This is a genomic window from Pedobacter miscanthi, assembly GCF_032678605.1.
GTDB lineage: Bacteria > Bacteroidota > Bacteroidia > Sphingobacteriales > Sphingobacteriaceae > Pedobacter > Pedobacter miscanthi_A.
This window is the reverse complement of record NZ_JAVTSU010000001.1, coordinates 115,344-173,014: the sequence shown is the minus strand read 5'-3', so window position 1 is coordinate 173,014 and position 57,671 is coordinate 115,344. Positions and strand designations below refer to the sequence as shown.

Genomic DNA, 57,671 nt, shown 5'->3' with positions numbered 1-57,671 from the left:
AAAACTAACGCTGGGCTAATGTTTTAACTGCTGCGCCTCCGCATTAAAAAACGCAATAATTTTTGGATAAAAACTTTTAAAGGTTGGGTAAATATCTCTCGAGGCTTCGTATTCACCAAGTAGGGTAACCAGCCTTTCCGTCCATAAAAATCCCTTTTTCTGTTGCTTTAATATTTCTTCCTCTACCAGTTGATCTGCATTTTTATGATCAATCATATAACGAACCACCGATGCCCTTACTAAAGATTCGTTGATCAGGCTATGCCAGTCTTCGTAGCCTTCGAGTTTCATTTCATGCCTTTGCTGTTCCAATAAAACTTCCCCACTCTTTTTAAATTGCGCCTCGATGTTGGTATTATCTTCCAGGATATGATCAACAAATGAATGGTTAAACTCATGAATAAGGTAGCTTAAGTAAGTTTCTTTCGGAAAAAGCGGCTCACTTGCAGCATTAAAAGTCCACGAACCCATTACGGCATAAACCAGCCTTTTTTTGCCAATTGGGGTAACGCTGGGGCCATAATTTGCTCCGCCATCGCCAAGCCCTAAAACTACTTGATAATCTACCTCATAATCGCCGTAATAATCCAGGTACCATTTCTGATCAAATTCATTTACAGATAAATCAAACTGTTTGGTGGCCTCGTTATAAAATGCCTGATGGTTATTAAAAAAGATTTCAAATTTTGATAAATGGTAAAAATCATTCAATAAACCAACAAATTTTACGGCATCAGCTTTGTCCCATTTACCGGTTAAGTTACTTTCTTTCTCTCTGATTAATGAAAATTTATGATTTGAATACTTAAGGTGAGTCGCTAAAAACATCACTTTAGAGAAGCCCATATTTTTTTCTTCGGCAAGCTTTTTCGCAAAACCAATTACCGCATCAGTTTTGTATGGATCGAAATAGGTGTGAATTTCGTTGATGTATTTTTTGGCAAACTTCATATTATATTCCGGGTTACCAGCCAGGCGAAAAACAATGCTTAACAGTTCTACCCTGTTATCAACAGTGGATTGGATTTTTTCATTTGCAACAATAGAAGTACAGGTGAAGGCAAGAAAAAGAATGAGGATAAATTTCATGGAGGGATATAGCTATAATCCCATAAAACTATTAATTAATTTAATAGTCCGCGTTATCTAGCCAAAATATCACAAATTATTTCTTTTACAAACAGGATGGCACAAATATGAGTCGGGTTTCATCGCAAACATATCGCGTTCATGGATACTAATCAATCATTCATGGAGTAATTATCCCCCTTCACCTATTGTCTATTTTAATACACCTCATTGTAGCGTACGTTTGTATAATCATAAAATTAATATTCACGGGTAACTAAATACCTCGAGTTAGACCGATAGGGATAAAACGTCTGCTCATTAGTTATAATCTAACTGTGATATTAAAGATGACCATAAGAGGGGGGTTCCGGGATGATTTACCCCCTCTGCTTTTTTCTTAACTTTTTTGATTTCGGGCAGTTTTCTCCCAATTGGCGTTTCCATCTGTCCTAACTTCTGTAACCTTATTATCCCAGGATGTGGTCATTTTTATTTTTCACCAGGCGAAGCCCATCCCCAAAGTTTTGTTGTCGATTTTTGTTGTAACACCATATTACTGCTCAATATATTTGGCAAACGTATGTGGGCATGAAGCAACAGTAAGAAAGAACTAAAAAGGCTGAAAATAGTATTTTTTTATATGTTTATAATTGTTTGATTGGCAGGTTTTATAAATAACACTGGCATTTTAGGATGGTCCTAATGAGTTAGAACTTTATTCGTAACCGTTTTCGAAGGTGATGGTTTGCCGTTTTTTGAGTTTCACTTCTGCAATTCCGTCCTCTCCCATTTTTACCGTTCCGGCAGGAAGGTCTTTTACCACATAAGTTTTAAAGGGAAGTTTAATTCTAAGTACACCTGCTTTTTCGGCATACACTTTCACTTTTGTTGGCACACCATTTTCTTTATTTCCGCTTATTAAGAAGGCACCTTCAGTGCGTAAGTCATTAAAAGAAACATTTCCCCAGCTTTTTGGCACTGCCGGAAAAACCTGTATGTAACCTTTTCGGCTCTGTAATAACAATTCCTGCACACCTTGTGCAAAAGCGAAATTACCCTCTAACGTAAATGGACGGTAGGTAAAACCAGAGTACTGCCCTCCTTTTTGATCTCCATTTAAATGAAAACTATTGGGCGAACAGAAATTCGAAGCAAAAATTTCCAGTTGTTTCACAGCCTTATCGGCCTGGTAAGCCCTTGCATATAAAGAAGCCATCCAGCTAAAGGAGTAACCACACCATGCCCGTGTACCAATTTCTTCCAAACGTTTTAAAGAATTATCAATAATGGTTTTATCTTTCGGCTGGTTAACATCGAGCAAATCGAGGGGATAAATGGCCATATATTGCGACATATGCCTGTGCGAAGTGGTTAAATTTGAACCGGGCGCTATGGTAAAACCTGTTGCGTTTATTTCATAATCTGGTAACTGGCTTAGGATTTCAGACCAATGTTTGCTCTCCTCCATTTCACCTTTTGCTTTACTTACTTCGGCAGCGGCGCTAAATAGAAACTTAGCCAAAGACAAATCAAAATTAGTCCAGTTTAAAAACCAGGCATTAATGCTGTTATCGTTATACTCCGGACTAGAGCTAAGGGGTAATGTGCGTTTACCATTTCTTAAACGCGTTATATTTTCCAGATAGGTGGCTGCGTCATGAATATAAGGATATGCCCTTTTTTTAAGAAATACCTTGTCCATGCTGTATTTCCATTGCCAATAAAAGTGCTGAGAGGTCCACGCACTTACGGTTGGCGAAAGCGAATACTGGATCCACCCGCCCATTGGATCGCCATTTAAGGTAATTACTCCCGGAACATTTAAACCGGTAACCCCAAAATACTGGCTGGTGTAATCCAGGTTTTTTGTTCTTATTTTCCAAAGCCAGTCGGTAAAGGTTGCGCCTTCTGCCAAACGGTTTGCGGTATAAGTTGGCCAATAGCTCAGCTGGGTGTTTAAATCGTTATGAAAATCGCCTTTCCATGGCGGTAAACTGCCATTATCAGCTGTCCAAACAGCTTGTAACGTAATTGCTGGTGCACCTTTTCTGGCCACACAACCTAATTTGTACATTTCTAAATAGTATTGTTTCTGGATCATACTATCCGGAACAGAAATGCTGGATTTACTCCAGAAATCTTTCCACCACTTCGTGTGTGTTTTCCAATCCTTAGGTTTTTTAGCCGCAGTACGAATAATTGGTAATGAAGCGGTTTCATCATTACTGATGGTCCATGAGCCGGTTACATTACCATTTGATTCCTTTTTCCATTGTACCAAAACCTCATAATAATGCCCTTGATAGGTTGGCTGGTGGTAACGGATACTATTTGTAGTATTGATAACGGTTCCTTTTGCATAACCCAGCTTCTGTAAACCTCCACCTGAATGGCTGTTATCGCCTTTTTCGGTGAGGCTATTGGCATAATTATGTACAATTAAATCGGGGAGGATGTTGATGGAATTAAGGTTTTCAAAACTGAAATATCCCTGTGCACCTGTAGCATGAATATAACAGTTAAAAACAGTACCATTGTCGAATTTCACCGTATTAAGCGCTGTTTCAATATCCAGTTCATTCGATATAACCTTCCCGAACTTTGAAATATCAAACTCCATCGCCGCAGCCGGCAATTTAGTTGGGTATGGACTGTTATCATAAGGTTCGTCGCCTATTTTTTGAACGGCAGCATAATTATTTTGATGCACCTGCTCTTCTACCCATTTAAAAGTAAGTTTTGAAATATCAAGCGCCTTGCGCTCGTCCCATAAATCAGCACGATCTAAAGATAGACGCAGTTTACTGTTTTTTCCCCAGATTAAAACACCGAGCATGCCGTTTCCTAAAGGCATGGCTTCATCCCATTTGTTGGCGAGTTTAGGAAAAGAAAGGTTATAGGGTTTTAGTGATTGTGAAAAGCTTGCTGTAGAAAAGCACAGCAGTAACAGGACGATTGTAATTTTGGTTTTCATTTGGTTGTTTAGAAAAGATTAGCACCCGTGTGAGGTATTAATTTCTAAAATAATGATATTTAATTACAATGAAATACGGAAAAATTGCGCAAACGTTTGACAGGTAATATCAAACTGGCTTTTGCGAAAAAAAGATTAGTGTATAATTTTGAAAACGAGTTCTTTTAACAACTCGCCATCATCCACATTTCCGGTACTATCTAAACCTTTGCTCTTTAAATCGTATTCGCGGAGCAAGCTAATTACCTGAAAAACCTTGCCTGTGTGGTAATTCCGTGCAGCAACTTCATAATCTTTGATAAAAAATGGAGGTACGCCCAAGGCCGATGCGGCATCGGCTTTATTTGGAATATAGTGGTATTTTAAGAGCTTGGTGAAATAACCGCCTAAGTTGGCCAAAACCATTACTGTTGGGTTGGCTTTAGGATTGCTGGCAAAATAGTTGATAATTTTATTACATTTTAATACATCGCGGATAGCCAGTGCTTTTTGCAATTCGAAAACGTTGTATTCTTTACTAATGCCTATATTTTTCTGAACCAGATCGGTATTGATCGTCACTTCTTTTGAAACGTTCAGCATTAGTTTTTCGATCTCGTTGGCAATTTTAGAAAGATCGGTTCCTAAATATTCGGCCATTAACGCCGATGCCTGCTGATCAATTTTATAACCTTTTTCCTTGATAAATTCTTCAATCCAGGGTACCAGTTTATAATCGCGCACAGGATCTGATTGAAAAATCAGTCCGCTTTTATTGATCGCTTTATAGATTTTTTTGCGTTTATCGAAATTGGCGTATTTAAAGGCCAATACCAAAATGGTACTGGGCAGGGGTTTTTCGAAATAATTGAGTACAAATTCGCCTTCCTTACTGCTCGAATCTTCCTTGCCCCACTTTAAATCCTGCGCTTCTTTAACAATCACCACCTGGTAATCCGACATCATCGGGTAGCGCTTGGCAGCGCCTAAAACGGTAGCCATATCGGTATCTTTCCCATATAAAACGGTCTGGTTGAAACCTTTTTCAGCATCGTTCAGCAGTTTATCTTCAATATAATCAGTTACCTGATCGATATAATACGATTCTTCTCCATGTAATAAATACACAGGTTTAAATTTTCGGGCTTTGATATCTTTAATAATTTCGGCAGCAGTCATTGACCGTAAAATTACGATTTAGCTTTAAGGATTTGGGTAAATGTTTATAATTTAAAAGAGGGTAGATTATAGACATTAGATATGAGATTTACCAGCCTAAACCAAAATTAACTAACTTTGGATCCTTAATAATTGATGAATTGTTTAATTGCTAATTGCAAGCTGATAACTGGAAACTGCCAACTGATAAAATGTTCAATCCTACTCCTCTTAATCTTCCGCCCTATCCGTTTAAAATTACCAAAAAAGATGATGTGGTTTTTATATTTGACGAGCTCAGAAAGAAACATTTGGTGTTAACGCCTGAAGAATGGGTGCGACAGCATTTTATACAGAACCTGATTTTAGAAAAGAAATTTCCGCGCACCTTGATCCAGATTGAAGGTGGCCTGGTATTGAACCAGTTGCAAAAGCGTAGCGATATTTTGGTTTACAATACCGCAGGCGAAAAACTGATGCTGATTGAATGCAAGGCACCAAAGGTAAAAATCACACCATCGGTTTTCGATCAGGCATCGCGGTATAATTCTATCCACCAGGCCAAATGGATTGTATTAACCAATGGTTTGCAACACGTTTATGCAAAGATGGATCTGGAGAAAGGTAAGTTTAACTTTGTACAGGAAATGCCTGACTATTTGGGCTTGTAGTTTTTTACCACAGAAACACAGCGTTAAATTTTAGCGAGAGATTGGCAACCGGTTAAAAACATCCTTCGTACCTCAGGATAACAGCCATTTTAAGGAAGTTTTCTGAATGCTGCTATTCGACCGTCAATAGCGGCAAAAACCTCCCAATTTTAAACCTCCAATGTATTTGCAAAATTCTAAGCTCTACCATTGACGGACATAAAAAAATACTCGTCATTGCGAGGTACGAAGCAATCTTACAACGATCGCTATAACCCATAGTTGTAAGATTGCTTCGTCGGCTGAAAAAGCCTTCCCGCAATGACGACTTTTGGCGGCTTATCATTGCGCTAGGATTTTTATACCATCAATATTGATTTTTATACCATAAATTATCCCTATCAATGACGATTCTAAAGAATGGTCGTCATTCCTGCGCAAGCGGGAACCACGAAGTGCTCAGCGAAGCTAATCTTAATGCAACCCGCAACCCCTACCAAGGCATTACGATTGCCAGTCGGGCTGGCAATGACGATTTTACGTACTCTCATTAAACCTCCAATGTATTTGCAAAATGCTAAGCTCTACCATTGTCGGACATAAAAAAATACTCGTCATTGCGAGGTACGAAGCAATCTTACAACGATCGCTATAACCCATAGTTGTAAGATTGCTTCGTCGGTTGAAAAAGCCTTCCCGCAATGACGACTTTTGGCGGCTTATCATTGCGCTAGGATTTTTATACCATCAATATTGATTTTTATACCATAAATTATCCCTATCAATGACGATTCTAAAGAATGGTCGTCATTCCTGCGCAGGCGGCAATCTTAAAGCGCTTGCATTACGATTCCCAGTCGAGCTGGCAATGACGATTATACGCACGGTCATTAAACCTCCAATGTATTTGCAAAATGCTAAGCGCTACCATTGTCGGACATAAAAAAACACTCGTCATTGCGAGGTACGAAGCAATCTTACAACGATCGCTATAACCCATAGTTGTAAGATTGCTTCGTCGGCTGAAAAAGCCTTCCCGCAATGACGACTTTTGGCGGCTTATCATTGCGCTAGGATTTTTATACCATCAATATTGATTTTTATACCATAAATTATCCCTAAGGATGACTATTTCCTATACGCTATATTCAGTCTTCCAAACCTGCTTATTACCACTATAAATGGCTTCGTTACACATGGCCACACATATGGCTGCCTGGGTGCCGGTATTGATATTTGATGCGGGTTCTTTTTTGGTGGCTATCGAATTATAAAACTCATCAAGGGCATAATTGGTACCATCCAGGGTGGCTTTGTCTAAAATCGGGATTCCACCGTCTTTATTCACCACAATTTTAGTTGCTCCGGTTACGCCATCAACAATGCCCAGATCTTTTTTGGCACTTTGTTCAGGATAAAACAAACCTGTGTTGGTTAGCAAAGAAACCGAACCTTTAGTGCCTTTTATCTTAAACAGGTAACCATCATGGGCATTGCCACAAGTAGCTCCAAAATTCCCGATCATCCCTTTTTCATTATAACGGAGAATGGCCTGAATATTATCATAAGTTTCGCGGCCATCCTTAAAAACATCTATACCTCCTGATCCCATAATTTCATCTGGTTGTGTTTCGAATGCCCAGTTGATAAAATCGATTTGATGCGATAAAAGTTCGGCAGCTAAACCACCAGAATACTCTTTGTACATCCGCCAGTTGATTTTACGTTCTAAAACCGGATCTGGCACGGCCCTGCGCCAGTTGCCATTGCGGTCCCAACGGCAATCGATCTGCGTAACCTTACCCAAATAACCGCTTTGGATCATATCTTTCACCTTAAAGTACAAAGGCGAATAACGGTATTGATATCCCACCTGAAAAACCTGATTGGGATATTGTTTCACCAGCTTTTTAAGTTCAAGTGCCTGGGCAATATTGTAGGTCATGGTTTTTTCTACATACACATGTTTACCGGCCAGTACCGTATCTTTAGCAATTCTGAAATGCTCGCTTAAGGGCGTAGCGATAAAAACCGCATCGATTTTTTTATCATCCAGCACTTTATGGTAATCTTTAATGGCTTTTGCATCTGCAGGAACATATTTTTCGGTTTCTTTAAGCCTAAAATCGAGTAAATCGCAATAGGCTTTGATGTTATACTTTGAAGGCATGGATTTAATAACCGACAACACACCTTTGCCCCGATCGCCACAACCAATCATGGCCACATTAATGATTTCATCAGCCACTAAATTTGCAAAACCCTGATTACCCAAAAATAAACCAGAGCCAATTAAAGCTGATGTTTTAACAAAAGATCGACGATGCATGATATTTTAAATATTTTATTTTTTTTATTTTATTTGGAGCGCACAGCCTTTGCTGCTATTTAAGGATTGTTCCCGCCAATGCTGCAATCTTTTTGTTGACGGTACCTGCTATTTTACCGGAAAATGCAACAAAAAGTATTTTCGCGTATGTCGGGGCTGTTTAATTTCTTTCAGTGCTTATGGCTCGGTTCCTTGTACAAACCGCTAATCATAAACCCGATTGAGCTAAATAGCCCGCAGCGCAGCGAGGACTATCAGCGAAAGCGGGACTGCAGGCTGCCATGTTTCACCAACGCCCATTTTCGAACAAATAAACGCTTAGCCTTATAAAGTTTTAATTTTAATGGTCCTGAAATCTACTTTATTGCCATGATCCTGTAGTAAGATGTGTCCTTTTGGTGCCTCACCAAAGTTTTTCCAATCTTTATATTTACTCATGGCAACCAATTTTTTAAATTCTTCTGAGCCTCGTGTATATTCTAAAACTTTTACCCCGTTTAAATAATGTTCTACTTTATTGTTCGGATAAACCACTAAACGGCCGTTGTTCCAGCTTCCGATTGGGCGCAGGTAACGGGCCTCTTTCTTAGCCGTCATTAAATCGTATAATGAGGCCAGTGTACGGTTTCCATCCCGCCCCAGTTTTGCATCAGGATGTAATACATCATCCAGAACCTGGTACTCCAGTCCGATGGCCGAGCCTGTATTTTTCTCACTTAAGGTAACGAAGTATTTTACGCCACTATTGGCACCAGGTGTAAGTTTAAACTCGAACGACATATCGAAAGCTGCATACTCTTCTTTGGTTACAATATCGCCTCCGTTGGTCGATTCGGCACCACCTGATGGTTCTACACTGATTACACCATCGGCAATTTTCCAGCCTTTAGCAGGGAAAGTAGTTTTATAAGCACCAATCCATCCTGCATTGCTCTTACCATCAAACAATAATTTATAACCTTCAGATTTTTCGTAAGCAGATAAAGTATTTGGCGTTAAATTAACCGTATAAATTCCTTTTGGAAAAGTTTTGGCTTTTAAACCCTCCGTTTGGATATTGATGTTTTTGAAATATACTTTTTTGCCATCATTTTCTAAATTATTACCAATTCCGTGAACCTGCAAACCAATAAAACCCGTTTTATCGAGCGTATCGATTACATAAGCAACGGGGGTACCATTTACCCAGGTTTTAGTTTCGTTACCAATACATTCGATTTTGTAATGGTTAAATTCATTCTTTTTATACAAGGGTTTGGCTGATGGGTTAAGCTCCAATGGATACAACCACAATCTTCTGGCTTCATCGTAAATCCCTCCTGTCCACGCTCTTGGTGTAGGATCTATCTCTACCTGCCGTCCAAAAACCAAACCTTTACCATTATTACCTTCAGGTTTAATATGGCTACGGGTTTGAATGCCTGAGTTGGTGGTTTCGCCTTCCAGTTTCACGTCCAGTTCTAAGATAAAATCGCCATATTCTTTTTCGGTAATCAGGAAAGAATTTGGTGTGCCTTTGGTCATAGCACCCACAATCATACCATCTTCAACTTTGTATGGAGCTGCACCGGCAACGGCTTTCCAACCGGTTAGGGTTTTACCATCAAATAAGGGTTTTGCCTTTTGGGCAGCAGCTGATAAACTGATCAGGGATAGGGCCAGGATACTGTATTTTTTGATATTTAACATGATAGGTTTAGGGATTTTCTGTTTTTCACTTATGGCAAGGCCCATTTTATACTGAACCTTTAAATAATAATTTGTTAAGCAAAAAAGATTGCTTCGTCATTCTTCCTCGCAATGACGGTAATCTAATATTTAAATACTTTTCCGTTTGCCATTACTTCTTGTTTTCCTTCATCGAAAGTGGCTTTTGCACCTGTTCTTACCGCAGCATTGGTCATGATATTGGCAATAGAATGCGAATAACCAGCTTCAACAGGTGCATTTGGTGTATTACGGCTTCGTACACATTCCATCCAGTTGCGCATGTGGCCAGAGGTTAAGGCATCGCCCCCCATATTAGCTCCTGTAGCTGTTTTAATTTCGGTTTTGCTTAAATCAAACTCTGGTAAAAGATTGGCTTTCATTCCCATGGCTGCTGCCTCTTCTTGTCTTAATCCTCCTTTTGGCGAGACTTTATTGGTAATTAAATTCAGTTCGCCACCGTTAGAATAATATACCTCGCCTGTACTGCCAACACTATTTTGCATGCGTGAGGTAAAAGTTACCTGGAAACCATCGGTGGTATCAGGCTGACCATAATCAAACACAGCAACCATCGAATCCCAGTTTCTGCGGCCATCTTTCCAGGTGTAAATGCCTCCATTGGCAACTACGCTCCGTGGATGTTTTAAATTGGTAAACCAGTGTACGGTATCAATCTGGTGGCTCATCCATTGACCAGGCATACCTGATGAATAAGGCCAGAACAAGCGGTATTCTAAATATTTTCTTGGGTCGAAAGCTTCGGCTGGACGATTAAGTAAGAAACGTTTCCAATCGATATCTTCTTCTTTTAATTTGGCTACCAAATCTGGTCTGCGCCACCTGCCCGGCTGGTTTACATTCCAAACTAAATCTACGGCGGTTATCGGCCCGAATTTTCCATCCTGGATAAATTTAGCTGCATTGGTGTAATTCTCTCCACTCCTTCGCTGCGAACCAATCTGCACAATCTGTTTGCTGGCTTTAACGGCTTTTAATGCAGCTTTGGCATCATCCATGGTTTCGGCAAAAGGTTTTTCTACATAGGCATCACAACTGGCTTTTACCGCCTCGATGGTATGCAAAGCATGCTGAAAATCGGCCGTACTGATAATTACCGCATCGAGATCTTTGGTGGCGTAAAGCTCATCATTATTGCGACAGGCTTTAATATCATGTCCAAACTTTGCTTTTAGATGGGCAATTCCCAGATCTCTGCGATAATTCCATAAATCGGAAAGACCAACAATATCGAAATTCAATTCCTTATTGTGGTTCAGGAAACACGGTAAAAGGGTATCTTTAAAACGGTCAGAAAATCCAACAACACCAACACGCACCCTATCATTTGCACCAATAATGCGCCCATAACTTTTGGCACTCATGCCCATCGTACCTACATATGTAGCTGCAGCAAATACTGCTGATTGTTTAATAAATTTTCTTCTGGAATTTTCCATTTGAGGATATTAGGTTAGATGATCACTTAAATAGTTTTCGATCCGGTAGATCGTTTTAACAAAATCTAAAATATGGTTAATAAAAGCAAACCTTAAATTTTCATAAGTAATATTTTTGAAACCTTATATTAAAATAATAGATAGCCACTGCAATAAACTTAAATAAACACCCATAAAACTGGTTTTTAAGGTAATCGCATGGTTTCAGCTATACTAGGAAAACGTTTGAAATAATTAATTGTTAATGAGGTAATTTTAATCAGCTATAAGTAAAGAAGCCTTTCAGAAGATAATCTGAAAGGCTTTTTAGGGAGATTCGTCGCCCCGAATTCATTTCAGGGTCTAAATATAGTAGCAGGAAAGATGCTGATCGCAGCGTCTGTAAAGTTATTGTTATCCTAAAATCGCCAAACTTTCTTCAATAATTTTAATTTTCGCTTCTGCATCTGCCTTTTTATTGCGTTCGTTTGCAATAATTTCTGGTTTTGCATTCTGTACGAAACGTTCATTGCTTAATTTAGCATCAACTGACTTTAAAAAGCCCTGCAGATAGATTAAATCGACATTTAAACGTTCGCGTTCTGCCTCTACATCAACATTTTCTGTTAGTGGGATGAAAAATTCATCTTTACCAGCCATAAAAGCTGTTGCGCCAGCAATTTTATCGTTCACAATTTCAGCTTCGGCTACATTGGCCAGTTTGAAAACAATGTTTAACCATTTCTCGTAGTCCAAATCAGAATTTACCTTAATACTTAAAGGTAATGCCTCTTTAGGTGAAATCTGTTTTTGGTTTCTTACATTTCTGATTTCGGCAACAACAGTTTTAATTACTTCTGCTTCTTTCAACAATTTCTCATCAAAAGCACCCCCTTTCGGGAATTCAGCAACAATGCAGCAATCCATTTCTCCTCGTTCAGCAAACAAATCATCATGCCATAATTCTTCTGTTAAGAAAGGCATATTAGGGTGCAATAATTTGATGATGTTTTCGAAAAAGGCTATCGTAGCTTTATAACTTCCGGCATCAATCGGCTGTTGGTAAGCCGGCTTAACCATCTCTAAATACCAGGCGCAGAAATCATCCCAAACCAATTTGTAGGTAATCATTAATGCTTCCGATAAACGGTATTGTTTAAAGTTAGCTTCAATTTCTACCAAAGCTTCGTTAAAACGGTTTTCGAACCAGGAAATGGCCTGGGTATTTGGGTTTGCCAGATTTTCATCAACTTCCCACCCTTTTACCAAACGGAAAGCATTCCAGATTTTGCTGGCGAAATTACGTCCCTGCTCGCAGTAACTTTCATCGAACATTAAATCATTTCCGGCAGGAGATGACATTAACATCCCTACACGAACGGCATCCGCACCATATTTTTCGATCAAACCGATCGGATCGGGTGAGTTACCCAATGATTTAGACATTTTACGGCCTAACTTATCGCGTACAATACCTGTTAAATATACATTGGTAAATGGTTTTTTGCCCATAAACTCATGTCCGGCCATAATCATACGGGCCACCCAGAAGAATAAAATCTCTGGTGCAGTAACCAGATCATTGGTTGGGTAGTAATAATTAATGTCTTTATTATCTGGATCTTTAAAACCATCGAAAACCGAAATCGGCCATAACCATGACGAGAACCAGGTATCCATCACATCGTCGTCCTGTCTTAAAAATGGCTCTAACTGATGTTTAAATCCAGCTTTTTCAGCATCCGAACAGTTTTCGTCAAGGTGTTTTTTCTTCCAGAATTCTTCTAAAGCTTCATCTTTGGTTTTGGCAACCACCCAGTTTCCTTTATCATCATACCAGGCCGGAATCCTCTGGCCCCACCATAACTGGCGACTAATGTTCCAATCGCGAACATTTTCCATCCAGTGGCGATAGGTATTTTCAAACTTATTCGGGATCAGGTTTACCTCGCCATTCAAAACATCATCCAGAGCAGGTTGGGCCATTTCTTTCATTTTCACAAACCATTGCATCGAAAGTTTTGGTTCGATAGCGGCATCGGTACGTTCAGAAAAACCAACCTGCGATTTATAATCTTCAACTTTCTCTAAATGACCAGCTTCTTCGAGCATCTTGGCAATTTTCTTGCGGGCCACAAACCTGTCTTCACCCACTAAAATAACAGCCAGCTCGTTTAAGGTCCCGTCATCGTTTAAAATATCGGTAACCGGCAAATTGTGTTTAACACCAAGCTCATAATCATTTAAATCGTGCGCTGGTGTAACTTTTAAACAACCGGTACCAAATTCAATGTCTACATATTCATCTTCAATAACCGGAATTTCGTGGTTAACCAAAGGCACAAAAACCTTTTTACCTTTTAAATGCGTAAAACGTTCGTCGTTCGGGTTAATACAGATCGCCGCATCTGCCATGATCGTCTCCGGGCGGGTGGTCGCAATCGTTAAAAACTCGTCTTCTGTCCCCGAAATCAGGTATTTAATATAATATAATTTCTGATTTACTTCTTTACGGATCACTTCTTCGTCAGAAACAGCCGTTTTACCAGCCGGATCCCAGTTAACCATACGGATACCACGGTAAATCCAACCTTTTTTGTACAAATGGATAAATGAATCGATTACCGCTTCAGAAAGATCTTCTTCCATAGTGAAACGGGTACGGTCCCAATCGCAGCTTGCGCCTAATTTCTTTAACTGCTCTAAAATAATACCACCATATTTCTCTTTCCACTCCCAGGCATATTTTAAAAATTCTTCACGAGAAAGGTCTTTTTTATTGATCCCCTTTTCCTTTAACATAGCCACCACTTTTGCTTCGGTAGCAATAGAAGCATGGTCGGTACCAGGAACCCAGCATGCATTTTTACCTTGCATACGGGCTTTACGGATCAAAACATCCTGAATGGTATTATTAAGCATGTGCCCCATGTGTAGTACACCGGTAACATTTGGCGGTGGAATTACAATAGTGTAAGGTTCGCGCTCATCGGGTTCTGAATGAAAAAATTTCTTCGATAGCCAATAGCTATACCATTTATCTTCTGTTTCTGCAGGATTGTACTTGGTGGATATGCTCATGAATGATATTAAAAGTTCAAAAATAGCTAATTAAGCTGAAAGACCAAAGCAGACTAAGCGTAAAGCTTAAAGACTAAAGTAGTTAAGAGGCATATTTTTCTATACAGAAGGGAAAGCGTTTTTATTTTTTAGAAAAGCAGGTGCAACATTTCATTTTAAAGTTAGTACTGCTTTCCGTTACAAGTCCTCTCCCGATGCTAATTTAGTGCCGATTTATCGGTAAAGAATCGGGATTGCGGGCTCATACACTTCAATCAGGTTTTATACATGGCTTTGTGCGCCTTTAAACTATTGCTTTAATACTAACTGTCATTTTTACTTTCCTTTTGAAAAACGGACATCAAATGGCGCTATAAAACCTTACATGGTTGTTTGTCAAGAAAGTTACCTAATTTACGATAGATATTGCCCGTGATTTGCTGATGCACAGTTGATGGTGCAGGGCTCATTTTAAAGATTTTACCTTTAATTAGTTCTACTCTTTCGGGCAAAAGCCAATTTAGGTAATTTGCATAACTATAAGTTAATGATACATCAGGCTCATTAAACTGCTCAACAGGCTCATCATCATTTAAAACTGGGTATTAAACAGGTTTAGACATAAACTAATATACTAATTTTTACAGCAATCCATTTTTTCTATTTTTTAACATATCTTATTTATCATTAGGAAGTTAAAGACATTAAGGTTTAAAACAATTTTTTAACTATCTGAATGCTAAAAGAAGTGGTTTATATAAAAGAAGAGCTTACTAAAACTTCATTTTCTGTATCCTTACTGCGTTTAAAATAGCCAAAAGCGCCACACCAACATCTGCAAAAACAGCTTCCCACATGGTGGCAATACCGCCTGCACCTAAAATTAAAACCAATGCTTTTACCGCAAAGGCTAATACAATATTCTGGATTACCACATTTTTGGTAGCCCTACCAATTTTAATGGCAGTCGCAATTTTTGAAGGTTGATCAGTCTGGATAACCACATCTGCCGTTTCAATGGCGGCATCACTTCCCATTGCCCCCATGGCTATGCCGATATCGCTGATTGCTAAAACCGGAGTATCGTTAATCCCATCGCCAACAAAAGCAACCACTTTAGTTTTGTCCGTTTTAATTTCTTCTAGTTTGGCTACTTTATCTTCGGGCAGTAAATCGCCATAATAAGTATCAATGCCTAAACCTGCAGCTACTTTTTTAACAATGGTTGATTTATCGCCGCTCAGCATCACCACCTGTTTTATTCCATTTTCGTGCAGTTGTTTAATGGCTTCTGCAGCATCTTCTTTCACCTCGTCAGCAATTAAAACATAACCTGCATATTGCTGGTCGACCGCTACCACAACTATACTTTCTTCAATATCTTTTATTTTGGCATCAAAATCTATATTAAATTTCTCAAGCAGTTTAACATTACCGGCCAAAACCACTTTGCTATTTACGGTTCCTTTTAAACCCATTCCGGCAATTTCCTCAATATTTTCTGCAGGATGGATTTCCTTATCACCGGCATACTCAACAATAGCTTTGGCAATCGGGTGTGTCGATTTTGCTTCAACAGCAGTTAACAGGTTCAAAAATTCCTTTTCATCAATGCTGCTTTCTACTTTCTGCACTTTAAAAACACCTTTGGTTAAGGTACCCGTTTTATCCATTACCACCGTATTCAGTTTAGTAATCAGATCGAGAAAATTAGAGCCTTTAAATAAAATACCATTTGCAGATGCAGCACCAATTCCGCCGAAATATCCTAATGGGATAGAAATAACCAACGCACAGGGACATGAAATTACCAGGAAAACCAACGAGCGGTATAACCAGGTTTGGAAGTGATATTCGCTGCCCAAAACCAAAATAGGAATAGTAACCAGCGCCAAAGCCAAAAAGAAAACAATTGGCGTGTAAACCTTTGCAAATTTGCGGATAAAAAGTTCTGTTTTGGCTTTGCGTGTAGTGGCATTCTGAACCATTTCCAATATGCGTGATAAGGCACTATCAGCAAAAGCTTTGGTTACTTTTACTTCGATTACTTTATCCAGGTTAAGCATCCCGGCTAAAATCGGTTCGCCTTTATTAATTGTACGTGGCTTACTCTCACCTGTTAGTGCTGCCGTATTAAAACTGCTTTTATCGCTAATCAATTCTCCATCCAAAGGAATTTTCTCGCCGGCTTTAACCTGAATGGTTTCGCCAATTTCAACTTTATCGGGCTTAACATCCTCATATTTTCCATTGCGAAGTACATGTGCAACATCGGCACGCACATCGAGCAAAGCTTTAATGTTTCCTTTTGCCCTGTTTACAGCCGCCATCTGGAACAACTCGCCGATGGTATAAAATAGCATCACGGTTACACCTTCAGGATATTGACCGATGCCAAAAGCGCCGATGGTGGCAATGGACATTAAGGAAAACTCGGTAAAAAAATCTTTTGCCTTAAAGGTTTCCCAAACTTCGCGCAGCACCGGAATACCCACAGGCAAGTAAGCCACGATATACCAATATGGCCTGATGATTTGAAATGCAGGTACATTAAAGAGATTATCAAAAGCTATCCCGATTAGCAGCATGGCCAGCGTTACTACAGCTGGTAAATAAGTTTTAAATGCAGATGGATCGCCGCCATGATCGTGGTCGTGATCATCGCCCTCATCATGCGAATGGCTATGATCGTGATTATGTTTTGGTGCAGCATGTGCTTTGCTACTGCAACAGCTATCTTCTTTATCGTGGGAGTGACTCATTATATTATATACTAAAACATCATTTTACCTGCTATCACTAAACCTAGTAGGTTTTGAAAACCTGCGAGCTTTGGATTGGTGTTTCAAATTTATGGAAAATAAAACGCTTTATCCCGAATCATTCTTAATAGCAATAATTTTTACAAGCGCACAATAAAATTTGTTAAAAAATGTTAATAGTGTATAAAAGATTTAAAATTATGAAATCTATTAAAATTCCATTCTCAGCATCCGAACTTATCAGGCGGCTCGGCTTAGCAAAAATCTACTACTGGTTTAACAAGTAATATTATTAATATATTGTTTCAGTATTGATTTGTATTTCATAAATTTCGCACCATAATACTAACTTATTAAGCGAATGAAATACCAAAATTTGAAAAGATATTTTGCGGCACTGGGTATAGTTGCTGCTGGCTTTTCTGCAAACGCACAAACAAAAAATTTTATCGATCCTGCCAACATGGATTTATCCGTAAAGCCAGGCGATGATTTCTACACCTACGCCAGTGGTACCTGGGTAAAAAACAATCCTGTTCCTGCTAAAGAAACCCGTTGGGGCTCGTTTAACGAACTTCGCGATTTCAATATCAATGCGGTAAAATCTTTGGTTGAAGATGCCGCAGCTGATAAATCTGCTCCTGCAGGCGCTGTAAAGCGCAGGGTTGGCGATTTTTACACCGCTGCTATGGATAGCGTAACCATCGAGAAACTGGGTTACACACCAATAAAAGCCGATTTGGCGAAAGTAAAGCAAATCAAAGATATTCCGGGTGTTTTAGATCAGGTAGCTTACATGAGAACCAATGGTTTAGGTGGCGGAATGTTCGGTTTAGGTGTTGGCCAGGATCGTAAAAACGTAAATAAATATATGGTAAACATTGGTCAGGGCGGCACAACCCTACCCGACCGTGATTATTATTTAAAAGATGATGCCCGCAGTGTTAAAATCCGCGAAGCATACAATACCTATATGGTTACGCTGTTTACCTTAACAGGAAGCGCTCCTGAAGAGGCGAAGCAAAAAGCAGCAACGGTTTACAAAATTGAAAAACAGTTTGCAGAAGCACAGATGAGCCGTTTAGAAATGCGTGATCCTTACGCCACCTACAACAAACTTACTGTTGCAGAGCTGAACAAAAAAACCCCGGATATTAACTGGACAACTTATCTGCCTAAATTCAAAATTAAAAACCAGGATACCGTTTTGGTTTCTTCGCCTAAATTTATGGCAAGTTTGGATGGCATGTTGAAATCGGTTCCGGTTGAAGACTGGAAAACTTATTTGGAGTGGAACATTTTAAAAGGCTCGGCATCAAGTTTAAGTTCTCCTTTTGTTAAGGCTAGTTTTGCTTTCACACAGGCGCAAACCGGTCAGAAAGTGCAAACACCACGCTGGCAACGCATGTCATCGTTAACTGATGGCACCATTGGCGAATTGCTTGGTCAGCTGTATGTGGCTAAATATTTCAAACCAGAGGCTAAGGAGCGTATGAACCAGATGATTGTGAACCTGCGTAAGGCTTTCGAAATCAGAATTAATGGTTTAGAATGGATGAGCCCTGAAACCAAACAAAAAGCTTTAGCTAAATTACATGCGTTTACGCCGAAAGTGGGTTATCCTGAAAAATGGAAAAACTATGATGGCTTAACCATTAATAAAGGCACTTATTTCCAAAACCTACGCAATTCAAGTGTTTGGGGTTATAACGAAATGGTTGATCAATTGGGTAAACCGGTTGACCGTAAACGTTTTGGTATGACACCTCCAACGGTTAATGCATATTACAGTCCAACTTTAAACGAAATTGTTTTCCCGGCCGGGATTTTACAATTCCCTTTCTTCGATCCAAACGCGGATGATGCCGTTAATTATGGTGGTATTGGTGCTGTAATCGGTCACGAAATGAGCCATGGTTTCGATGATAGCGGAAGTCAGTACGATGCAGCCGGTAACTTAAAAAACTGGTGGACAGCAGAAGACAAGGCTAAATTTGATACTAAAACCAAAGCTTTGGGCGAACAGTTCGATTCTTATACTGTATTAGACACTGTACATGTAATCGGTAAGCTAACTATGGGCGAAAACATTGGCGATTTAGGCGGATTAAATGCAGCTTACACAGCTTTTAAAATGACTAAACAAGGCCAAAGCAACGAGAAAATTGACGGTTTTACACCAGATCAGCGTTTCTTCTTAGCCTGGGCACAGGTTTGGAGAGGTAATATTTTACCAGAAAGTGCTGCTCAGTTAATTAAAACCGACCCACACTCTCCGGGCCCATACCGTACCATTGGTGCGCCTGTAAATATGGATGCCTGGTACAATGCATTTGATGTTAAACCTGGTGATAAACTATATAAAAAACCAGAGGATAGAATTAGAATGTGGTAGGATTAAGGTAGAAGGTTAAAAGGTGGGGGGCTTAAGGTTTTTTCCCCTCGATCGTTTTAAATCATTTTTTTATATCACCCCTATATTGCAAGCGTCCCGATTATTTTCGGGACGTTTTTTTTTGTTAGTGTGGTCCGTGATGTCAGGTGTTACCATCTGACATTTCAATTTACCCGTGCCTTGGTTCGTGTCTCCACCAATTAATATTTACGCGCCGTGGTTCGTGTCTCCACGAACCAACACTTAAACTAAGTTCAATATGTCTCTCAAATCAAAAAATTAATTTAACTCCTTTCGGCAATTCTTAAATATCGTTCTATCTTTGAAAAAACATAAGCATCCTTTCATGAACAGTGTACTTAAAACATTTTCTATCCTGGGTTTAACTTTATTTTCTTTAACAGGTTTTGCTCAGGAAAATAAATTAATCAGTCTTGACGCGTTAATCAACAAAACCGATCCGGCATGGCCTTTGGTAAAAAAATGGATCGATTCTGCCAAAAACAAGGTTGAAGTGTTACCTGTAGACTCTGCAAAAGCTAAAGAAGTATTATATAACGCACAAATGACGACTTATGCTACTTTAGGATCAGTAATTTATAATACTGGTGGCATTTTAGTAGATAATGGCTGGATCAGGATTTTAGGTTCAGGCAGCGAAAAACTGAACCGTAATATTGCAGAGTGGAATAAAGGAAAAACACTTGAAGAATATGGCGATAATATGCCCTATTTATTAATTGCTGATGATGCTGTTGGCGGTTTCTTTGCCATTAATTATGGCGGTTTGGGCAAAGACATAAAAAATGTATACTACCTTGAACCCAACAGCCTTACCTGGCAGCCGTTGGGTGCCGGTTATGGCGAGTTTCTTGTTTTCTGTTTCGACAGCGATCTTTCTAAATTTTACAAGGGCCTGCGCTGGGCCTCCTGGAGCCAGTTTATCGGCAATTTAGATGGAAGCAAAACTTATAGTTTTCGCCCATATTTATGGCAGGAAGGTACCGATATTGAAAAATGTACCCGAAAACTGGTTAACACTGAAGATATGTACAAATTCAATATCATGAAATCGAAAGAGTTTAAAAACGAGGAGGAAGTAAAAAAGCAAGCGCCGAAACAATAATTTAAATGCCGGATACATTAGCCATCATCACCCAGATCAAAAACACCAGAACTTTCATTTTAGCGCTTGTAAAAGATTTAAGCACCGAACAGTTAAATAAGATTCCTGAAGGTTTTAACAATAACATCATCTGGAACATTGCCCATTTAACCGCTGCACAACAAAACATGTGTTATGTAAGATCAGGCCTTGAAGTAACCGTAGAGGAAAAACATTTCACTCCTTTTTTAAGCGGAACAAAACCAGATCAGTTTATCAGAAAAGAAGAAATTGATTCGATTTTTGAGGTATTGTTAAATAGCATGGACCGTTTGGCAGCTGATTATGCAAGCGACATTTTTGTACAGTTCGATCCCTGGGACAAACGTTACGGCATGAAATTAAATTCAATAGCTGATGCCATAAATTTCGTTCCTTTTCATGAAGGCATGCACATTGGCTACATCATGGCATTAAAGAAATTGGTGTAAAAATCTACATGTACTTTGCCTGTGTTTTCTTAGGCAGTTTGGCTAAAACCATTGCCCTAGAATCGGACACCCTATTTTTCAGCTCCTTATCGGTTAGTACATCTAAATTTTCAACCTGAATCCATTGTCTTTTAGCCATGTGATAAGCCTGGGCAATACCATCTCTTGCGGCAAGCTCATCAAATTCTTCAGGATTACATTTGATAGAAAAACTGTTTCCTTCATCAATAGCGATAATGACATAGATTTTTTCCTCTATCATGAAACACAAATGCTCCCATTTCATACCTTCGGTAGTACCTGGCAAACTCAAACAATATGCTCTGAAAGATTCGATATCCATTTTAGGGTTTAATGTAAGGTGAAAGCTTAAAGACCAAAGGTAAAAGGATAAACACTAAAGCGCAAGTACCGGCACACAAGTATCAAGATAAAAATATCGAGATAAAACATGATCCTGAAATCTTATCAATCCTATTTAAAATACTACCAATCCTGTTCCTATATTTGCAGCATGATCTTGAAAAATTAATAAAATCCCAGCCCATGAATATTATCACCCCTACTGCCGATGGTTCGAATACACTTTATAACGAAACCATAGGCGAACATTACCATAGTAAACATGGCGCACTACAAGAAAGTAAACACGTATTTATTGATGCAGGTTTAAAATTTGCTTCAGTTGATCAATCAGAAATTTCCATTTTGGAAGTTGGTTTTGGAACCGGATTAAATTTTATTTTAAGCTTCGAGTATTGTGAACAAAACAACATTAACCTTAATTACACCAGTATAGAAGCTTTTCCGCTTACCAGTGAAGTAATTGAGCAAACCGGTTATTCAACTTACGTTCCAGCGGAGATATGGTCCAATTTTATCACCAATTATCCCGATGCCTTAAAAGCAACTCAAAAATTAACTTCACTTTGTACCTTAGAAATTCCGCATACTACTTTGGCCGAATACCAAACCGACCAAAAGTTTGATGTTATTTATTACGATGCCTTTTCTGTTCAGCACCAGCCCGAAATGTGGAGCGACGAAATTATAGCACATGCCTGCAGTTTCTTAAAACCCGGCGGAACTTTTGTTACCTATGCCATTACCGGAAAACTGAAAAGAGCAGTTAAAGCCTGTGGATTTGCCATCGAAAAATTACCTGGCGCACCAGGAAAAAGGGAAATGCTTAGGGCTATTAAGGTAGAAGGTTAAAAGGTCGGAGGTCCGAGGTCCGAAGATAAAATTGCAAAAACCTCCCTTTGTGTCTTCGTGCCTTCGTGGTTAAATAGTCCGAGGTCCCGCGTCCGAGGTCCGAAGATAAAATTGCAAAAACCTCCCTTTGTGTCTTCGTACCTTCGTGGTTAAAACGCATATACTCCCAACTCCATGCCCTCCGTGCCCTTTCTCTGTGTTCTCTGTGGTTAAAAAACGATAACATCTTTACATAAATCAGACCACCATCCAAAACCACTCCAACATAAATTTGTTAACATAACATTAACAACCGTATCATGGAAAAAAGAACCCTAGGAAAAACCGATTTAAATATTGCGCCCATTGTATTTGGAGGAAACGTTTTAGGCTGGACAATAGACGAGCAAAAATCATTTAAGATACTAGATCAATTTATAGAAAGTGGATTCAACTTTATCGATACTGCCGATGTGTATTCGCGTTGGGTACCGGGAAATAAAGGCCGCGAATCGGAAACAATTATTGGCAACTGGCTAAAAAAACAGAACAAACGCCACGATATAATGATTGCCACAAAAGTAGGTTCAGATATGGGCCAGGGCAAATCGCTAAGAAAAGATTACATCATTAATGAAGTGGAACATTCTTTATCGCGTTTACAAACCGATTATATCGATCTTTATTTTTCGCATTTTGATGATGAAAGCACTCCGGTTGAAGAAACCTTAAGTGCTTACGAAACATTGATTAAAGCCGGAAAAGTGCGCTGGATTGGTGCTTCGAATTTTTCTGCCGATCGATTAAAAGAATCGCTACTTAGTTCAAGCGAACACAGCCTTCCACGTTATGAGGTTTATCAACCGGGATATAACCTTTACGACCGTGAAGGATTTGAGCAGGAACACGAAAAAATATGTTTAGAGCATGGTTTGGGTGTAGTTACCTATTATTCTTTAGCCAGTGGCTTTTTAACCGGAAAATACCGCAGCGAAGATGACTTGAAAAAAAGTCAGCGCGGCGGGGGCGTTAAAAAATTTCTGAACGAGCGTGGTTTCAGGATTTTAGAAGCATTAGATCAGGTTGCAGATAAACACCATTTAGAAACTGCCTCAGTTGCGTTGGCCTGGTTAATTCATCATCCATCAATTACGGCACCAATTGCAAGTGTTACCGATTTGAGCCAGCTAAAATCATTTACAGAGGCCGCGAATCTAAATTTATCAGCGGAAGATATTTCACTTTTAGACAAAGCAAGTATCTATTAAAAAATAATCCCTTATATTTAAATGCCCGATTAATGAAACAATTACTCGGGCATTTTGTATTAAACAGGATTTAAAATATATGAAAGACAAACTATCATTTCTACCCAAACTGGCACTGGTTCTTTTCTGTTTAATAAGTTTAACCTACATTGCCATTTTAGGTCAGTCATTGCTGGCCCCCTTACTTTTCTCTTTTTTAATGGCTATTTTATTGCTACCCGTGGGCAATTTTTTAGAACGCCGGTTAAAATTTAAAAGAGGTTTATCCACCTTGGTTTCCGTAATTTTGATGATTGCGGTAATAGGAGGCATTATTTACTTTTTTGGCAATCAACTGAGCGATTTATGGGCAGACTGGCCTTTATTAAAAGAAAAAGCAAATGTTTCGTACCACGAGCTCCAAAAATGGATTTCGCATACTTTTGGTGTAAACTCGCAAAAACAGCTCGATTATTTAAATGACAGCACCGAAAAAGCGCTGGCAACCAGCGCTGCAATAGTTGCTACAACCCTGGCCACCCTATCCTCTACTCTTTTGTTTTTAGGCTTTACCTTATTGTTTACTTTCTTCATTTTAAATTACCGCAGGGTGTTGTTTACCTTTTTAACTTCAGTTTTTAGGGAAGAGCATAAAGAAAAAGTAACCGAAATTGTAAGTCAGATCCAATACATTATTAAAAAATATATCATCGGTTTATTCTTGCAAATGTTAATTGTTACCGTTCTGATGATCACCGTATTGAGCCTTTTAGGCGTAAAATATTCGGTATTATTAGGTTTAGTGGCAGGAATATTTAACGTTGTGCCTTATTTGGGGATCTTCTTTGCGCTGTTGGTAAGTTGTTTAATCACTTTCGCAACGGCGGGTGCGGGTAAAGTATTATTGGTTTTAATTGCTTTTGTAGGAGTACACGCGGTAGATGGAAACCTGTTGATGCCACTAGTAGTAGGCTCGAAAGTAAAAATAAATGCTTTATTTGCCTTTATCGGCATTGTGGTTGGTGAAATGATCTGGGGAATTTCGGGTATGTTTTTATGCATTCCTTACCTGGCCATGTTAAAAATTATCTTCGACCGGGTTGATAACCTTAAGCCATGGGGCATTTTAATGGGCGAAGAGCATAAGCCAGATAAAAAGAAACGTGTTTACCGGATCACTAAAAAGATTAAATTAGAGGAAAAAGATTAAAATGGCCGAAAACAGATCGCCACATATTTTAAGCACTTCTGCAAACCTGTTGGGAATCTGCTTTATTGTCCTTACCTCTCTAAAAAAGCTGGCACTAACAGATGGTTCTTTAATTGATGAGTTTGCCGTAGCGGCTGTGATGTTTTTTATGACCAGTTGTATTTTATCCTTTATCGCCATGCGGAAGACAAAAACTTCGAGCCAGCGGTTAGAAAAAACAGCAGATTTTATTTTTTTGTCGGGTTTGGTGATATTGTTCATAGCAACCATTCTAATTGCATTTAATCTGATAAAATAATTCATGAAACCTTTATTTGTATTGCTCTTTGTATATGTGGCGCTATTGGCTTTTGGTGGTCATACTACATTTGATAAGGGGAATATTTTTGCCGGCAATATTGCCATGGGCGTGATGTTACTTTTTACTGCTATAGGGCATTTTAAGTTTAAAACCAGTATGGCGGCAATGATTCCATTATTTATTCCTAAAAAGGTAGAAATTGTGATTTTTACAGGAGTACTGGAAATTTTATTTGCCATAGGTTTAGGCATAGAAAGTACACGGTATTATACAGGAATCGCTTTAATCATCTTTTACATCGCCATTTTACCGGCTAATATTTATGCGGCAAAACACCGGATTAATTACGAAGATTTATATAAACCCGGGCCAGGACCAAAATATTTATGGTTCAGGATACCTTTTCAGCTTTTCTTAATCGCCTGGGTTTGGTATTTTAGCGTCCGATAATTTACCTCAATAACATAACATGCCAAACAACCCGATTCCTGCCACTGCAAATAACCCTGCCGATGCGTTTACGCGTTTACTTACCGTTTTAGATACGCTGCGCACCCAATGCCCCTGGGATAAAAAACAGACCATGGAAACCCTCCGCCACTTAACCATAGAAGAAACTTATGAGTTAAGTGATGCCATTTTAGAAGGTGATTTGGATGAAATTAAAAAGGAACTTGGAGATGTAATGATGCACCTGGTGTTTTATTCGAGGATAGCTTCGGAAACCAACGATTTTAACATTACCGATGTGTTAAATGGAGTTTGCGACAAACTGGTAAATCGCCATCCGCATATTTATGGTGATGTAGAAGTGCAGAACGAGGAAGATGTAAAACGCAACTGGGAGCAGATTAAACTGAAAGAAGGCAATAAATCGGTACTGGCCGGCGTCCCTTCTTCGCTGCCTGCCTTGGTTAAGGCCGCACGCATACAGGAAAAGGCCCGCGGTGTAGGTTTCGATTGGGAAGATAAAAACCAGGTTTGGGAAAAAGTAGAGGAAGAACTGCAGGAATTTAAAGCTGAGTTTAATGTTACGGATAATACCGCTATCGATATAGAAAAAGCCGAATCAGAATTTGGCGATGTACTTTTCTCGCTGATTAATTATGCACGGTTCATCAATATCAATCCCGAAAATGCTTTAGAAAAAACCAATAAGAAATTCATCAAACGTTTCCAGTACCTCGAAAATAAAGCAAAAGAAAACGGGAAAGCCCTTGCCGATATGACGCTTGCTGAAATGGATGTATATTGGAATGAAGCAAAGAAATTATAGCTAAAAGGAGTAAAATCGCAAATTTAATATAAATTTTGCGATTCTATTCGCAAAATTTATATTAAATTTGCGATTATGATTTTAAGAGCGATATCCAATTCTATTGAAAAACACCTGAAAGATGAAAAGGCAATCATCCTTTTAGGTCCAAGGCAAGTTGGAAAAAGTACGCTCTTGCAACAATTGTCTCCTAAATTTACCAAACCGGTTATGTGGTGGAATGGTGATGATGCAGATATTAGAACAATATTGAGCAACACCACTTCTACATCGTTACGTGCTCTATTGGGGAAATCAAAAACACTCGTAATAGACGAAGCGCAAAGAATTGATAATATCGGTCTGTCTATCAAATTAATTATTGATCAGCTTAAAGATGTAAAGGTAATCGCTACAGGCTCATCAGCTTTTGAGTTAGCCAACCATATCAATGAACCACTTACCGGCAGGAAATGGGAGTACAACCTGTTCCCATTTTCGTTTGGAGAAATGGTAGAAGAACATGGCTTACTTACCGAAAAAAGATTATTACACCATCGCCTGGTGTATGGCTACTATCCAGAAATTGTAAACAACCCTGGCGGAGAAGAAATACGGCTAAAACAATTATCAGATAGTTACCTATATAAAGATATCTTAACCTGGGAGAAAATACAAAAACCTGATAAGATGGAGAGATTAATACAGGCTTTAGCTTTTCAGGTTGGCAATGAGGTATCATACAACGAACTGGGCCAATTAGCAGGTTTGGATAATCAAACAACTGAAAAATATATCGATCTGCTTGAAAAAGCATTTATTGTATTCAGACTGGGATCTTTAAGTAGAAACCTAAGAAATGAGCTGAAGAAAAGTCGAAAAATCTATTTTTACGATAACGGGATCAGAAACGCGGTCATTAATCAATTTAGTCCGGCGGTATTAAGACAGGATATTGGGGCGCTTTGGGAAAATTTTGTCATTAGTGAGCGGGTTAAATTTATGGCCTATAAGCAAATTAACTGCAATCAGTTTTTTTGGCGCACACATGCACAGCAGGAAATAGATTATATCGAAGAAAGAAACGGATTAATGAGTGCTTATGAAATTAAATGGAATCCAAAAGTTAATACGAAATTTCCAAAAACATTCTTAGACGCCTATAAAAATGTGGAAACCAAAGTAATTACACCTGATAATGTAACTGAGTTTTTGTTATAAATAAAATTCCCCGTCCACGTAATACCACTTACCATCTTCTAACCTGAAATTAGATTTTTCGTGCAGCACCTCTGTCTCAAACTTTTTGTTCAAATAATAGGCTTTAAACTTCACCACATCAAAAGCCGAAAAAATAATTTCGAGTTTTAGCCATTTGGTATTTTTTGCGCTGTTTAAATAAGCGCTTTTAGCGTGATTCTTCCTTTTACTGCTATGGGTAGTTTCGTAAAGATAACCGGCATCGGCCACCACAAAAGCCGAATACCGCGACCGCATTAATGCTTCAGCAGTTGGTGCAGTTTTCACACCTAAATGATAAGGCTGGCAACAAAGCTGAAAGGCCATTCCGCTTCCGCAGGGACAGTTTATTAAATCCATAATCAAAATTTACGGTACAAAAATAGCTTTTAATATTCCTGCTGCTAAAATTTCCGTAAAATTGCACCGAAATAATGAGATACTTCTTCCATATTGCATATCAAGGTCAATACTACAGCGGCTGGCAAAAACAACCCGGGGTTAAAAGCGTTCAGGAAGTTATTGAGCAAACACTTTCTAAAATCTTAAAATCGCCAATTGCCATTAACGGTTGTGGACGCACAGATGCACATGTACATGCAAGTCAGTTTTTTTTCCATGCAGATATTGAAAAAGAAATTGATTTCGACCTACTCTACATCCTGAACAAAGCTTTGCCCTATAACATTGCGGTATTCGACATTATTAAAATGGAAGGAAAGCCCCATGCACGGTTCGATGCCGTACAGCGGAAATACGATTATTTTGTACACACCTATAAAGATCCCTTTTTAAGTACACAGAGTTCCTTTTATCAGTTAAACAACCTCGATTTTGATAAAATGAGAGCTGTTGTAAAACTTTTACCTCAGTATAAAGATTACAGGGCCTTTTGCACACATCCAGATAAATATGAGCATACCATCTGTAATGTAATGGAAGCCGGTTTATTTATAAATCCTAAAGGCAACCGGTTTAGGTTTCATATTGCCAGTAACCGCTTTTTAGGCAAAATGATCCGCATTATTATGGGTAAAATGTTAATGGTTGGTAAAGGAGACCTCGGTATCGATGAATTTGAGAGTGAACTGATCACTTTAAAGCCATCCAAACTATCATTGCCTGCACACCCAACAGGCTTATACCTTTCTAAGGTTACCTATCCTTATCTAAACCTCGAACCACGCACCGAATTTATCCCAAGCGTAAAAGAAACGGACTGGATCTCGATGTAATTGTAGCGTTTTTATTTTGAGTTCCGTTTAAGGGATATGAAAGCTCCAGTCCATATCCTCTTATTTGTAATATGCCTTTCTTTCAGCTGTAAAAAACCAACCACAGTTGATGTAATTACAGATGGTAATTATACAGGCGTACTGGTGGTAACCAACAGTGTTAAATCGGTGCCCGAAATTACGCCTATTTCCATTTCTTTAAAAGAGGGTACGTTTAACTTTAGCGCCAGTGGGAATTTAAAGCCTTCGGCAGTAAAAGGGACTTATACTTTACAAAATGGCATTGGTAATTTCGCAGCTGAAGGCGTTTGGACAGCCGATTTTGACTGGAACAGGATTTTAAACGGTGAGTATGATATTAGAAGCAGCGGTGTAGATTTAACTTTAAAAAGAAGATCTAAGCCTATAACAGATCCTTCTCCGGCTACTTCTTACGCTACATTGACTTACGAATATATTTTAAAAAGAGCCGATTAACACGAAATTGGAAATTTGATCATAAGAGCTTAGGTTTAGGTTTGCTTGGGCATCGGGTTTTGATCTGTCCGGTGACCCAAGTTTTTTAATTTACTACTTAAACCTGATGGCTTTTAACGGCGAAACCTTGCTGATTAATAGCGAAGGAATGATTAAAACGGTTAAACATACCACCACTGTAATTACGTTAATAGATAAAACATCTATAAAATGAAATTCGATAGGTGCATAAGCCAAAAAGTATGAAGCCTGGTTAAGTTTGAAAATATGCGTGGATTGTTGCAGGAAACCAAGTCCTAAACCTAAAATATTACCGAGCAACAGGCCAATCCCAATCAGATAAGCAGAATTGTAAAGAAAAATCTTCATGATACTCCAGTTGCTGGCGCCAAAAGATTTTAGCATCCCGATCATGTTCGTGCGTTCCAGAATCATAATCAGCAAAGCAGTAACCATGTTAATTACGCCAACAATCAGCATCAAACTGAGGATTACATTTGTATTTACATCAAGTAAACCCAGCCAGGTAAAAATATTCGGAAAGTTTTCTTCAATAGAATAAGAACGTAAATTACGGGGAAGACGCTCGTATATGTTATCGGCAACGGGTTTAAGTTTATTAAAATCCTTAATCCTGATTTCGATGCCACCAATTTCATTAGGTTGCCAGTTGTTTAAACGTTTGATGATATTCAGGTTACCTAAAACAAAACCTTTATCAATATCTTCTACCCCAATATCGTAAATACCAACGATTTTAAATTTCCGCGGACGCAGCTGATTCTGTACAAAATACATGATAAAATCGTCACCCGTTTTAAGTTTTAATCGATTAGCGGTATAATTAGAGATCAACAATTCCTGCATGGCAGCCGTACTGTCGGCAAAATCGATGATCGTACCACTGATGATATGTTGCTTGATATAATCCCACTTATAATTTTTATCAACCCCTTTGAAATTAATGCCTTCAATTTCGCTATTGGCCGAAAGAATGGCTGGTTTTGTTGCAAAAGGATAATAAAATTCAATATCACGGTTGTTTTTGAGCATCTTTTGTGTTGCGGCATCCAATACAAAAGGCGAATGCTCAAAAGAATTGTTCAGATCGTAACGCGTAATCTGTACATCACCCAGATAACCCCTCACTTTATCCTGGATTTCGGTTTTAAAGCCTTTAATAATGGCAATGGAGAGAATCATAACAGCCAGACTCAGCATCACGCCTGCAATTGCAATGCGGACAATCAGTTTTGAAAAGGTACGCTCAGATTTAATGGCTATCCGCCCTGCTATGAAATATTCGAAATTCAATTTAATCAATTGTTAAGTAACAAAAATGCTCAATTCCTTTTAAAAAATGGCATTTTCGGAAATAAATAAGCAACTTTAAACATCAGGAATCAACTTACAACAGGCAAATACCAATAGCATAAATCAAAATAGCGGGCAAATTGTTTTGTTGTCATTACCGGAAGATTAGAATAATAAGAAAATGAAAAAATATATCTGCCTTGCTTTAACGGGCTTAATTGCCTTATCGGCCTGTGGACAACCAAAACCACTTGAACAGGAAATTGGAAAAGGGAAAAATCTGGAAAACAGAAAGCTGATGATCAGGACGCCCAAACTGCCATCTGCATTAAAAACAGGCGCAGAACAAACGGAAAAATACCTGCCATTATTAAAAGGAAAACGGGTGGGTATGGTGGTTAACCCTACTTCAGTTATCGGTGCGCAAACCGCTGTTGATAGCTTGTTAAAACTTGGTGTTAAAATTCAGAAGATATTTGGTCCTGAGCATGGTTTTAGGGGCAACGCAAGTGCCGGTGTTACGGTTAACGATGATGTGGATACCAAAACGGGCATAAAAGCCATTTCGCTTTATGGCAAACACAGCACCCCTACTGCTGAAGACCTGGCCGATATTGATCTCATGGTTTTCGATATACAGGATGTGGGCGTACGTTTTTACACTTACATTAACACACTCCAACATGTGATGGAAGCCTGTGCGGCAAATAATAAACCTTTATTGATTTTAGATCGGCCAAACCCGAACGGTTATTTAATCGACGGGCCCATTTTAGACCCTAAATTTAAATCGGGTATTGGTGTACAACCCATTCCGATTGCCCATGGTTTAACCATTGGAGAATATGCACAAATGTTAAATGGCGAGGGCTGGTTAAAAGATAAGGTGAAATGTAAAATCACCATTATTAAAAACGCCGGTTACAACCACGATATGGAATATACTTTGCCCGTTAAGCCTTCTCCAAACCTCAACACGCAACAATCTATTTTACTTTACCCATCTACCTGTTTATTTGAGGGTACTTATTTAAACCACGGCCGTGGCACCATGTTTCCTTTTACCATTGTTGGAGCACCTTACCTGAAAGGAAAATTCGATTTCAGCTTTACACCGAAAAGTATAAAAGGCATGTCTGAAACTCCACTATTCCAGGATCAGGTTTGTTATGGTTTAGATTTGAGAAATTATGATACGGCGAAACTGGTTAAATCAAGACAGGTTAATATCAGCTGGTTAATTGAACTTTATAAGGCTTCGCCAAGGAAAGAAGATTTTTTCAACACCAAACTGAGCAAAGAAATGGGTACAATAGAAAGACTGGTTGGTGTAGCCGATTTTAGGCAGCAGGTAATTGACGGAAAAAGTGAAGCCGAAATCAGGGCGAGCTGGGAACCGGGATTAAGTGCCTATAAAACCATGCGTAAAAAATATTTACTTTATAATTAATGATTGAATGTGAGAAGGAGTGAGTGAATTAATGAATTTTGAATGCGTAAATGGCGGAACTCTGCTTTAGAAGATAATTTCCAAACTTAACAGATTGTGATTTGTTATTACATAAGTGAATAGAGATTATTCTCATTAAAAATTCAATCATTCAAAATTCAATCATTATAAGCATGAGCGGTCCAAAAGTTAAAAGCGATAAACCCGGAAGTAATTATCAGGAAGAAGTACCTAAGGGCAGGGAACCTGTTGACCATAAAACGGTAAGGAAAGAAAACGACAGCACACCAAATAAAGCACCAAAAACCAATAATCCGGCTAAGCAGCGTGAGGAGGAAGAACAGCCTGTGCATCCAATAAAAAAAGCACCGAAGGAGTAATTTGTAGCATCGTCATTATAACTGATGCAAAACTTACAAGCGGTCGTCTCGACCGGAGCATAGCGAAGTGGAGAGACCCGCCTTGGGGTAGATTTCTCCATTCCGTTACACTACAGTCGAAATGACGAGTTGTTATTACTTACTATTCGCCTTTAAAAACGACAATAAAACTTTCTCATCGTGTGCTAAGCCCAATTTGCCGGTTACTTTATTGTTGTTCATTTTTTTCATGTATTTACCCAGCGCATCATTTTCATAAGCGGTAAGCAATAGCGGATATACATAAGAACTTTTACAAACAGCCCGGGTATTTCCGAGTTTTTTTGCCACACAATCCAATACGGTAACAATGGCTTTTTTAGAATTTAAATTAAAACGCTCATCGGCACTGCATTTAGAAAACTGACGCAAAGCTTCCAAAGTCCCGCCCCAGGTTCTGAAATCTTTTGCGGTAAAATCGTCGCCGGTGATTTCTTTAATGTAAGCGTTTATTTTGCCCGAATCGATGCTTTTATGCTCCTTTCCATGGGTGTAAAACTGAAACAATTCCTGCCCGGGAATATCCCTGCATTTTTTAACCAGTTTCGCCAGCGATCTATCATTTAGTTCTACTTTCTGCTGAACACCTTTTTTACCTCTAAAGTCCATGGTAATTTTGCTCCCATCGATTTTTACATGCTTATCACGTAGGGTTGTGAGCCCAAATGAACCATAAAGCTGTTTATAACTTTCGTTCCCTACGCGGATCAATGTTTTCTGGAGTACATCAACGGAGATGGCCAAAACTTTCCGTTCATCAAAATCTTTCCTGCGAAGGTCTTTTTCGAGGTTTTTCCTTGCATTGGGCAGGGCTTTTCCAAATTCCAGTAAACGGAAATATTTATCTTCCGATCGTCGGCTCGTCCATTTTGCGTGGTACTTATATTGTTTTCTTCCGGCGGCATCAATCCCGGTAACCTGTAAATAGGCATTGGGTTTACTGGCGATCCATACATTTTGCCATGCAGGTGGAATAACCAGTGTTTTAATTCTATCGAGGTGTTTTTCTTCCTTTATTTTATGACCATCCTTATCTTCGTAATAAAATTTACCCGGTTTGCCTTTGCGGTAAATCCCAGGCATGCCGTCGGTTACATACACCAATCCATTCGCTTTTACAACATCTTTGCCTTGTATCATTTTTTGCCTGTAAGTATGGGTTTATTTTTAGTTATTTTGCAAAACTTTAACGCGGGTATCCACGTTATTTTTAGAAACACAACACTTTCTTTATGAAAATAGTTTTTATGGGTACGCCCGATTTTGCTGTTGCCTCTTTAGATGCTTTATTTCAAGCCAATTTTGATGTTGTTGCGGTAGTTACCGCACCTGACAAACCTGCTGGCCGCGGCCAGAAACTGAACGAAAGTGCTGTAAAAAAATATGCTGTAGAAAAAAGGATTCCAGTTTTACAGCCCGAGAAATTAAAAAATCCTGAATTTATTGAGGAGTTAAGATCATACCAGGCCGATTTGCAGGTGGTGGTTGCTTTCAGGATGTTGCCTGTAGTGGTTTGGAATATGCCTGTTAAAGGAACCATTAATTTACATGGTTCATTATTGCCGCAGTACCGCGGTGCAGCGCCGATTAACCATGCCATTATAAACGGAGAGAAAGAAAGTGGTGTAACCACCTTTTTTCTGAAAGAAGAAATTGATACAGGCGATATTATCCTGAGCGACAGTGTTGCCATTGCAGACGATGAAACAGCAGGTGATCTGCACGACAAATTAATGGTTGTTGGTGCCAATTTACTGGTTAAAACCCTTCACGCCATTGAAGCAGGCGAAGTAAATGAACAACCGCAGCCACAAAGCGGCGAATTAAAACATGCTCCCAAGATTTTTAAGGAAGACTGTAAAATCGACTGGAACAATCCGGCACAGCAGATCCATAATTTAATCCGGGGTTTAAGCCCTTACCCAACCGCTTTTACGCTACTTAATGATAAAACTTTAAAGGTATTTAAAGCTGAAATTGAAGATAAAGAACCAGGTATTGCTGCCGGAGGTTTTTTAACCGACGGTAAAACGTATTTAAAATTTGCGGCTAAAGATGGTTTTATTAAACTTCTGGATATCCAGTATGAAGGTAAAAAACGGATGCTGATCGAAGATTTTTTAAGGGGAATGAGGTTGTAATAGAGTTTGGAGTTAAGCGTTTGGAGTAAATCAACCAATTAGGGTTGTCTTTTAGAAAGCAGTTGCAGTAGCTTTTAGGTTAGTGTAGCCCTGCTCCCGCCTCTGCCAATTGATCCCGCATTGATCCTATCGTGTGGACACCATTAATTATAAAGATTCTTTTCCCGCGCTATGCCGCGGCGGCAAGGTAGTTTTTCACAGTTAATGTTGTTTTTAATGGTGTTCAAGAATGCTGCGCATTTTGGGGCGCCAATTACCCAAAGCGCTGTGTTAGCACTGGCAATGTGGCTTCTCACCATCCCACGCTCATCAAAAAAACAGCGGCAATTGTTTTGCTCGTTTCTGCTCAATGAAAGTTTGAGTGATATTTTCACAAAACCACTGCGTTTCAGGTTTGGTAGCGCAAGCTGTCCTATTGTGCAACTGTTTTTTTGATCCTTCCGCCACTTGGGATTGACGGAGTTCTTCGGTTAGGGCTGGGTTATTTCAAAGCAAGCTAGCATAACGCCACAAAAATTTAAAAAAAATGTGTCCACACGATAGGCTTTGATCGGGTTTAAAATGCATGAAAAGTGCTCCTATTAAAAGTTAAATAAACCCGACCAACAGCGTTATCCCCGATTCCTTCTATCGGGATTAAGCAAAGGGCGAGACTAACCGGAACCGACTAGCACAGTTATTGCTTTTAAAAAAATGAGTATTAAAATGATTTTAAACTGTGCTTCCTACGGAATAGACCCAGCGTTCCGCTGCGCTCCGGTTGGAATGACGAAGAAGTGAAATCTGCCATAACCAAGCACCAAACTACAAATGAACCAATGGCTAATGAACCAATGAACTAAATGGCATTCAATTTTTCATTCAAAAACTTCGATACCTCGTTAAAATAGCGTTTTCTGCCATACCCCATTATCCATTGGATACCCTGGGTGGCATTGGTGATAAAAACCTCTTCGGCTTCCTTTAAAATTTCGGGATTAATCTGTGCTTCGATTAAAGGCAGATCATTCATTTTGCACAACTGCATAATGGCGGTACGCATTACGCCACTTACACAACCTTCGGCTAACGATGGCGTGTAAATCTGTTTGTTATACACCACAAATACATTAGCGCTGATGCTTTCGCAAAGAAAACCATGTTGATTCAGGATCATCGCTTCATCTAAGCGGTTCTGACTTTTAAAAATTCCGGCCATTACATAGAGCAATGCATTGGCTGTTTTAAAGTTAGATAACTTATTTACAGGTTTGGTTATTTCGTCATAAACATCTATGATCAAACCTTTACTGTTGAGTTCGTAAGCAGACGATTTTAAAGGAATGCCTTCCAAAACATAATCTGCCTTGTTAATTTCGGGTGTATATACCCCAGCACCTCCTCTGTAAACGGAAAGACGGAAACGGACATTTCCGTTCCATTTGTTTCGTTTGGCGAGATCGGCTGTTTTTTGACGCAGAAAATAATCGTCCATTAAAGCATGACCGTCGATTTTAAGTGCTTTCATTCCGGCTGCAAGCCTATCGGCATGTAAATCGGCAAATTGAAGCTTATTATTGATCATACGCATGCTTTCGAACAATCCATCGCCAAATTTAAAGCTCCTGTTGGCGGCGGTTAAAAATGGAACATCAGCCGCCTGAAATTCATCATTAAATAAGAGGTACTCCTGAAGCATATTTTATGATGTAACGATATAATTTTCCCATTTGGTTAATCCCGCTTTAAAATCGGGCGGCAATGGCGATTCGAAATACACGTATTCTTTTGTGGTAGGGTGGATAAAACCTAAACTCTGCGCATGTAAAGCCTGGCGTGGCAATAACTCAAAGCAATTATCTACAAACTGCTTGTATTTATTGAAGGTGGTTCCTTTTAAAATTTTATCACCGCCATACATGGCATCATTAAAAAGCGGATGCCCGATATGCTGCATGTGCGCCCTGATTTGGTGCGTACGGCCGGTTTCCAGCTCACAGCTGATTAAAGTTACATAGCCCAAACGCTTTAATACTTTATAATGCGTTACCGACCATTTTCCTTTTTCCTCATCATCATAAATATCCATTACACGGCGGTCTTTTGCACTTCTGCCAATGTAACCGGTTACGGTGCCATCGTTTTCGATATCACCCCAAACCAGTGCAATGTATTTACGGGTAATGCTGTGATCAAAAAACTGACGGGCAAGATGGGTAATCGATTTTTCATTTTTACTGATCAGCAATAAACCTGAAGTATCCTTATCAATGCGGTGTACCAAACCCGGACGGCCATCGTTACCCGGCAATTGAGGCAATTGCTCAAAGTGAAAGGCCAAAGCATTAACCAAGGTTCCCGTATAATTGTTAAAGCCAGGATGCACCACCATTCCGGCAGCTTTATTCACAATTAAAAGATCGCTATCCTCGTAAATTATATCGAGTGGTAAATCTTCAGGATAAACTTCTGTATCGCGTGGCGGATGTGGCAAAACAATCGAGATTTCATCAAAAGGTTTAACCTTATAGCTCGCTTTAATCTGTTTTTGGTTAACCAATACATTACCGGCATCTATTGCATTCTGGATTCGGTTTCGCGAGGCATTTTCTACACGAACCATTAAAAATTTATCAATACGCAGCAAAGACTGCCCTTTATCGACAATAATTTTTAAATGCTCATATAATTCCTGCTCCTCTGATTCCTGCAATTCGACCACATTTTCCATGATGCAAAAATAAACTTTTAACTTCAAGAATTTTTCAATGATTGCAGTTTTCGAAAAAACAGCCTTATCTTTAGTACAATCAAATCATCCTAAATCATTTATATGAAAAAACACTACTCTTTAAAGGCTTTAGCAGCCTTATTTTTATTGGTAATGGCGCAAAAAGCAAGCGCACAGCAAGATGTTGGCGGCCTTTTTGTAGGCGGACCTGCAGATGCAACCAAATTGGTTAATGCTTATTTTGATCCTTTATACAAAGGTTTAGGATTGGGTTTAACCGATGGATGGTCGAATACTGCCAAATCAAAAGGTTTTTTGAAATTTGATGTCAGGTTATCGGCCTCCGCTGCTTTCGTTCCGCAATCAGGCAGAAGTTATGATGTAAATACTTTAGGCTTAAGTAATATTAAACCTGCGGGCACGGCATCAACTGGCCCAACAGCCTTTGGTAATGATCAGGAAGGCGCAAGGATGCAGATTTACACCAGCAACGGGATCCCAACAGGTAAATTTTTCAACCTGCCACAGGGCGTGGGTTTCCACGTAGTACCTTCAGCCCAGATTCAGGCTACCCTGGGTTTACCCAAAAATATTGATGTTACCTTAAGGGCAATGCCGAAAATAAAGTTAGGCAGCGACCTGGGCAGTTTATCAATGATTGGTTTTGGCGCCAAAGTTGAACTTTTGCCTTTATTTATGGGTTCAACCACAGAAAAACTTGTTCCGGTAGACATTGCAATAGCAGGCGGTTTTACCCAGTATAAATATACTTTACCTTTAAATATCGATAATGTGGAAAATTCAGATCAGCGTATTGATGCGAAATTTAATGGTGTAAACTTTGATGCCATTGTATCAAAAAAGATTCTATTTTTTACACCATTTGCAAGTGTAGGTTATCAAACTTCCAATACCAATTTAAAGGCTTTAGGTACCTATCGTTTTGCAACAAGCGCAACTACCTCGGCAACTTATGTAGATCCGGTTTCGGTGAAACAAACCGATATTGATGGCATTAGAGCAAGTTTAGGCTTTCAGTTAAAGTTCGGTTTCTTTAAATTTTACGGTTCATATACCCAGGCGAAATACAGTATGGTTAATGCCGGTTTTGGTTTCGGAATTGGCAAATAGTTAATTATTGAACATAATATTCTTTAAAAACACCTGAAATATTCAGGTGTTTTTTATTTTTACACGTGTTCGAAGAAATATATAGCCCGGTACAAAAAATTACATTTGCTCCTTTTACCAATCTTTTCGTAAAACGCGATGATTTGATAGATCCTTATATTTCGGGTAATAAATGGCGTAAACTCAAATATATTTTAGCTCAGGCAAAGGCAGAACACAAAACGCATTTAATAACCTTTGGAGGTGCGTATTCCAATCACCTGGTAGCTACGGCTGCTGCAGCATCAAGATCAGGTTTAAAATCAACTGCTTTTGTACGCGGGGAAGAAGTTAAAAATGAAATGTTATTGTTATGCCGTTTATTTGGCATGAAACTCATTTTTACTGATCGCCAAAGTTATCGGGATAAACAAAAATTGTTTGAGCAGCATTTTGCCAATGATGAACAGGCTTATTTTATTGATGAAGGTGGCGCTTCAACAGAAGCCATAAGAGGTTGTGCAGAAATTATTAGCGAATTAACCGGTACCTATGATCATATTTTCTGTGCTGCCGGAACAAGCACTACCGCTGCAGGATTACTTAAAGGCATTCAGCAACAAGGCTTACACACAAAGCTCCATATCATCCCTGTATTAAAAGGTGGCTCGTTTATTAAAGATGAAATTGAAAAATATACTCCCCTTTCTGGTCAACTGGAACTTCACCTCGATTACCATTTTGGAGGTTATGCAAAAACTACCCCGGAACTGATCGGTTTTATCAAAACTTTTACTGCCCAAACCGGACTGCTGTTAGATCCTGTTTATACCGCAAAAATGTTTTATGCTATTGTCGATTTACAAAAACAAGGAATTATCAGGAAGGATGAAAAAGTACTTGCTATCCATACAGGTGGCTTAATGGGGCTTTTTGGCATGAAGGATAAATTTTAATGATTTAACCACAGATCAAAAGGATCCACACAGATAAAGAATCTATTGCCGTGGTATGTGTCTCCAATTACCATTACATCCTTCTTTTATTATTCATCAAATATTTGTGACCATATAAGGCATTTGAGCAGCTTTTATGACCTTATATTTCTTATATAGTTGAATTAGATTTAACAATCTTTAGTTCAAACATATCGCCATGGTATGTGTCTCCACGTACCATTACATCCTTCTTTTTCATTAAATATTTTTGACCATAAGGGCAATTAAGAAACATGTAAGCTCATAATTTTCATATGGTTTACCGATGCTTCAAAGGCCTGTAATCAAAAAACCATGGGCCCTATCTCTTCAAATACCAGCTATCAAATTAACGCTACAGTTAGTTAAATTGTCAATCTAATCTAAAATTTAAACAAGAATTTTAAAGTAAACAAACGTTTACTTACTTTTGATCCATATTAAATTATAAATTAAATGAGGCCAAAAAATCTTGAGAAAGAAGCAGCTATCCGATCCATTGCCTTACAGATTATCTCTGACGAAGGATTGGAAAACCTCAGCATGCAAAAGCTCGCTAAGGCAGCTAATATATCTCCCCGAACCATATACATCAAATACGAAAACAAGGAAGATTTGCTGGTAAAACTTTTTATAGAAGAAGTGCTTGGCAACTACGAAAAAGCAGTTTTGCAAAACTTCAACCCAGAAATGAAATTTGCCGAAGGCATGAAAAGGCTTTGGTTAAACACCTTTCATTATTTAAAAAACAACAAACCCTCTTTTTCCTTAATCCAATATGGAAAATCTTCTCCCCTGCTAAACAAGGCTTTTCAAGAAAAAAACATTCTACAAGGTGCTTTCTTTGCTCCTATTCATGTTTTCTTAAAAACAAATGTTGAGGCTGGCCTGATAAAGGATTTACCGCACGATGTACACAGGGCTTTGCTCTTTTCGCCTATCCAGGACCTGGTAAGCGAATATTTCGATCATTTAGACCGCCCGGTACAGATTATTACGGAAGAGGTGATTTTAACCTGTTGCGAAATTGTAATTAAAGGCATAACTAACTAAAAAAATGAATAACCTTAAGAATAAAAAAATTGCCATTATCGGCGCTGGTCCTGGTGGTTTAACTTTGGCCCGTTTGTTACAGATGAATGGCTTTAAAGTGAACGTTTATGAACGTGATACCGACGAAAATGCTCGTCCAAAAGGTGCTACGCTTGATTTACATGAAGAATCAGGTTTGGCAGCGCTCCGGGCAGCCGGATTGATGGATGCATTTATGGCCAACTACCGTCCTGGTGCCGATCGTACCCGCATTGTTGATCAGTATGGCAATATTGTATTTGAGGATAATGATACAGACAATCGAGAAGCTTTCCGCCCGGAAATAGACCGTGGTCCGTTGCAAAAAATCCTTTTAGATTCATTAGAAAAAAATACGGTAATCTGGAACAGTCATTTTATATCGCTTAAGCCTGATAATAATTCATGGCTAATCGAGTTTAAAAATGGAAATGTGGTGCAGGCAGATATCGTAATTGCAGCAGATGGGGCAAACTCTAAAATCCGTCCATACATTACCCTTATTAAACCGTTTTATTCGGGTGTTACTGTGGTAGAAGGTGCTGTTTACGCATCTGCAACAACTACACCGAATATGCATGCTTTATTAAACGGCGGAAAAATATTTGCGATGGGTAGCGAAAAATCACTCATCGTAAGTTCAAAAGGCGATGGAAGTTTGGTGTTTTACACGGGTTGTAATACAGCAGAAAACTGGGTAAAAGAATCGGGTATCGATTTTTCGGATAAAAAGCAAGTGATTAACTGGTTTAAACAGGAATTTTCGGATTGGGATCCAATCTGGCTTGAGCTATTTGAAAATGCATCAACTGCTTTTATTCCACGGCCGCAATATTGCATGCCATTGGACCAAACCTGGAAAAGCCTTCCAAATGTAACCATGCTGGGCGATGCAGCTCATTTAATGCCTCCTTATGCCGGTGAAGGGGTAAATATGGCCATGCTGGATGCTTTAGAACTCAGTCAATGTTTTATAGATGATCGTTTCCAAACCACCGAAGCGGCCATTTTTGCTTATGAAAAACAGATGTTAAAAAGAGCATCAGAAACGGCCGACATGACTATGCAATCTACGAAAGCACTTCATGCCAAAGGTGCGCTCAATTTTTTGATCGATATTATCGGAGGAGCATAAAAAAGGTTCCTCATTAAGGAACCTTATAAATTATTTAACCTGTAATGACGTGTTGCTTGAGGTAAATGTATCATCTCTTAGTATAAAATGGAACAAAAATCGACCAACGTTATTAAAAAATAGATATCTGGTACTGCAGGTCTTTTTTAAGTACCAATCATGGTCAAAAAACCATGTTTAACTTATCCTTGCTGTTTAATTAGGAAAGACATGTGGGTGGTGTCCGTATCTCTTATTTTAACAACTACAGTTTAAGAAGCATTTGAAACAGCACCACCGGTCATCGAATCAATCTCACCATGGGGACGGAATGTAGCGGCCAGTTTGCCCATCTCCCGCTCCGGGATCAGCCTTGGGTCGCTGAATTGCATTTTCATTATTTCTAAAGGAATATTGATCATCCCCTTATTGGTTTTGAGCAAAATATGATCATCAAAAGGCAATGCAGAACTGAATTCCCCAATCTCAGGTTTAAAAATAGTCAATCGGATTAGCAGCTCGTAGTAAAGAAAAAGGGGAAATTTCATTGGCGCAAAGTTACCTGATCATAAATTTAATATTAAATTATCATTACAACAAGGTTAACGCTTCACTTAACATTGAATTAACCTGCACCTGGCTTAATACCAATTCAAAATTTACCGTAAAAATAAATTAAAGCTTAAGGAACAAGGCCTTTCGGGTAAAATCCAAATAATAAAAATATTCAATGTACTGCAAGGCCATAAGGAATTCAGGTAGCGGTTTGATCTGTCATGCAAAAAGAAAAGAGGTAACTTAGCAAAAAAGTTTTCCACATCTGTGAAGTCCAAAACCCGTTTTTGTCTATAATCATACTTTAAACGATCTAAACCTATTTTTTGTGTAATTCTTACAAAAAGTGCTTAAATTTTGATTTTAGGCACATTTAGCTAAATTTGGGATATACCAAAACCAAGTTTATGTATCAATTAACAGTACCAGCAGATCGCGTTAACGAATCGTTAAGAAAGCACATTTTGGCCGATGGTTTCGACCTCACCTATGATATGGAAAAAAGTCATGGTGCCTACATTTACGACTCAAAATACAACAGAACTTTACTTGACTTTTTTACCTGTTTTGCATCCGTTCCACTGGGTTATAACCACCCCAAAATGATCAACGATGAAGGTTTTAAGAAAAGCCTGTTTCAGGCTGCCTTAGCCAATCCTTCAAATTCGGATGTTTACACCCAGCAATACGCACAATTTGTAGAAACATTTTCTAAAGTTGGCATTCCCGATTACCTGCCACATGCTTTTTTTATTGCTGGTGGAGGCTTAGCAGTAGAAAATGCCATCAAAGTTGCCATGGACTGGAAAGTACAGAAAAACTTTGCCAAAGGATATACCGAAGAAAAAGGCTTCAAGGTTTTACACTTCGAGAGGGCTTTTCACGGCCGTACAGGTTATACCTTAAGTTTAACCAATACCTTACCCGATAAAACCAAATGGTTTGCCAAATTCGATTGGCCAAGAGTTGCCGTTCCCGAAGTTAAATTTCCACTTTCAGGGAACAATTTAAGTCACGCCGTCGAAACAGAAGAAGCTTCGCTAGCCCAGATTAAAAAGGCCTTTGCCGAAAATAAAGATGAAATTTGTGCCATTATTATTGAGCCCATACAATCAGAAGGCGGTGATAACCATTTACGCGAAGAATTTTTAATCCAGCTTAAATCACTAGCTGATGAAAATGAAGCCTTTTTAATTTATGATGAAGTGCAAACCGGTGTCGGCTTAACTGGTAAATTCTGGTGTCATCAACACTTTAGTGAAAAAGCGCAACCAGATATTATTGCCTTTGGTAAAAAAATGCAGGTTTGTGGTATCCTGGTTGGCAATAAAGTAGATGAAATTGAAACCAATGTTTTTAAAGTTCCCAGTCGGATCAATTCAACCTGGGGCGGAAATTTGGTAGATATGGTACGCTCCAGTCAGATTTTACAAATTATAGAAGAAGACCAGCTTTGCGAAAACGCGGCAAACATTGGTACCTATTTACGGGATAACTTATCAAACCTGTCGCATAAATTCGATAAAATGAGCAATGTACGTGGCAGAGGTTTGCTCTGCTCATTCGACTTCCCTACTAAAGAAATGCGGAATACTTTTATCAGCAAAGGGCTAGAAAACAATGTTATGTTTTTGGGTTGCGGAGAGAAAACCATACGCTTCCGCCCGGCACTTTGCATTGAGCAAAAACATATTGACGAAGGACTGACTGTTATGGAAAAAATATTGCCTTTATTGTAGCATGAACAAAAAACCGTTAGTTTATATCATTCCTATTGGCGTTTTAATATTGGTGTTTTTCATGGTCAAAGATGTTTTTGACCAACCGGGCGTTGAAGATATGAAAGCCGGTTTTAAAGAAATCGTTAAATATAGAAACGCCAATAACACGGGGCCTGTACAACGCATTTATGTGATAACGGTTAAGGATTCTGTTTGGAATGAAATGCAGGATTATGGCAATTTAATGCCGCATACCAAATATGGCAATACCAAGGTTTACTTCTTCATGCAAAATGGAAATTTTCCGAATACATTGCAACCTGGAGAAGTAAACTTCGACCCTGCTTTTAATAAAACCTGCATTGCCCTGTACGAAAAAAGTGCGATGAGCCAGGTGGCGTTTAATAAACATCCGTATTAAACAGAAGGCAAAATCCGGGAAGTTGATTGCCCAAAAGATTTAATCCTTACGGTTTGGAAATACACGGTTCTGTGCATTTGGTATTTTCAGTCCCGCTTTTGTTTCTGCCAATTAGAAAGAAATTAGGATCCACGACAATCGGGTTTAGAAACAGGGTTCGTCGCCTGAAGAATAGCCCGCACCCACTCTCAATCCCCTTTCAGTCCTCACAGAACGAAATAATATTATTGCGATATAACAAACGAATGATCTCTGAAGGCACAGACCTTGGATTAAATTACTTATTGCCTCGAGGAAGCAAACGCTGTTAACCAAACCCGACAGTAGCGAAAATCCTTTTTGCTTGCAGTACCCTTAAATATGCTGTCATGCTGATGTACGAAGCATCTGCAAGCTATGGAACAGATGCTTCGTCCCTCTGCATAACAATTGCTCAAAAAGATTGAAGCAAATGGCGGGACTACGGCAGCTACGAGATACTCACTTTCATTTCCCAACCCTAAAACTATTATTTATTTACTCTATAGTCTTCGAGTACGCTCAAGCTGACATTTGCTCGCAGCCCATTAAACTCACGAGGTTCCCTAACGTTTAGCCTGTTAAAACTTCGTGAGCTTTCCAAGCCCTATACAAAAGCCAGCTCCTCCGTCTGTGTCCTAACAGAATGTAACACGTAAGCATACAAATTGGCTTAAATGACAAACCGCTGTTACTAAACCCGACAGTAGCGAAAATCCTTTTTGCTTGCAGTACCCTTAAATATGCTGTCATGCTGAGGTACGAAGCATCTGCAAGCTATGGAACAGATACTTCCTACCTCAGCACAACAATTGCTCAAAAAGATTGAAGCAAATGGCGGGACTACAGCACCTACGAGATACTCACTTTCATTTCCCAACCCTAAAAACTATTATTTATTTTACTCTATAGTCTTCGACTACGCTCAAGCTGACATTTGCTCGCAGCCCATTAAACTCACGAAGTTCCACAACGTTTAGCCTGTTAAAACTTCGTGAGTTTTCCAAGCCCTATACAAAAGCAGAAAACCCGGTTATGGCCCGCCCTACTATCAGCGTATTAATCTCTTTTGTGCCTTCATAAGAGTAAATCGCCTCAGCATCGGCCACAAAACGGGCAACATTATATTCGAGTAAAATACCATTTCCACCCATCACTTCTCTGGCTTTGCTTACTACATCGCGGGTTCTTAACGAACAAAATACTTTTGCTAAAGAAGCATGTTCATCTTTCAGCAAACCCTGATCCTGAAGTTGCGATAACCTGAAACAAAGTGTTTGCATTGCCGTTAAGTTCGATAACATTTCTACCAGATGGTTCTGGATCAGCTGAAAAGAAGCAATGGGTTTACCAAACTGTTTTCGGGTTCGGGTATATTCCAAAGCATTTTCGTAAGCGCCACGAGCGCAACCTACGGCCTGCCAGGCTACCCCTGCCCTTGTCATTTGTAGTACCTTAGCTGTATCTTTAAATGAATTTGCATTTTGCAAACGATCGGCTTCTTCTACTTCGCAATTGGTTAACGTAATAATCCCATTCTGAACGATACGGAGTGCCATTTTATCCTGCATTTTTTCTACTGCAAAACCTGGATTATCCTTTTTCACAATAAAGCCCTTAACATCACCGCTTTCTTCATCGCGGGCCCAAATAATGAGGATATCGGCAAAAGTGGCATTCCCGATCCATTTTTTCTGCCCGTTTAATACCCATTTACCATTTATCTTTTTGCAGGTAGTGGTTAAACCTCCAGCTGCCGCAGAGCCAACCTCGGGCTCGGTTAGTCCAAATGCGCCTATAATTTTAAATTGCTGCATCAGCGGTAACCACTGTTGTTTTTGTTCTTCCGACCCACATAAATAGATCGATCCCATGGCCAAGCCGCTCTGTACACCAAAAAAGGTAGAAATTGAGGTATCAATCCTGGCCATTTCCATCGCTAAAATTCCTTCCATCAAATTTGATTTTCCCGGGCAGCCGTAACCCTTGTAGGTTAAACCACAGATATTCAGTTCAGCAAGTTTTGGGATAATTTCAAAAGGAAATTCGGCCTTATTCCAGTAGTGGTTTACAATCGGTTTTACCTCCTTTTCTAAAAAGGCACGGACCTTTAACTGCAGTTCGCGGTCTTCATCTTTCAGTGCTTCATCACCTAAATGATAAAAATCGCCCTCAATTGGGGGTAATTCTTTCTTTTTATGCGACCCACCCATCATTTTCATCATACCCTGGATTTGTTTATCATCCAGGCTCGATATGGTTTCGACCATTTTGGGTAAATCGACTTTTTTCGATAAAGCTTCTAATTTATCGAAATCTACATGTTTAAAAAGATTGTAAGCGTTTTTGAGAGATGAGAATATATTCGCCATTATTATTCGTTTTGAGAATAACAAATAAAGGGCGGTTTTGTTGGCTACCAGAATTTGTCATTCTGAGGAACGAAGAATCTACAGCCTATGGAAAAACAAACCAATGTACAGAACAGACCGAAAATTTGTACCGCAATTGCGTAAGTGCTTTTTATGTTAAAGATTCTTCGCTGCGCTCAGAATGATAATCACTCTACCTCAAATCAAATAAATTATCAACCCCCAGCAATTTCCTCGAAGTAAAACCTTCGCCAAAAGTAGTACCTATACTTTTACCAAATTCCCTCGAACGGCCAATTACACTTTCAAAAAATTCCGGCGAAGAAATATAAGTCTGCAATCCATCAACATCAGGATTGTAAAACTGGGTTTTAAAAGCTTTAATGGATTCAATTTTTTTATCCATGTGATCAGATATATCAACAATAATGTCTGGTCGTAAATAACGATCCTGAATATACTGCAACAGCAACCTCGGGCGGTGTGCTGCTTGATTAATACCATCAACAAAAGTTTCGATTTTTGGCAAACCCGATAAAAAAACCGAATCGTAAACCAGGTCCCCTGCCCTGCCATGATCAGGGTGACGATCTTCCAGCGCGTTGCTTAAAATAATTTCTGGCTGATATTTCCTGATCATTTTAATTACTTCCAAACGATGGAATTCATCATTCTGAAAAAAACCATCGCGCATCCTCAGGTTCTCACGGGCATGTAAACCCAAAATTTTTGCAGAATCTGCTGCTTCCTCATCCCTCGTTTCTGCAGTACCACGCGTACCCAGTTCGCCACGGGTTAAATCTACAATCCCAACTTTTTTACCGAGGGCAATATGTTTTAAAATGGTTCCTGAACAGCAAAGCTCTGCATCATCAGGGTGCACGGCTATAACTAAAATATCTAACTTCATGGTATATTATTGGGCATTTTGACTCAGCAACTGCTGAATTTTCTTTTTAATCTTCGAACTCAATGGCTTGGTGAAGGGTAAAAAATAATCTACCAACTCGCCATTTTTGTTCACAATGTATTTATGAAAGTTCCAACGGGGTTTTGAACTTAATTTTGAATTTTGTTTCTTATCGCTCAAAAACTGATAAAGAGGATGAGCCTGTGCGCCACGCACCATTATCTTATCAAAAACAGGGAATTTTACACCATGGTTGATTTCACAAAATGAGGCAATATCAGAGCCGTTTAAAGGTTCCTGCTTCCCAAAATCATTGGTCGGGAAACCCAGAATCTCGAAATCCGCACTGTTAATCTCGTCTTTAAGCTGCTGTAATTCTTTTAACTGCGGTGTAAAACCGCACTCAGAAGCTGTATTTACTATTAAAACAACTTTGTTCCGGTAGGCTGATAACGGCTGCTCTTCACCATTAATTTTCTTAACCTTGAATGAATAAATATTCGGAATGCGTTCCTGCATTATATGTTATTGATAAAATCCAGAAGTACGGATGATAGATTCTATATCCTTGTCCTCATTCGGATCGTAAGTGCTTTTTAAATTATGTCCTACCACACGGGCAACAATCTGATAAGAAAATGCCGCAAAACCACCTTTGGTCTGCTTTACAATTTCGTAAGTTGTTCTGCCCACTTCGCGGTCGATCAGTTTCGTTAAAATCTGACCTTGAGTAATCGTTAATTCTTTAATTTCGCGGTTAAACATGTCTTTAATTTCTTTATCACATTGTTTAAGCAGCTGTTTTTGTTCTTTTTTCTCAGGCGTTTTAGCAATATCCTGTTCTAATTGTTCGTACCTGCGTTTTGCAAATAACGCATAAGGCATTACCTTTAATACATTATACCTTAAACGGTTAAAAGCGGCTTGTTCTGCCGGCGATTTCCAGATTCTGGCAGCATAAATATTCACGTCACTTAGCTGCATCCACGGAATCATGATACCATTATCATTTGTTGAGGCTACTCTGATTGTATCGCTTTTACCCAATTTCGGGAATACAGGGGCACCAGTATCCTGGGCCCGAAGCGAAATGCTACAAATCATTACAATACAAAGAAAAAAGAGCCCTTTAAATTTCATAAATTTATACTTTTACAAAGTTAGGTGTTATTTCATATATTAGTTGTTTCACAAATCTAATATAAGTTTTATTCAGAAATAAGACGCAATTTTTACGCAAAAAATACAAATGAAAACAGAGTTAGTGATTGATTTAGAGGCGGAAAAGCAAGAAATTCTAAAAAGATATAGGGCATTATTACGGGCGAGCAAATCTACCTTGCAAAAGGGTGATAAAAAAGAAATCAGGAAAGCTTTCGATATGGCGCTGGAAAGTCATAAAGATATGCGGCGTAAATCAGGCGAACCTTATATCTATCATCCTATTGCCGTGGCGCAGATTGCTGCAGAAGAAATCGGCCTTGGAACAACCTCTATTGTGTGTGCTTTGCTTCATGATGTTGTTGAAGATACGGATATTACCCTTGAAGATATTGAACGCGAATTCGGCAAAAAAACCGCGAAAATTATTGATGGTTTAACCAAAATTTCAGGCGTTTTTGATACCAATAGCTCTTTACAAGCCGAAAACTTCCGTAAAATGCTGCTTACCCTGGCAGATGATGTTCGGGTAATCCTGATTAAGCTGGCCGATCGTTTACACAATATGCGTACGATGGATTTTATGCCCCGCCATAAGCAGCTTAAAATTGCGTCAGAAACGATTTATTTATATGCCCCGCTGGCTCATAGATTAGGCTTATATGCCATAAAATCGGAACTGGAGGATCTTTCCATGAAATATCTTGATCCGGACACTTATAAATTCATCGCAAAAAAATTAAACGAGAAAAAAGCAGAACGTGCACTTTTCATTAAAAAATTCGTAGAACCGATTGATGAAATTGTTCACGAACAGGGTTTAGTAGCCGATGTTTACGGCCGGCCAAAATCGATCCACTCGATATGGAACAAAATGAAAAAGAAAAATATTCCTTTCGAAGAGGTTTATGATCTTTTTGCCATCAGGATTATTCTGGATTCGGCACCCGAAAATGAAAAGGCTGATTGCTGGAAAGCATATTCGATCGTAACCGATTTATACCGCCCCAATCCCGATCGTTTGCGCGACTGGGTGTCTTCTCCAAAAGGAAATGGCTACGAAAGTTTGCATACTACGGTAATGGGGCCACGCGGACAATGGGTTGAGGTACAGATCCGTACGCAGCGCATGAATGAAATTGCCGAAAAAGGTTTCGCGGCTCACTGGAAATACAAAGAATCGAGCAACGATAACGGTTTAGATCAATGGATCCAGAAAGTCCGAGAAATGTTAAGCAATCCGGAAGCTAACGCTTTAGATTTTCTGGATGATTTCAAAATGAACCTTTTCTCTGATGAGATTTTCATTTTCACGCCAAAAGGTGCACTAATTCAATTGCCGTTAGGCGCTACCGCGCTGGATTTTGCTTTCGAGATCCATACCGATGTTGGCGCAACCTGTATTGGCGCCAAAGTAAACCACAAGCTGGTTCCCATTTCGTACAAACTTCAAAATGGCGATCAGGTAGAAATTATTACCTCGAGCAAGCAAACGCCAAAAGAAGACTGGTTGAATGTGGTGGTTACCGCAAAGGCGAAATCGAAAATTAAGTCATCTTTAAAAGAAGAAAAACGTAAAATAGCCGAAAATGGCAAAGAAATTTTAGAAAGAAAGCTAAAATCGCTAAAAATCACTTACAATACCGATAATATCCAAAAGCTGAGTTATTTTTTCAAACTCCCTTCAACACAGGAGCTTTTTGTAAATGTAGCCCTTGGAAAAATTGAGCTAAAAGATATTAGAGAATATTTAACAAGCGAAAAGGAAGTAGAAAACCGTGGACCGGAACGCCCTGAAAACCTCACTATTGACGGCATTAAGAATAAAATTAAAGGTGGCGAATCCGATATTTTACTGATCGGTGAAGATATGCAGCGTATTGATTACACGCTTGCCCCTTGTTGCAACCCGATTCCGGGGGATGACGTTTTCGGATTTATTACGGTAAGCGAAGGCATTAAAATACACCGGACCAACTGTCCAAATGCCGCCCAGTTAATGGCCAATTATGGTTACCGGGTAGTAAAGGCCAAATGGAACAGACAAAAAGAACTGACCTTTTTAACTGGTTTACGTATTGTTGGTATTGATGATGTAGGCCTGATTAACAACATAACCAGGGTAATTTCGACCGATTTTAAGGTGAATATGCGCTCTATAACGGTTGATACCAACGAAGGAATATTTGACGGCTCGATTATGATTTTTGTAAACGATACTGAACACCTGGAAAACCTGATTAAAAATTTATTAAAGGTTAGAGGCGTTACAGGGGTGACGAGGTTTGATGCATAGTTTAGTCCGAAAGTAGGGAGACTGAAGTCAGAAGTCAGGATTTCGAATGCTAAGTCGCAAGATATTTGCAATTTAAACTTCGGACCTCTGACTCCCAACCTTTGACTTATTACAATCAACAATTACCAAATCAGTGTAATCATTTAATCAGTGTAATCATTTTTCAAAACAATTTACCTACCTTTGAATGGAGTTTAAAAACTATGTCTGAACAAAAAACAAATGAGCTCGTTCGCAAGATTTTTGAGGCTTATTTAGAAAACAAAAATCTACGTAAAACACCAGAGCGTTTCGCTATATTGGAAGAAATATATTCAAGAAACGACCACTTTGATGTAGAAACCCTTTATATCCATATGAAAAACCAAAAGTACCGCGTAAGTCGTGCTACGGTTTATAATACATTGGAATTATTGGTTTCATGCGATTTAGTTACCAAACACCAGTTTGGTAAAAATATGGCGCAATTCGAAAAATCTTATGGTTACCGCCAGCACGATCACGTGATCTGTATTGAATGCGGTAAAGTAGTAGAATTCTGCGATCCCCGTATTCACCAGATCCAAACCATGGTTGGTGATCTTTTAAAATTTGATGTTAAACACCATTCATTAAATCTTTATGGCTTCTGTTCTGATTGCAGTATGGCCAGAAAAGTAAGTGAAAGTGCTGCAACAGCCGAAAAAATTAAAGAAAATTAAATACAAATAAAACCAGCTTAATTTATTAAATAATGACGCAAGTAGATGTACTTCTCGGCCTGCAATGGGGCGATGAAGGAAAGGGAAAAATCGTTGATGTACTAAGTCCAAAATATGATCTTATTGCCCGTTTTCAGGGTGGCCCAAATGCCGGACATACTTTAGAGTTCGATGGCAAAAAATTCGTTTTAAACACCATCCCTTCAGGAATTTTTAACGAAAAAACCATGAACCTGATCGGTAATGGTGTAGTAATCGACCCAATTATCCTAAAAAGAGAGTTAGATAATTTAAAAAAAGCTGGTCATGATCCTGTTGCCGATGGCAAATTGGTAATTGCCCGTAAAGCACACTTAATTTTACCTACCCACCAGTTGCTGGATGCTGCCAATGAAGCACGCATGGGTAAAAATAAAATCGGATCAACTTTAAAAGGTATTGGTCCAACTTATATGGATAAAACCGGCCGTAATGGTTTACGTGTTGGTGATACCACCCTACCTGATTTCAAAGAGCGTTATGCTAAACTGGTAGAAAAACATACCGAAATCCTTTCACATTATGAAGGTTTCGAATATGAACTGGCTGAAAAAGAAGCATCATTTTTCGAGGCAATCGAATTCTTAAAAACCATTCCTCACGTAGATAGCGAACATTATGTTAACGGTTTCTTAAAAGAAGGAAAAGCAGTATTGGCAGAAGGTGCGCAAGGAACTTTATTGGATGTAGATTTCGGTTCATATCCTTTTGTAACTTCAAGTAATACGACAACTGCTGGTGCCTGCACAGGTTTAGGTATTGCACCTAATAAAGTTGGCGCTGTGTACGGCATCTTTAAAGCATATTGTACACGTGTTGGTGGTGGTCCGTTCCCTACCGAATTAGACAATGAAGTTGGCGAAAATTTACGCGCTTTAGGTCACGAGTTTGGCGCAACTACAGGCCGTGCCCGTCGTTGTGGCTGGATTGATCTTCCTGCATTAAAATATGCCATCATGTTAAACGGTGTTACCGAATTAATTATGATGAAAGCTGACGTTTTGGATACTTTCGATACGATTTATGCTTGTACACATTATGAATATAATGGCGAAACGATCGATTATATGCCTTACGATATTATTTCTATCGAACCAAAACCAGTATTGAAAGCAATCGACGGTTGGGCTACCGACGTAACTAAAATTACATCTGTAGATCAAATTCCGGCTAAATTGACCGAATATATCACATTCCTGGAAAAAGAGCTGGAAGTGCCAATTAAATTCCTTTCTGTAGGACCAGACAGGGCACAAACTTTAGAATTGCGTTAAATAATATCATCATCTCGACTGCAGCGCAGCGAAATGGAGAGATCTGTAATAAAAGAAAAGCAATCCATAACGGGTTGCTTTTTTTGTTACCAAACAATCGTCCTCGTTTATAACGAGAATGTAGGAGATTCACATTTGTAATGTGAGTAGATAATGAGTTATGCAATTTTATTTAAATCTGTTCAATCTTCTGCCCAAAGTAAATCAGAGAAAATATATTTAGCATTTTTAGGGATTATAAAATCCTCAGGTATCGAAACAATTACTTCTTTTAAATCTTTGTACTTCATGTCTCCTTTCATAATATAAACGCCTTTAAAAAATGGCAGTGCTTTGTCGGGGCCACATTCAGCAAAAACATATAATGTATCTCCCGTTGATTCTTGCTTACATACGTACAGGTTTGCCTGTTCTTTGTTTAGCCCACACCTTTTTATGCTTGGATAAAACCATATAACATCTACAATTGCACATGAATCTTTTGCATGAGTCTTTTCCATTTTCACTTTTGCCATTTGCAAGTTGTCTAAATCAATTTTTCTTTGTTTGAGCATCGAGCAACTGAAGATTAGTATAGCAACGAGAAGGAGGAATAGAGACTTTATTTTCATGACTTAATTATTTTCCAAGATAAAAATTAATTTCTTACAATTATCATCTCTATTTTTACCTTTGCCGCAGCTTGAAAACCCTACCAAACATATCTAATTTTAAACAAAAAGCATTGCATTGGGCCAACCAGTTCGAAGTTTGCTGTTTTTTAGATTCAAACGATTACAACGATGCCTACTCAGCTTATGATTTTATCATCGCGGCTGATGTGCAGGGTGAATTAAAAGGCACTGCAGGCAATGCCTTTGATCAATTAAAAAGCTTTTACACCGTCCAAAAACAATGGATTTTCGGTTTTTTTAGTTACGATTTAAAAAATGAAACCGAAGACCTCAGTTCCGGTAATTCTGACGGCTTAAATTTTCCTGATTTATATTTTTTTGTTCCAAAATACCTTATAGCTTTTAAAAATGGTAAAGCTGAAGTAATCCTTGGTGATCCTTCGGTTTTAGCAAAGATTGAATCTTCTTCTATCCTAGATAAGAAACGATCAAAAGCGGTACAGGTATCGCAAAGATTATCGAAAGATCAATATGTCCATAAAGTTGAAACTTTAAGAAATCACATCCTAAGAGGCGACATTTATGAAGTTAATTTTTGCCAGGAGTTTTTTGCTGAAAATGCAGAAATAGATCCCATTCAAACTTTCGAACTGTTAAATAAAGTATCTCCTACCCCCTTTGCTGGATATTTCAAAGTATATGGCCAATATATCTTATCCGCCACGCCTGAGCGATTTCTTTGTAAACGTGGCCCGATACTTACTTCTCAACCCATTAAAGGTACCGCTAAAAGGAGTTTAGATCCTGCTGAAGATGAAGCCATAAAACTGCGTCTGAGAAACGACATTAAAGAACAGGCAGAAAACGTCATGATTGTTGATCTCGTGCGCCACGACCTCACTAAATCAGCCGTTAAAGGATCTGTAACTGTTGATGAACTATTCGGCATTTACAGCTTCCCACAGGTACACCAAATGATCTCTACCATTAGCTGTGAACTAAATCCTGAGGTTCACTTTATTGATGCCATTAAAAATGCTTTTCCGATGGGCTCTATGACAGGGGCCCCAAAGGTTAAAGCCATGAAATTGATTGAAACATATGAAGTAACAAAAAGAGGCATTTATTCTGGTTCTTTTGGCTGTATTAGTCCTGATGGAGATTTTGATTTTAATGTGGTTATACGGAGTATTTTATATAACGCCAAATCTAAATATTTATCCTTTCAGGTTGGAGGGGCCATTACTTATCAAAGTGACCCTATTTTAGAGTATGAAGAGTGTTTGTTGAAAGCCAGTGCAATTTTGAAGGTATTGGGTGGGTAATTGGTTCACTCGTTCATTAGCCATTGGTTCATTAGTTATATCGTTTGTTATTCTGAACGCAGTGAAGAATCTTTTTATTTCTTGCTGTATCCTTAAAAACAAAAGCAATCAGTCATCCTGACGCCACCTCAAAAAAAAGCGGAAAATTTTTGCATCATACAAAAATCTTCCGCCTTTCTACCTTTCACCTTCGACCTTATTTCTTATAATACTGTTGCGCTTCTGGCAAATATTTTTGAATCTGAGCAATACGGGTCGCATCACTTGGGTGAGTGCTTAAAAATTCTGCTGGCTTTTGTGCACCTGCAGATGATGCAGACATTCTATTCCAGAAAGCAGTAGCACTTTGTGGATTATATCCGGCCATGGCCATAAAAATTAAACCTAAACGATCTGCTTCTAACTCCTGGTTACGGCTAAATTTTAACATCGCCACTGGTGTACCCACACCATAAAGGGTATTAAAAATAGACTGCGTTTTTGGATTTTTAGATAAAGCAACACCTGCCGCTGTACCAAATCCCTGCGCAACCATTTCCTGCGACATGCGTTCTGCAGAGTGCCCTGCAATGGCATGCGCAATCTCGTGCCCCATTACTGTTGCCAAACCGGCATCATCCTGCGTTACAGGTAAAATCCCCGTGTACACCACAATTTTACCTCCAGGCATACACCATGCATTTTTCTCATTATTCTGCACTACATTAACTTCCCATTGGTAATCGGCAATCAGGTTACCATAGTTATTGCTGTTCATATATGATTTTACAGCCGTAATTAACCTGCTTCCAATCGTTTTTACTTTTAATGCCTGTGCATTTGATGCCGGTAAAACGGTAGCTTTATTTTCAGTTAAAAAACTGCTGTAAGCTTGAAATGCCATGGGTAAAACCTGATCGTTACTCACCAGATCAAATCGACTACGGCCTGTTAAAGGAACTGTAGAACAGGAGTTAAATAATAAAATCCCAGCAACACCCGCTGTTAAAAATAACTTTTTCATAAATGCGATTTTAAATGATTAGTGATACGTATAAGCAAAACCGAAGATTAAACAGTAAGCCTATAAATAAGTTTTAATGAAATGTGTTTTGTTTAATTAATTAGTTTTCTTCCTAAACAAGTACACTTTAGATTCTTTGCCTTTAAGCAATCTTTCGAGATTTTTTTGGTGGGTAACCAAAATTAAAATACAAACCACCATGCCATAAAGCACTTCAGATTTGATGGAAACCTGAAACAAAAAGACCACACTGAGCGGAAAAGTAAAACCTGCACAAATGGAGCTTAATGAAACATATTTAGTTAATAATAACACCACCACAAAAACCAGAACGCAAAGCATAGATGCCTCGAAATTAACTGCCAAAATCATTCCAAAAAGTGTAGCAACACCTTTACCCCCTCTAAAGCCTGCAAAAACGGGGAATAAATGCCCCATTACCGCAGTTACCCCTAAGGCAAGCTGATAGTTAACAAATACAACTGAATTTTGTGGTCCGGTTACCGACATGCCGATTAAATAGGCCAGATTGGTTGCCGTATAACCTTTTGCGATATCGATAATCATTACAGCAATTCCGGCTTTTTTGCCCAATACCCTGAAAGTATTGGTTGCACCAGCGTTACCACTTCCATATTCTCTTACGTCGACTCCATAAAAGGCCTGACCAAGCCATACAGCCGTTGGTATAGATCCAAAAAGGTAAGCAATTAATAGCGCGCTGAGAGAATAAACCGTAACCATAGCCTACAATGATACAAAAAATAAGCTTTCAATTTTATAGCAAATCACTTTAGTATGCTTTTAAACTCATATCCAGGCTTTTCACAGAGTGTGTAAGCGCGCCCATTGAGATAAAATCTACACCACAAGCAGCATATTCTGCAACATTCTCTTCGGTAATCCCTCCGGATGCTTCAGTAATAAACTTACCATCGATGGTTGCAACAGCCGTTCTCAGCTTTTCAAAATTAAAGTTATCAAGCATAATCCGATCAACACCACCAATGGCTAAAACCTGGTTCAGTTCTTCTAAATTCCGAACTTCAATTTCGATCTGAAGGTTTTTATTTTGATCATTAAGGTATTTTTTAGCAGCAGTAATGGCATTCGAAATCCCTCCGGCATAATCTACATGATTATCCTTAATCAGGATCATATCGTACAAACCAATGCGATGGTTTACGCCACCACCAATCCGCACAGCCCATTTCTCTAAATAACGAAGTCCTGGAGTGGTTTTTCGGGTATCTAAAATTTTAGTTTTGGTATTTTTCAACAATGATACAATGCGATGGGTTTTAGTGGCAATACCACTCATGCGCTGCATGCAGTTTAAAACCAAACGCTCGGCAATTAGAATGGAATGGGTACTTCCGGAAACAGTTAAAGCAATATCGCCAACTTTTACTTCCGCACCATCCTTCAATAATACATCAACTTTCAGATCAGCATCAACTTCATTAAAAATTTCGATCGCCAGTTCAATCCCTGCTAAAATACCATTTTCTTTAATAATCAGCTTTGCTTTTCCCTGCGTTCCGGATGGAATGGTAGAAAGTGAGGTATGATCGCCGTCACCAACATCTTCGGTAAGGGCATTTTTTATGAATTGATGTATAAGTTGAGTATCCAAAACGTAGGTTTTATGTCGCAAAAATAAGAATTATTTGTTAG

Annotated in this window: 50 protein-coding genes; 25 read left to right on the top strand and 25 right to left on the bottom strand. The window is 38.9% G+C overall.

The features are described from left to right. Positions 1 to 15: 15 nt before the first annotated feature. The 3 genes from R2R28_RS00625 to holA form a co-directional block, all read right to left on the bottom strand. The gene (locus R2R28_RS00625) at positions 16 to 1,089 is read right to left on the bottom strand and encodes a DUF4932 domain-containing protein (protein ID WP_316823766.1); all 1,074 of its coding nucleotides are present in this window, start codon (positions 1,087 to 1,089) and stop codon (positions 16 to 18) included. A gap of 697 nt (positions 1,090 to 1,786) precedes the next feature. Continuing rightward, positions 1,787 to 4,045, bottom strand: coding sequence for a glycosyl hydrolase family 95 catalytic domain-containing protein (locus R2R28_RS00620; RefSeq protein WP_316823765.1), 2,259 nt, complete (start codon positions 4,043 to 4,045; stop codon positions 1,787 to 1,789). A 135-nt stretch (positions 4,046 to 4,180) separates the two neighbouring features. Beyond that, positions 4,181 to 5,203: a DNA polymerase III subunit delta gene (gene holA, locus R2R28_RS00615; protein WP_316823764.1), complete on the bottom strand. Its 1,023-nt coding sequence runs from the start codon at positions 5,201 to 5,203 to the stop codon at positions 4,181 to 4,183. A gap of 191 nt (positions 5,204 to 5,394) precedes the next feature. Between holA and R2R28_RS00610 the strand changes: the two genes are divergently transcribed. After that, on the top strand, positions 5,395 to 5,853 hold the full coding sequence (locus tag R2R28_RS00610) for a type I restriction enzyme HsdR N-terminal domain-containing protein (RefSeq protein WP_316824176.1): 459 nt from the start codon (positions 5,395 to 5,397) through the stop codon (positions 5,851 to 5,853). 1,114 nt (positions 5,854 to 6,967) lie between these two features. On the opposite strand, the gene R2R28_RS00605 is transcribed toward R2R28_RS00610, so the two are convergent. The 6 genes from R2R28_RS00605 to R2R28_RS00580 all read right to left on the bottom strand — a co-directional run bounded on the left by R2R28_RS00605 (position 6,968) and on the right by R2R28_RS00580 (position 17,129). Continuing rightward, positions 6,968 to 8,161, bottom strand: coding sequence for a Gfo/Idh/MocA family oxidoreductase (locus R2R28_RS00605; RefSeq protein WP_316823763.1), 1,194 nt, complete (start codon positions 8,159 to 8,161; stop codon positions 6,968 to 6,970). A gap of 324 nt (positions 8,162 to 8,485) precedes the next feature. After that, complete coding sequence (locus R2R28_RS00600; RefSeq protein ID WP_316823762.1) at positions 8,486 to 9,850, bottom strand: DUF1080 domain-containing protein; 1,365 nt, start codon at positions 9,848 to 9,850, stop codon at positions 8,486 to 8,488. A 122-nt stretch (positions 9,851 to 9,972) separates the two neighbouring features. Beyond that, positions 9,973 to 11,328, bottom strand: a complete 1,356-nt coding sequence (locus R2R28_RS00595; RefSeq protein ID WP_316823761.1) for a Gfo/Idh/MocA family protein — start codon at positions 11,326 to 11,328, stop codon at positions 9,973 to 9,975. Positions 11,329 to 11,721: 393 nt separating this feature from the next. Continuing rightward, the gene (locus tag R2R28_RS00590; RefSeq protein WP_316823760.1) at positions 11,722 to 14,388 is read right to left on the bottom strand and encodes a valine--tRNA ligase; all 2,667 of its coding nucleotides are present in this window, start codon (positions 14,386 to 14,388) and stop codon (positions 11,722 to 11,724) included. 350 nt (positions 14,389 to 14,738) lie between these two features. Continuing rightward, complete coding sequence (locus tag R2R28_RS00585; RefSeq protein ID WP_410479154.1) at positions 14,739 to 14,837, bottom strand: hypothetical protein; 99 nt, start codon at positions 14,835 to 14,837, stop codon at positions 14,739 to 14,741. 303 nt (positions 14,838 to 15,140) lie between these two features. Continuing rightward, complete coding sequence (locus R2R28_RS00580) at positions 15,141 to 17,129, bottom strand: heavy metal translocating P-type ATPase (RefSeq protein ID WP_410479153.1); 1,989 nt, start codon at positions 17,127 to 17,129, stop codon at positions 15,141 to 15,143. A 361-nt stretch (positions 17,130 to 17,490) separates the two neighbouring features. On the opposite strand from R2R28_RS00580, the gene R2R28_RS00575 reads away from it, so the two are divergent. The 3 genes from R2R28_RS00575 (at position 17,491) to R2R28_RS00565 (ending at position 21,120) form a co-directional block, all read left to right on the top strand. Next, positions 17,491 to 19,524: a M13 family metallopeptidase gene (locus R2R28_RS00575; RefSeq protein ID WP_316823758.1), complete on the top strand. Its 2,034-nt coding sequence runs from the start codon at positions 17,491 to 17,493 to the stop codon at positions 19,522 to 19,524. Positions 19,525 to 19,870: 346 nt separating this feature from the next. Then, positions 19,871 to 20,650 (top strand): DUF2625 family protein, encoded by a 780-nt coding sequence (locus tag R2R28_RS00570; protein ID WP_316823757.1) that lies wholly within the window; start codon positions 19,871 to 19,873, stop codon positions 20,648 to 20,650. Between the two features lie 5 nt (positions 20,651 to 20,655). Further along, a complete protein-coding gene (locus R2R28_RS00565) occupies positions 20,656 to 21,120 on the top strand; it encodes a DinB family protein (protein ID WP_316823756.1) in 465 nt (154 codons plus the stop codon). Between the two features lie 4 nt (positions 21,121 to 21,124). Here R2R28_RS00565 and R2R28_RS00560 read toward each other — a convergent pair whose 3' ends face one another. Further along, positions 21,125 to 21,463: an MmcQ/YjbR family DNA-binding protein gene (locus tag R2R28_RS00560; RefSeq protein ID WP_316823755.1), complete on the bottom strand. Its 339-nt coding sequence runs from the start codon at positions 21,461 to 21,463 to the stop codon at positions 21,125 to 21,127. A gap of 203 nt (positions 21,464 to 21,666) precedes the next feature. Here R2R28_RS00560 and mnmD point away from each other — a divergent pair, with 203 nt between their 5' ends. The 3 genes from mnmD (at position 21,667) to R2R28_RS00545 (ending at position 24,771) form a co-directional block, all read left to right on the top strand. Continuing rightward, entirely contained in the window at positions 21,667 to 22,335 is a 669-nt protein-coding gene (gene mnmD / locus R2R28_RS00555; protein ID WP_316823754.1) for a tRNA (5-methylaminomethyl-2-thiouridine)(34)-methyltransferase MnmD, read from the top strand. Between the two features lie 299 nt (positions 22,336 to 22,634). Next, on the top strand, positions 22,635 to 23,582 hold the full coding sequence (locus tag R2R28_RS00550; protein ID WP_316823753.1) for an aldo/keto reductase: 948 nt from the start codon (positions 22,635 to 22,637) through the stop codon (positions 23,580 to 23,582). 79 nt (positions 23,583 to 23,661) lie between these two features. Beyond that, a complete protein-coding gene (locus R2R28_RS00545; RefSeq protein WP_316823752.1) occupies positions 23,662 to 24,771 on the top strand; it encodes an AI-2E family transporter in 1,110 nt (369 codons plus the stop codon). On the opposite strand, the gene R2R28_RS00540 is transcribed toward R2R28_RS00545, so the two are convergent. Further along, on the bottom strand, positions 24,754 to 25,074 hold the full coding sequence (locus R2R28_RS00540; RefSeq protein ID WP_316823751.1) for a hypothetical protein: 321 nt from the start codon (positions 25,072 to 25,074) through the stop codon (positions 24,754 to 24,756). The genes R2R28_RS00545 and R2R28_RS00540 overlap by 18 nt on opposite strands. On the opposite strand from R2R28_RS00540, the gene R2R28_RS00535 reads away from it, so the two are divergent. The 3 genes from R2R28_RS00535 to R2R28_RS00525 all read left to right on the top strand — a co-directional run bounded on the left by R2R28_RS00535 (position 25,073) and on the right by R2R28_RS00525 (position 27,548). Then, positions 25,073 to 25,522, top strand: coding sequence for a hypothetical protein (locus tag R2R28_RS00535; RefSeq protein ID WP_316823750.1), 450 nt, complete (start codon positions 25,073 to 25,075; stop codon positions 25,520 to 25,522). The two genes, R2R28_RS00540 and R2R28_RS00535, sit on opposite strands and share 2 nt — an antisense overlap. Before the next feature lie 19 nt (positions 25,523 to 25,541). Next, positions 25,542 to 26,348, top strand: coding sequence for a nucleoside triphosphate pyrophosphohydrolase (gene mazG, locus R2R28_RS00530; protein WP_316823749.1), 807 nt, complete (start codon positions 25,542 to 25,544; stop codon positions 26,346 to 26,348). Between the two features lie 75 nt (positions 26,349 to 26,423). After that, positions 26,424 to 27,548: an ATP-binding protein gene (locus R2R28_RS00525; protein WP_316823748.1), complete on the top strand. Its 1,125-nt coding sequence runs from the start codon at positions 26,424 to 26,426 to the stop codon at positions 27,546 to 27,548. Here R2R28_RS00525 and R2R28_RS00520 read toward each other — a convergent pair. Beyond that, positions 27,543 to 27,926 carry a YchJ family protein gene (locus R2R28_RS00520; protein ID WP_316823747.1) on the bottom strand — a complete coding sequence of 128 codons (384 nt, stop codon included), beginning with the start codon at positions 27,924 to 27,926 and terminating at the stop codon, positions 27,543 to 27,545. The genes R2R28_RS00525 and R2R28_RS00520 overlap by 6 nt on opposite strands. A 74-nt stretch (positions 27,927 to 28,000) precedes the next feature. Here R2R28_RS00520 and R2R28_RS00515 point away from each other — a divergent pair, with 74 nt between their 5' ends. Continuing rightward, positions 28,001 to 28,801: a tRNA pseudouridine synthase A gene (locus R2R28_RS00515; RefSeq protein ID WP_316823746.1), complete on the top strand. Its 801-nt coding sequence runs from the start codon at positions 28,001 to 28,003 to the stop codon at positions 28,799 to 28,801. Positions 28,802 to 28,837: 36 nt separating this feature from the next. Next, positions 28,838 to 29,278, top strand: coding sequence for a hypothetical protein (locus R2R28_RS00510; protein WP_316823745.1), 441 nt, complete (start codon positions 28,838 to 28,840; stop codon positions 29,276 to 29,278). 93 nt (positions 29,279 to 29,371) lie between these two features. Here the strand turns inward: R2R28_RS00510 and R2R28_RS00505 are convergent, their stop codons facing one another. Next, a complete protein-coding gene (locus R2R28_RS00505) occupies positions 29,372 to 30,592 on the bottom strand; it encodes an ABC transporter permease (RefSeq protein WP_316823744.1) in 1,221 nt (406 codons plus the stop codon). 298 nt (positions 30,593 to 30,890) lie between these two features. On the opposite strand from R2R28_RS00505, the gene R2R28_RS00500 reads away from it, so the two are divergent. Together R2R28_RS00500 and R2R28_RS00495 are read left to right on the top strand one after the other, a co-directional pair. Continuing rightward, the gene (locus R2R28_RS00500; protein ID WP_316824174.1) at positions 30,891 to 32,042 is read left to right on the top strand and encodes a DUF1343 domain-containing protein; all 1,152 of its coding nucleotides are present in this window, start codon (positions 30,891 to 30,893) and stop codon (positions 32,040 to 32,042) included. A gap of 173 nt (positions 32,043 to 32,215) precedes the next feature. Further along, positions 32,216 to 32,422, top strand: coding sequence for a hypothetical protein (locus tag R2R28_RS00495; RefSeq protein WP_316823743.1), 207 nt, complete (start codon positions 32,216 to 32,218; stop codon positions 32,420 to 32,422). A gap of 135 nt (positions 32,423 to 32,557) precedes the next feature. Here the strand turns inward: R2R28_RS00495 and R2R28_RS00490 are convergent, their stop codons facing one another. Further along, complete coding sequence (locus tag R2R28_RS00490; protein ID WP_316823742.1) at positions 32,558 to 33,601, bottom strand: DNA topoisomerase IB; 1,044 nt, start codon at positions 33,599 to 33,601, stop codon at positions 32,558 to 32,560. Between the two features lie 92 nt (positions 33,602 to 33,693). Here R2R28_RS00490 and fmt point away from each other — a divergent pair, with 92 nt between their 5' ends. Beyond that, positions 33,694 to 34,602: a methionyl-tRNA formyltransferase gene (gene fmt / locus R2R28_RS00485; RefSeq protein ID WP_316823741.1), complete on the top strand. Its 909-nt coding sequence runs from the start codon at positions 33,694 to 33,696 to the stop codon at positions 34,600 to 34,602. 838 nt (positions 34,603 to 35,440) lie between these two features. On the opposite strand, the gene R2R28_RS00480 is transcribed toward fmt, so the two are convergent. Both R2R28_RS00480 and R2R28_RS00475 read right to left on the bottom strand, forming a co-directional pair. Further along, positions 35,441 to 36,280, bottom strand: a complete 840-nt coding sequence (locus R2R28_RS00480) for an aminotransferase class IV (protein ID WP_316823740.1) — start codon at positions 36,278 to 36,280, stop codon at positions 35,441 to 35,443. A gap of 3 nt (positions 36,281 to 36,283) precedes the next feature. Next, a complete protein-coding gene (locus tag R2R28_RS00475; RefSeq protein ID WP_316823739.1) occupies positions 36,284 to 37,312 on the bottom strand; it encodes an RluA family pseudouridine synthase in 1,029 nt (342 codons plus the stop codon). A 102-nt stretch (positions 37,313 to 37,414) separates the two neighbouring features. Between R2R28_RS00475 and R2R28_RS00470 the strand changes: the two genes are divergently transcribed. The 4 genes from R2R28_RS00470 (at position 37,415) to R2R28_RS00455 (ending at position 41,605) form a co-directional block, all read left to right on the top strand. After that, the gene (locus tag R2R28_RS00470; protein WP_316823738.1) at positions 37,415 to 38,443 is read left to right on the top strand and encodes a DUF6588 family protein; all 1,029 of its coding nucleotides are present in this window, start codon (positions 37,415 to 37,417) and stop codon (positions 38,441 to 38,443) included. A 65-nt stretch (positions 38,444 to 38,508) separates the two neighbouring features. Further along, a complete protein-coding gene (locus R2R28_RS00465) occupies positions 38,509 to 39,378 on the top strand; it encodes a 1-aminocyclopropane-1-carboxylate deaminase/D-cysteine desulfhydrase (protein WP_316823737.1) in 870 nt (289 codons plus the stop codon). A 477-nt stretch (positions 39,379 to 39,855) separates the two neighbouring features. Beyond that, positions 39,856 to 40,452 (top strand): TetR/AcrR family transcriptional regulator, encoded by a 597-nt coding sequence (locus R2R28_RS00460; RefSeq protein WP_316823736.1) that lies wholly within the window; start codon positions 39,856 to 39,858, stop codon positions 40,450 to 40,452. A 4-nt stretch (positions 40,453 to 40,456) separates the two neighbouring features. Next, entirely contained in the window at positions 40,457 to 41,605 is a 1,149-nt protein-coding gene (locus R2R28_RS00455; protein ID WP_316823735.1) for an NAD(P)/FAD-dependent oxidoreductase, read from the top strand. A gap of 251 nt (positions 41,606 to 41,856) precedes the next feature. On the opposite strand, the gene R2R28_RS00450 is transcribed toward R2R28_RS00455, so the two are convergent. Beyond that, on the bottom strand, positions 41,857 to 42,090 hold the full coding sequence (locus tag R2R28_RS00450; RefSeq protein WP_316823734.1) for a hypothetical protein: 234 nt from the start codon (positions 42,088 to 42,090) through the stop codon (positions 41,857 to 41,859). A gap of 456 nt (positions 42,091 to 42,546) precedes the next feature. Here R2R28_RS00450 and lat point away from each other — a divergent pair, with 456 nt between their 5' ends. Together lat and R2R28_RS00440 are read left to right on the top strand one after the other, a co-directional pair. Continuing rightward, positions 42,547 to 43,878 carry an L-lysine 6-transaminase gene (gene lat / locus R2R28_RS00445; protein ID WP_316823733.1) on the top strand — a complete coding sequence of 444 codons (1,332 nt, stop codon included), beginning with the start codon at positions 42,547 to 42,549 and terminating at the stop codon, positions 43,876 to 43,878. Position 43,879: 1 nt separating this feature from the next. After that, on the top strand, positions 43,880 to 44,281 hold the full coding sequence (locus R2R28_RS00440; protein ID WP_316823732.1) for a hypothetical protein: 402 nt from the start codon (positions 43,880 to 43,882) through the stop codon (positions 44,279 to 44,281). Between the two features lie 1,028 nt (positions 44,282 to 45,309). Here the strand turns inward: R2R28_RS00440 and R2R28_RS00435 are convergent. From R2R28_RS00435 to R2R28_RS00420, 4 genes are all read right to left on the bottom strand, one after another. Further along, positions 45,310 to 46,671 carry an acyl-CoA dehydrogenase family protein gene (locus R2R28_RS00435; protein ID WP_316823731.1) on the bottom strand — a complete coding sequence of 454 codons (1,362 nt, stop codon included), beginning with the start codon at positions 46,669 to 46,671 and terminating at the stop codon, positions 45,310 to 45,312. 193 nt (positions 46,672 to 46,864) lie between these two features. Beyond that, positions 46,865 to 47,581 (bottom strand): bacillithiol biosynthesis deacetylase BshB1, encoded by a 717-nt coding sequence (gene bshB1, locus R2R28_RS00430; protein ID WP_316823730.1) that lies wholly within the window; start codon positions 47,579 to 47,581, stop codon positions 46,865 to 46,867. A gap of 6 nt (positions 47,582 to 47,587) precedes the next feature. After that, the gene (locus R2R28_RS00425) at positions 47,588 to 48,100 is read right to left on the bottom strand and encodes a glutathione peroxidase (RefSeq protein ID WP_316823729.1); all 513 of its coding nucleotides are present in this window, start codon (positions 48,098 to 48,100) and stop codon (positions 47,588 to 47,590) included. 6 nt (positions 48,101 to 48,106) lie between these two features. After that, positions 48,107 to 48,721, bottom strand: coding sequence for a DUF4294 domain-containing protein (locus R2R28_RS00420; protein ID WP_316823728.1), 615 nt, complete (start codon positions 48,719 to 48,721; stop codon positions 48,107 to 48,109). 109 nt (positions 48,722 to 48,830) lie between these two features. On the opposite strand from R2R28_RS00420, the gene R2R28_RS00415 reads away from it, so the two are divergent. The 3 genes from R2R28_RS00415 (at position 48,831) to R2R28_RS00405 (ending at position 53,052) form a co-directional block, all read left to right on the top strand. Further along, entirely contained in the window at positions 48,831 to 51,038 is a 2,208-nt protein-coding gene (locus tag R2R28_RS00415) for a bifunctional (p)ppGpp synthetase/guanosine-3',5'-bis(diphosphate) 3'-pyrophosphohydrolase (protein ID WP_316823727.1), read from the top strand. 203 nt (positions 51,039 to 51,241) lie between these two features. Further along, entirely contained in the window at positions 51,242 to 51,739 is a 498-nt protein-coding gene (locus R2R28_RS00410; protein WP_316823726.1) for a transcriptional repressor, read from the top strand. Positions 51,740 to 51,771: 32 nt separating this feature from the next. Continuing rightward, positions 51,772 to 53,052: an adenylosuccinate synthase gene (locus R2R28_RS00405; RefSeq protein WP_316823725.1), complete on the top strand. Its 1,281-nt coding sequence runs from the start codon at positions 51,772 to 51,774 to the stop codon at positions 53,050 to 53,052. Between the two features lie 182 nt (positions 53,053 to 53,234). Here the strand turns inward: R2R28_RS00405 and R2R28_RS00400 are convergent, their stop codons facing one another. Continuing rightward, positions 53,235 to 53,606 carry a hypothetical protein gene (locus R2R28_RS00400; RefSeq protein ID WP_316823724.1) on the bottom strand — a complete coding sequence of 124 codons (372 nt, stop codon included), beginning with the start codon at positions 53,604 to 53,606 and terminating at the stop codon, positions 53,235 to 53,237. 128 nt (positions 53,607 to 53,734) lie between these two features. On the opposite strand from R2R28_RS00400, the gene R2R28_RS00395 reads away from it, so the two are divergent. Next, positions 53,735 to 54,991 (top strand): anthranilate synthase component I family protein, encoded by a 1,257-nt coding sequence (locus R2R28_RS00395; protein ID WP_316823723.1) that lies wholly within the window; start codon positions 53,735 to 53,737, stop codon positions 54,989 to 54,991. 196 nt (positions 54,992 to 55,187) lie between these two features. Here the strand turns inward: R2R28_RS00395 and R2R28_RS00390 are convergent, their stop codons facing one another. The 3 genes from R2R28_RS00390 to nadC all read right to left on the bottom strand — a co-directional run bounded on the left by R2R28_RS00390 (position 55,188) and on the right by nadC (position 57,630). Continuing rightward, the gene (locus R2R28_RS00390) at positions 55,188 to 55,994 is read right to left on the bottom strand and encodes a M48 family metallopeptidase (RefSeq protein WP_316823722.1); all 807 of its coding nucleotides are present in this window, start codon (positions 55,992 to 55,994) and stop codon (positions 55,188 to 55,190) included. A 96-nt stretch (positions 55,995 to 56,090) separates the two neighbouring features. Beyond that, on the bottom strand, positions 56,091 to 56,738 hold the full coding sequence (gene plsY, locus R2R28_RS00385) for a glycerol-3-phosphate 1-O-acyltransferase PlsY (protein ID WP_029279402.1): 648 nt from the start codon (positions 56,736 to 56,738) through the stop codon (positions 56,091 to 56,093). 49 nt (positions 56,739 to 56,787) lie between these two features. Beyond that, on the bottom strand, positions 56,788 to 57,630 hold the full coding sequence (gene nadC, locus R2R28_RS00380) for a carboxylating nicotinate-nucleotide diphosphorylase (RefSeq protein ID WP_316823721.1): 843 nt from the start codon (positions 57,628 to 57,630) through the stop codon (positions 56,788 to 56,790). Positions 57,631 to 57,671 lie beyond the last annotated feature (41 nt).

Excerpts from the sequence above, each read along its gene's own strand:
- R2R28_RS00510 (WP_316823745.1), top strand. The coding sequence starts at position 28,838 with ATGAAAGCTCCAGTCCATATCCTCTTATTTGTAATATGCCTTTCTTTC.
- R2R28_RS00415 (WP_316823727.1), top strand. The coding sequence starts at position 48,831 with ATGAAAACAGAGTTAGTGATTGATTTAGAGGCGGAAAAGCAAGAAATT.
- R2R28_RS00435 (WP_316823731.1), bottom strand. The coding sequence starts at position 46,671 with ATGGCGAATATATTCTCATCTCTCAAAAACGCTTACAATCTTTTTAAA.
- R2R28_RS00570 (WP_316823757.1), top strand. The coding sequence starts at position 19,871 with ATGAACAGTGTACTTAAAACATTTTCTATCCTGGGTTTAACTTTATTT.
- R2R28_RS00425 (WP_316823729.1), bottom strand. The coding sequence starts at position 48,100 with ATGCAGGAACGCATTCCGAATATTTATTCATTCAAGGTTAAGAAAATT.
- R2R28_RS00520 (WP_316823747.1), bottom strand. The coding sequence starts at position 27,926 with ATGGATTTAATAAACTGTCCCTGCGGAAGCGGAATGGCCTTTCAGCTT.
- R2R28_RS00480 (WP_316823740.1), bottom strand. The coding sequence starts at position 36,280 with ATGCTTCAGGAGTACCTCTTATTTAATGATGAATTTCAGGCGGCTGAT.
- R2R28_RS00470 (WP_316823738.1), top strand. The coding sequence starts at position 37,415 with ATGAAAAAACACTACTCTTTAAAGGCTTTAGCAGCCTTATTTTTATTG.
- R2R28_RS00455 (WP_316823735.1), top strand. The coding sequence starts at position 40,457 with ATGAATAACCTTAAGAATAAAAAAATTGCCATTATCGGCGCTGGTCCT.
- R2R28_RS00535 (WP_316823750.1), top strand. The coding sequence starts at position 25,073 with ATGAAACCTTTATTTGTATTGCTCTTTGTATATGTGGCGCTATTGGCT.
- fmt (WP_316823741.1), top strand. The coding sequence starts at position 33,694 with ATGAAAATAGTTTTTATGGGTACGCCCGATTTTGCTGTTGCCTCTTTA.
- R2R28_RS00540 (WP_316823751.1), bottom strand. The coding sequence starts at position 25,074 with ATGAATTATTTTATCAGATTAAATGCAATTAGAATGGTTGCTATGAAC.
- R2R28_RS00410 (WP_316823726.1), top strand. The coding sequence starts at position 51,242 with ATGTCTGAACAAAAAACAAATGAGCTCGTTCGCAAGATTTTTGAGGCT.
- R2R28_RS00605 (WP_316823763.1), bottom strand. The coding sequence starts at position 8,161 with ATGCATCGTCGATCTTTTGTTAAAACATCAGCTTTAATTGGCTCTGGT.
- R2R28_RS00560 (WP_316823755.1), bottom strand. The coding sequence starts at position 21,463 with ATGGATATCGAATCTTTCAGAGCATATTGTTTGAGTTTGCCAGGTACT.
- R2R28_RS00390 (WP_316823722.1), bottom strand. The coding sequence starts at position 55,994 with ATGAAAAAGTTATTTTTAACAGCGGGTGTTGCTGGGATTTTATTATTT.
- R2R28_RS00620 (WP_316823765.1), bottom strand. The coding sequence starts at position 4,045 with ATGAAAACCAAAATTACAATCGTCCTGTTACTGCTGTGCTTTTCTACA.
- R2R28_RS00420 (WP_316823728.1), bottom strand. The coding sequence starts at position 48,721 with ATGAAATTTAAAGGGCTCTTTTTTCTTTGTATTGTAATGATTTGTAGC.
- R2R28_RS00585 (WP_410479154.1), bottom strand. The coding sequence starts at position 14,837 with ATGAGCCCTGCACCATCAACTGTGCATCAGCAAATCACGGGCAATATC.
- R2R28_RS00440 (WP_316823732.1), top strand. The coding sequence starts at position 43,880 with ATGAACAAAAAACCGTTAGTTTATATCATTCCTATTGGCGTTTTAATA.
- R2R28_RS00625 (WP_316823766.1), bottom strand. The coding sequence starts at position 1,089 with ATGAAATTTATCCTCATTCTTTTTCTTGCCTTCACCTGTACTTCTATT.
- R2R28_RS00575 (WP_316823758.1), top strand. The coding sequence starts at position 17,491 with ATGAAATACCAAAATTTGAAAAGATATTTTGCGGCACTGGGTATAGTT.
- R2R28_RS00500 (WP_316824174.1), top strand. The coding sequence starts at position 30,891 with ATGATCAGGACGCCCAAACTGCCATCTGCATTAAAAACAGGCGCAGAA.
- plsY (WP_029279402.1), bottom strand. The coding sequence starts at position 56,738 with ATGGTTACGGTTTATTCTCTCAGCGCGCTATTAATTGCTTACCTTTTT.
- R2R28_RS00610 (WP_316824176.1), top strand. The coding sequence starts at position 5,395 with ATGTTCAATCCTACTCCTCTTAATCTTCCGCCCTATCCGTTTAAAATT.
- R2R28_RS00600 (WP_316823762.1), bottom strand. The coding sequence starts at position 9,850 with ATGTTAAATATCAAAAAATACAGTATCCTGGCCCTATCCCTGATCAGT.
- R2R28_RS00460 (WP_316823736.1), top strand. The coding sequence starts at position 39,856 with ATGAGGCCAAAAAATCTTGAGAAAGAAGCAGCTATCCGATCCATTGCC.
- holA (WP_316823764.1), bottom strand. The coding sequence starts at position 5,203 with ATGACTGCTGCCGAAATTATTAAAGATATCAAAGCCCGAAAATTTAAA.
- mnmD (WP_316823754.1), top strand. The coding sequence starts at position 21,667 with ATGAATATTATCACCCCTACTGCCGATGGTTCGAATACACTTTATAAC.
- R2R28_RS00595 (WP_316823761.1), bottom strand. The coding sequence starts at position 11,328 with ATGGAAAATTCCAGAAGAAAATTTATTAAACAATCAGCAGTATTTGCT.
- mazG (WP_316823749.1), top strand. The coding sequence starts at position 25,542 with ATGCCAAACAACCCGATTCCTGCCACTGCAAATAACCCTGCCGATGCG.
- R2R28_RS00590 (WP_316823760.1), bottom strand. The coding sequence starts at position 14,388 with ATGAGCATATCCACCAAGTACAATCCTGCAGAAACAGAAGATAAATGG.
- R2R28_RS00490 (WP_316823742.1), bottom strand. The coding sequence starts at position 33,601 with ATGATACAAGGCAAAGATGTTGTAAAAGCGAATGGATTGGTGTATGTA.
- R2R28_RS00550 (WP_316823753.1), top strand. The coding sequence starts at position 22,635 with ATGGAAAAAAGAACCCTAGGAAAAACCGATTTAAATATTGCGCCCATT.
- R2R28_RS00405 (WP_316823725.1), top strand. The coding sequence starts at position 51,772 with ATGACGCAAGTAGATGTACTTCTCGGCCTGCAATGGGGCGATGAAGGA.
- R2R28_RS00545 (WP_316823752.1), top strand. The coding sequence starts at position 23,662 with ATGAAAGACAAACTATCATTTCTACCCAAACTGGCACTGGTTCTTTTC.
- R2R28_RS00565 (WP_316823756.1), top strand. The coding sequence starts at position 20,656 with ATGCCGGATACATTAGCCATCATCACCCAGATCAAAAACACCAGAACT.
- bshB1 (WP_316823730.1), bottom strand. The coding sequence starts at position 47,581 with ATGAAGTTAGATATTTTAGTTATAGCCGTGCACCCTGATGATGCAGAG.
- R2R28_RS00400 (WP_316823724.1), bottom strand. The coding sequence starts at position 53,606 with ATGCTCAAACAAAGAAAAATTGATTTAGACAACTTGCAAATGGCAAAA.
- R2R28_RS00525 (WP_316823748.1), top strand. The coding sequence starts at position 26,424 with ATGATTTTAAGAGCGATATCCAATTCTATTGAAAAACACCTGAAAGAT.
- R2R28_RS00515 (WP_316823746.1), top strand. The coding sequence starts at position 28,001 with ATGAGATACTTCTTCCATATTGCATATCAAGGTCAATACTACAGCGGC.
- R2R28_RS00580 (WP_410479153.1), bottom strand. The coding sequence starts at position 17,129 with ATGAGTCACTCCCACGATAAAGAAGATAGCTGTTGCAGTAGCAAAGCA.
- R2R28_RS00475 (WP_316823739.1), bottom strand. The coding sequence starts at position 37,312 with ATGGAAAATGTGGTCGAATTGCAGGAATCAGAGGAGCAGGAATTATAT.
- lat (WP_316823733.1), top strand. The coding sequence starts at position 42,547 with ATGTATCAATTAACAGTACCAGCAGATCGCGTTAACGAATCGTTAAGA.
- R2R28_RS00495 (WP_316823743.1), top strand. The coding sequence starts at position 32,216 with ATGAGCGGTCCAAAAGTTAAAAGCGATAAACCCGGAAGTAATTATCAG.